The 46,019-nt window shown below is 59.6% G+C and carries 31 protein-coding genes, 1 tRNA gene, 1 pseudogene and 2 riboswitches; of the genes and pseudogenes, 12 read left to right on the forward strand and 21 right to left on the reverse strand.

What is annotated here, in order from left to right; all coding sequences use genetic code 11:
* Positions 1 to 373 (forward strand): hypothetical protein (locus WD767_04905; protein MEX2615414.1); only part of this gene is annotated, 373 nt, incomplete at its 5' end.
* A gap of 109 nt (positions 374 to 482) precedes the next feature.
* On the opposite strand, the gene WD767_04910 is transcribed toward WD767_04905, so the two are convergent.
* Positions 483 to 1,916: a mannose-1-phosphate guanylyltransferase/mannose-6-phosphate isomerase gene (locus tag WD767_04910; GenBank protein MEX2615415.1), complete on the reverse strand. Its 1,434-nt coding sequence runs from the start codon at positions 1,914 to 1,916 to the stop codon at positions 483 to 485.
* Between the two features lie 301 nt (positions 1,917 to 2,217).
* Here WD767_04910 and WD767_04915 point away from each other — a divergent pair, with 301 nt between their 5' ends.
* The 5 genes from WD767_04915 to galE all read left to right on the forward strand — a co-directional run bounded on the left by WD767_04915 (position 2,218) and on the right by galE (position 11,126).
* The gene (locus WD767_04915) at positions 2,218 to 3,474 is read left to right on the forward strand and encodes a hypothetical protein (GenBank protein MEX2615416.1); all 1,257 of its coding nucleotides are present in this window, start codon (positions 2,218 to 2,220) and stop codon (positions 3,472 to 3,474) included.
* Between the two features lie 238 nt (positions 3,475 to 3,712).
* Positions 3,713 to 5,785, forward strand: coding sequence for an XrtA/PEP-CTERM system histidine kinase PrsK (prsK, locus tag WD767_04920; GenBank protein MEX2615417.1), 2,073 nt, complete (start codon positions 3,713 to 3,715; stop codon positions 5,783 to 5,785).
* Positions 5,782 to 7,161: a PEP-CTERM-box response regulator transcription factor gene (gene prsR / locus WD767_04925; GenBank protein ID MEX2615418.1), complete on the forward strand. Its 1,380-nt coding sequence runs from the start codon at positions 5,782 to 5,784 to the stop codon at positions 7,159 to 7,161. The genes prsK and prsR overlap by 4 nt, the downstream gene beginning before the upstream one ends.
* 49 nt (positions 7,162 to 7,210) lie before the next feature.
* Positions 7,211 to 10,069: an XrtA/PEP-CTERM system TPR-repeat protein PrsT gene (prsT, locus tag WD767_04930; protein ID MEX2615419.1), complete on the forward strand. Its 2,859-nt coding sequence runs from the start codon at positions 7,211 to 7,213 to the stop codon at positions 10,067 to 10,069.
* A gap of 61 nt (positions 10,070 to 10,130) precedes the next feature.
* A complete protein-coding gene (galE, locus tag WD767_04935; protein ID MEX2615420.1) occupies positions 10,131 to 11,126 on the forward strand; it encodes a UDP-glucose 4-epimerase GalE in 996 nt (331 codons plus the stop codon).
* Here galE and WD767_04940 read toward each other — a convergent pair.
* The 9 genes from WD767_04940 to WD767_04980 form a co-directional block, all read right to left on the reverse strand.
* Positions 11,123 to 12,355: a TIGR03087 family PEP-CTERM/XrtA system glycosyltransferase gene (locus tag WD767_04940; GenBank protein MEX2615421.1), complete on the reverse strand. Its 1,233-nt coding sequence runs from the start codon at positions 12,353 to 12,355 to the stop codon at positions 11,123 to 11,125. The genes galE and WD767_04940 overlap by 4 nt on opposite strands.
* Before the next feature lie 8 nt (positions 12,356 to 12,363).
* Complete coding sequence (locus tag WD767_04945) at positions 12,364 to 13,416, reverse strand: FemAB family XrtA/PEP-CTERM system-associated protein (GenBank protein MEX2615422.1); 1,053 nt, start codon at positions 13,414 to 13,416, stop codon at positions 12,364 to 12,366.
* The gene (locus WD767_04950) at positions 13,413 to 14,246 is read right to left on the reverse strand and encodes an XrtA system polysaccharide deacetylase (GenBank protein ID MEX2615423.1); all 834 of its coding nucleotides are present in this window, start codon (positions 14,244 to 14,246) and stop codon (positions 13,413 to 13,415) included. Before WD767_04950 ends, WD767_04945 begins: the two co-directional genes overlap by 4 nt.
* A gap of 135 nt (positions 14,247 to 14,381) precedes the next feature.
* Positions 14,382 to 15,698: an XrtA/PEP-CTERM system-associated ATPase gene (locus tag WD767_04955; protein MEX2615424.1), complete on the reverse strand. Its 1,317-nt coding sequence runs from the start codon at positions 15,696 to 15,698 to the stop codon at positions 14,382 to 14,384.
* A gap of 9 nt (positions 15,699 to 15,707) precedes the next feature.
* Positions 15,708 to 17,186 (reverse strand): TIGR03016 family PEP-CTERM system-associated outer membrane protein, encoded by a 1,479-nt coding sequence (locus WD767_04960; GenBank protein ID MEX2615425.1) that lies wholly within the window; start codon positions 17,184 to 17,186, stop codon positions 15,708 to 15,710.
* A gap of 34 nt (positions 17,187 to 17,220) precedes the next feature.
* The gene (locus WD767_04965; protein MEX2615426.1) at positions 17,221 to 18,189 is read right to left on the reverse strand and encodes an XrtA-associated tyrosine autokinase; all 969 of its coding nucleotides are present in this window, start codon (positions 18,187 to 18,189) and stop codon (positions 17,221 to 17,223) included.
* A gap of 1 nt (position 18,190) precedes the next feature.
* Entirely contained in the window at positions 18,191 to 19,843 is a 1,653-nt protein-coding gene (locus WD767_04970; GenBank protein MEX2615427.1) for an XrtA system polysaccharide chain length determinant, read from the reverse strand.
* A 362-nt stretch (positions 19,844 to 20,205) separates the two neighbouring features.
* Positions 20,206 to 20,802 (reverse strand): XrtA/PEP-CTERM system exopolysaccharide export protein, encoded by a 597-nt coding sequence (locus tag WD767_04975; GenBank protein ID MEX2615428.1) that lies wholly within the window; start codon positions 20,800 to 20,802, stop codon positions 20,206 to 20,208.
* Positions 20,803 to 20,959: 157 nt separating this feature from the next.
* The gene (locus WD767_04980) at positions 20,960 to 21,268 is read right to left on the reverse strand and encodes a hypothetical protein (protein ID MEX2615429.1); all 309 of its coding nucleotides are present in this window, start codon (positions 21,266 to 21,268) and stop codon (positions 20,960 to 20,962) included.
* A 219-nt stretch (positions 21,269 to 21,487) separates the two neighbouring features.
* Here WD767_04980 and WD767_04985 point away from each other — a divergent pair, with 219 nt between their 5' ends.
* The 5 genes and pseudogenes from WD767_04985 (at position 21,488) to WD767_05005 (ending at position 28,058) form a co-directional block, all read left to right on the forward strand.
* Positions 21,488 to 22,870: a TIGR03013 family XrtA/PEP-CTERM system glycosyltransferase gene (locus tag WD767_04985; GenBank protein MEX2615430.1), complete on the forward strand. Its 1,383-nt coding sequence runs from the start codon at positions 21,488 to 21,490 to the stop codon at positions 22,868 to 22,870.
* A 72-nt stretch (positions 22,871 to 22,942) separates the two neighbouring features.
* Positions 22,943 to 24,460, forward strand: coding sequence for an exosortase A (gene xrtA, locus WD767_04990; GenBank protein MEX2615431.1), 1,518 nt, complete (start codon positions 22,943 to 22,945; stop codon positions 24,458 to 24,460).
* Positions 24,461 to 24,487: 27 nt separating this feature from the next.
* Positions 24,488 to 26,374, forward strand: coding sequence for an XrtA/PEP-CTERM system amidotransferase (locus tag WD767_04995; protein MEX2615432.1), 1,887 nt, complete (start codon positions 24,488 to 24,490; stop codon positions 26,372 to 26,374).
* A 385-nt stretch (positions 26,375 to 26,759) separates the two neighbouring features.
* A complete protein-coding gene (locus WD767_05000; GenBank protein MEX2615433.1) occupies positions 26,760 to 27,707 on the forward strand; it encodes a PEP-CTERM sorting domain-containing protein in 948 nt (315 codons plus the stop codon).
* A gap of 215 nt (positions 27,708 to 27,922) precedes the next feature.
* A pseudogene (locus WD767_05005) lies at positions 27,923 to 28,058 on the forward strand (transposase).
* 363 nt (positions 28,059 to 28,421) lie between these two features.
* Here the strand turns inward: WD767_05005 and prsT (WD767_05010) are convergent.
* From prsT (WD767_05010) to typA, 11 genes are all read right to left on the reverse strand, one after another.
* Positions 28,422 to 31,283, reverse strand: a complete 2,862-nt coding sequence (gene prsT / locus WD767_05010; GenBank protein MEX2615434.1) for an XrtA/PEP-CTERM system TPR-repeat protein PrsT — start codon at positions 31,281 to 31,283, stop codon at positions 28,422 to 28,424.
* Between the two features lie 184 nt (positions 31,284 to 31,467).
* Positions 31,468 to 32,319: an ABC transporter permease gene (locus WD767_05015; protein ID MEX2615435.1), complete on the reverse strand. Its 852-nt coding sequence runs from the start codon at positions 32,317 to 32,319 to the stop codon at positions 31,468 to 31,470.
* Between the two features lie 5 nt (positions 32,320 to 32,324).
* Positions 32,325 to 33,590: an ABC transporter permease gene (locus tag WD767_05020; protein MEX2615436.1), complete on the reverse strand. Its 1,266-nt coding sequence runs from the start codon at positions 33,588 to 33,590 to the stop codon at positions 32,325 to 32,327.
* Positions 33,591 to 33,642: 52 nt separating this feature from the next.
* Positions 33,643 to 34,725 carry an extracellular solute-binding protein gene (locus tag WD767_05025; protein ID MEX2615437.1) on the reverse strand — a complete coding sequence of 361 codons (1,083 nt, stop codon included), beginning with the start codon at positions 34,723 to 34,725 and terminating at the stop codon, positions 33,643 to 33,645.
* 45 nt (positions 34,726 to 34,770) lie between these two features.
* Positions 34,771 to 35,883, reverse strand: a complete 1,113-nt coding sequence (locus WD767_05030) for an ABC transporter ATP-binding protein (protein ID MEX2615438.1) — start codon at positions 35,881 to 35,883, stop codon at positions 34,771 to 34,773.
* Positions 35,884 to 36,357: 474 nt separating this feature from the next.
* Positions 36,358 to 37,146 carry an SDR family oxidoreductase gene (locus WD767_05035; protein ID MEX2615439.1) on the reverse strand — a complete coding sequence of 263 codons (789 nt, stop codon included), beginning with the start codon at positions 37,144 to 37,146 and terminating at the stop codon, positions 36,358 to 36,360.
* A 66-nt stretch (positions 37,147 to 37,212) separates the two neighbouring features.
* Positions 37,213 to 38,739: an altronate dehydratase family protein gene (locus WD767_05040; GenBank protein MEX2615440.1), complete on the reverse strand. Its 1,527-nt coding sequence runs from the start codon at positions 38,737 to 38,739 to the stop codon at positions 37,213 to 37,215.
* Positions 38,740 to 38,779: 40 nt separating this feature from the next.
* The gene (gene gcvP, locus WD767_05045) at positions 38,780 to 41,656 is read right to left on the reverse strand and encodes an aminomethyl-transferring glycine dehydrogenase (protein MEX2615441.1); all 2,877 of its coding nucleotides are present in this window, start codon (positions 41,654 to 41,656) and stop codon (positions 38,780 to 38,782) included.
* Between the two features lie 25 nt (positions 41,657 to 41,681).
* Complete coding sequence (gcvH, locus tag WD767_05050) at positions 41,682 to 42,056, reverse strand: glycine cleavage system protein GcvH (GenBank protein MEX2615442.1); 375 nt, start codon at positions 42,054 to 42,056, stop codon at positions 41,682 to 41,684.
* Positions 42,057 to 42,072: 16 nt separating this feature from the next.
* Positions 42,073 to 43,188 (reverse strand): glycine cleavage system aminomethyltransferase GcvT, encoded by a 1,116-nt coding sequence (gene gcvT / locus WD767_05055; protein MEX2615443.1) that lies wholly within the window; start codon positions 43,186 to 43,188, stop codon positions 42,073 to 42,075.
* A gap of 59 nt (positions 43,189 to 43,247) precedes the next feature.
* Positions 43,248 to 43,341, reverse strand: a riboswitch (glycine riboswitch).
* A gap of 1 nt (position 43,342) precedes the next feature.
* A riboswitch (glycine riboswitch) is annotated at positions 43,343 to 43,436 on the reverse strand.
* Positions 43,437 to 43,505: 69 nt separating this feature from the next.
* On the reverse strand, positions 43,506 to 45,329 hold the full coding sequence (typA, locus tag WD767_05060; protein ID MEX2615444.1) for a translational GTPase TypA: 1,824 nt from the start codon (positions 45,327 to 45,329) through the stop codon (positions 43,506 to 43,508).
* Positions 45,330 to 45,472: 143 nt separating this feature from the next.
* Here typA and WD767_05065 point away from each other — a divergent pair.
* Positions 45,473 to 45,549, forward strand: a tRNA-Arg gene (locus WD767_05065).
* Positions 45,550 to 46,019: the final 470 nt, after the last annotated feature.

Consider the following 46,019-nt stretch of genomic DNA (forward strand, 5'->3'; position numbering starts at 1 on the left):
GGAGCTTGAATCACAATTTCTCCCGCAGGGGAATCCTGAATCTCAACAGGCCCTAAAGCTGATCTGCTATAAATCCATGATATTCATGATTTTTCAGCATGGCTGCCCTGTGTATTCTTCGGTGGTCCCCGGGCGAAATCAGGTCCATGTATATTGCAACGCAGCAATACACGATGAGGACCAGAAAATGACACATCACAGACTCAATCATATACCTGTACCGTCAGAGGCCCAGATCAACGCCGCGCTAAGAAATGCGCGCGAGGAACGCGCCAACGCCGTCGGCCACGTCTTCACCTGGCTGGGACGGGCCGTCCGCCGCCTTTTCACGACGAAGATCTCCCCCCTGGAAACCGGCGCCCTGACACGCTGACGGGCGACGAATGCGCCGGTCTGCCCATGGCAGACCGATGACGCAGAGCCCTGCCTTCATCCTCCCCCCTGAAGGCAGGGCTCTCTCTTTTCGGGTAACAGGCCCGCAACTAGTTGCGTCCGTAAGTGTCCTCCAGCCGGACGATATCGTCCTCGCCGACATAATCCCCGACCTGGACCTCGATCAGATGCAGCGGTTCGGCGCCCTTGTTCTCCAGCCGGTGGACGACCCCCTTGGGGATATAGGTCGACTGGTTTTCATGCAGGTCGCTGACCTCCTCGCCCCGCGTCACCGTTCCTGTTCCCCGGACCACGACCCAGTGTTCCGAACGATGCTGGTGCTTCTGCAGGGACAGGATGCCGCCGGGTTTCACGATGATGCGCTTGACCCGGAAGCGTGTATCCTCGTCGATATCGTTGTAATCGCCCCAGGGCCGGAAGACCCTTCTATGGTGCTGCGCCTCGCTGCGGCCGGCGGCGTTCAGCCGCTCGACGAAGGTCCTGGCTTCGCCGGCGCGGCCGCGCGGCGCGATCATCACGGCGTCGGCCGTGGACACGACAATCATGTCGTCCAGTCCGATGGCCGCGATCAGACGTCCGTCATCGCCCCGGAAATAGCAGTTGCGGGTATCTTCCAGCATGGTATCCGCCAGCAGCGCATTGCCGTCCGCGTCCTTTTCGGCAAGGTCCCAGAGCGCCGGCCAGCCACCGACGTCATTCCAGCCGATATTCACCGGGATGACCGCCGCCCGGTCGGTTTTTTCCATGACCGCGTAGTCGATGGAATCGGCGGGGCAGGCAGAGAAGGTTTCCTGATCCAGCCGCAGGAAATCCAGATCGGCGAAGCTGGCCGCATAGGCCTTGCGGCAGGCATCCGTCATGGCGGGGTTCAGCCGTTCCAGTTCGTCAATATAAGCTCTTGCGGAAAACACGAACATGCCGCTGTTCCACAAGTATTCGCCCGAATCCAGATAGGACTGCGCCGTCACCGCATTCGGCTTCTCGACAAAGGCCGCGACCCTGGCAAGGCCGCTTGCGGCATCCATGGAGGCGCCGCGCCGGATATAGCCATAGCCTGTTTCCGGATGATCCGGCGTTATCCCGAAGGTGACGAAATCGCCGTCCGCCGCCGCTTCGGCCGCGCTGACCAGCGCCGCCCGGAAACCGCCGATATCGTCAACAACGTGGTCCGATGGCAGTAACGCCATAATGGCGTCAGGCGACCGGTCAAGCAGCGCCAGGGCGGCGATTGCCGCGGCGGGGCCGGTACTGCGGCCGACCGGTTCCAGGATGATGGCGAGCGGATCGATTCCCGCCAATTGCAATTGCTCAGCCACAATGAACCGATGGTCGTTATTGGCGATGACCAGCGGCGGGTCGAAATATGTCGGGTCGGAAACCCGCAACGCGGTTTCCTGCAGCATCGTGCGATCGCCGGTCAGGGCCAGAAGCTGTTTGGGATAATGGGCGCGCGACATGGGCCACAAACGGGATCCCGAACCGCCTGACAGGATGACAGGTTGAATACGCGTTGCTGCTGGCATGTCTGCTGGTTTCCTCGTTTAATGAAATTGCCTTCCGGCAACCTTAATTCAGGCCTTCCCCATAATATCACCGCGAAATTGCGTGTCACGAATTCCGCCGGTCGGTCGGCTTCCATACAGGTGACGAGCACCGCAGCTTCTAACCCGCCGATAAAGACCTTTCAGCAACGATTATGATACAGATAATAGCATCAACTGAAGATGCCACTTCAGGGATAATGGTAACCAGTTCCACGGGGCCAGTATGAAATCAGTATTGCGTTTGTTGTTTATTTATATCCCGATTATTTTTGTTATTTTATTGAGCGCCGCCGGGCTTCTTGTCACGGAAAATACGCCGGATGTCGTATCCGCCCGGGCCGCAACGCCGGAAGATGCGTCGCGCGCCAGGGTGTTTTCCAAACGGGCGATTGACCAGGTGCTGAATGCAACGGCGGAAACGGACCTCGTCATTGGCGAAAAGGAAATCGATGGGCTGTTCGCCCTCATGAATCGGGGCGCGCCATGGCTGGCGGGCGACGCCACCGTATCGCCCGGCGGTCTCGATATTGCGATGACATTGCGGCTGCCGCGCAATGCTTTCAGAAATTTTATCAATCTGCGATTCGGATTGAACCCGTCCGCGTCCGGCGTCAGCCTCTCTGAAGCGTCGCTGGGAAATATCCGGGTGCCTGGCCCGGCGGTCCTGACGGGTCTGCAATACGGCGCCAATCTGGCATTCGGCGACGATACGGGAACGCGCCTCCTGGAATCCGTCAAGACCGTCCGGTTCCGGAGCGATTCCGTAAATCTGGCGATACTGCCGCTCCCGGACCTTAAGGAAAGGCTTATCGCGCTCTCCGGTCGCCTCGAAACCGTCCGGAACGATGTGGCGCTGCTCGGAGACCGGGAAACCATTGGCCTGTATTACACCAAGCTGGTGGAATTGGAGCCGGTATTTGGCGGGAGTCGCCGGACGTCGCTGGCTGTTCTTATGTCTTCGTATTTCACCCATGTCCGCGACCGGTCAGGATTCGGCGACCCTGTTGCGGAAAATCAGGCGGCATTGCTGGCACTGGCGATCTATCTTGGCGATTTGCGATTCGAAAGGCTGACCGGCCCCGTCCGGACCGGAAACCTGATAAACCATCGGCCGAAGTCCAATACCCTCACATTGAACAACCGCCACGACCTGCTGCTGCATTTCATCGTTTCGATGGGATTGAAAGTTGTTTCGGACCAAGGCGTCGCCATGGCGATCGGGGAGTTCAAGGAACTTCTCGATTCGAACAAGGGCGGCAGCGGATTCAGTTTCGTCGACCTTGGCGCCGACCGGACCGGACTGATGTTTGCCGAAATGGCAACGGGCTCCGAAGCGTCGGCACGGCATCTTCAGAATATACTCGCGGCGAATCCAGCCGAAGATCTGTTTTTCCCGAAATTTACGGATCTGCCGGAAAACATGTCCTCAGCGGAATTCGCGCGAAGGTACGGCAATGTCACCGATCCGCGTTATATTGACGTTGTCGCCGAAATCGATCGTCGGATCGCCGCCACGAAAGCCTATGTATTGAATTGATCTGAATAAATAAGACTGTTTTACCCCGTTTCCGGGGGGATCATTTCCGGACGCCACCCAATCGGGTGATGTGTTAATGTCCTGTTTACCGCTTTTTCCGGGTCATGCTGATTTACACAACTCAGGCGGGCGATTGTCCAGATGAGATACCTGTTTCCCCGGGGCCGGAATTGCATCGGTCGTCAGTTGCTGGTCAGATAGTATTGTGGTTTATAGTCTCTTCATAAACATACAGCTATTGAGCTACCTTTCCTGTTTCGGCGCGTTTTTGTTTCTCGCCGTGCTGGTTGGACTCAGCCGCACCGGAGGCGCGCACAAATATCTGTTGCTGGCCTGCTGCGTCGCTACCGTCATCTGGTCCGGTGTCGTAGTGGCTGTTCCCTGGATCGGCCCCTTTCCCAAAATACTCGCAGCGGCGGAAATTCTCCGCAACCTGCTATGGCTGACGATGCTCGGCACGCTCCTCGGCATTCGACGGTTTGAGAAAAGCGGTCTCACTGCGCGGCTGGCGGTGATGACGGTGGTCGGCGTTTCCCTGATCCTGCTCTACGCGGAATCGTTTGCTGAAAAATTCCCCCCGCCACCGTCGATTTTGGCCAACCTGCAGACTATCGTGGGCGGCGGCCATGTTTTCCTCGCGGCTATCGGCCTCCTGGCGATTGAAAACCTGTATCGGAACAGCAGCGTGAAGTTGCGCTGGGCGATCAAGTATTTCTGCTTCGGGCTGGGCACCATCCTGGTTTACGACTTTGTCCTGTATGCGGACGGGGTCCTTTTTGGCCAGCTGGATCAGGAATTCTTCAATGTCCGGGGGTTTGCGAATGCCATTATCGTTCCCCTGCTCGCCATTTCGGTATCCCGCGCGGCACTGTGGGATATCGATATCCATATTTCCCGCACCGCCGTTTTCCATACAACGGCGCTGATCGGCAGCGGCGTCTATCTGATCGGGATGGCGGGGATCGGGTTCTATGTCCGTGAAATAGGCGGAGAATGGGGACGGGTTGTCCAGAACTTGTTGCTGGCGACCACGGTTCTGATCCTGATCATCATCTTTTCGTCTGCGGCCATGCGCGCGAAGTTCAAGGTTTGGATCAGCAAGCATTTCTTCAGCTACAAGTATGATTACCGCGAAGAATGGCTGCGCTTCATCCGCACCATTACATCGACGGAAGGGCCGGCGGGGCTGCATGAGCGGATCGTCAGGTCGGTCGGCGACATCGTCGATTGCAGTTCCGGCGGGCTTTGGGTGTTGCGGGACGGCGATAATGCCTTTCTGCCGACGGTCACAATGCAACTGGGCGATCGTCCGCCCGCGCAATCGCTCGACAGTCCACTTGTCCGATTTCTCTCGGATACGCACTGGATCGTCGACCTGGAAGAATACCGGCGCAATCCGGCACGGTACGGGGACGTTGAAATACCTGCCTGGCTGCTGGAAACCCGATCCGTCTGGCTGATCGTTCCCCTGATCTACCGCGATTCGATGCAGGCCTTTCTTGTCCTGGGCCGGCCTCGGGCCAGCCGCGAGCTGGGTTGGGAAGATTATGACCTGCTGCGAACGGTCGGAAACCAGGCAGCAAGTTATCTCGCGGAAGAACAGGCGATGAATGAATTATCCGATGCGCGCCGGCTTGACGATTTCAACCGACGCTCGGCTTTTATCATCCATGACATCAAGAACGTTGTCAGCCAGATGTCGCTTTTGGTTCAGAATGCTGAAAAATTCGGGGACAATCCGGAATTCCAGAAGGACATGATTGCGACGGTCGGTAATTCCGTTACCCGGATGAAGGATCTGCTTGAACGGTTCAAGACTGTTCAACAGCCAATATCCAAAACCATGACGGAAGACGGCCCGGCATCCGATTTGGCCCCCCTGATGAAAATCGTCCACGATGTCGCGGCCAACTGGTGTAAACAGAAACCGGATCTGCTCGTCGACTTGCCGGATACAATCGGGCTTCTGGTGGATCATTCGCGGCTGACCTCCGTGCTGGATCATCTGCTCCAAAATGCTATCGAGGCCGCCGGAGTGAGCGGCTCTGTCGCCCTCCGCCAGCGGGTACATGGCAGGGAAGTATTCATCGAGGTTGAAGACGACGGGCCAGGCATGGATTCTGGCTATATCGAGAACAGACTATTCCGGCCGCTCGATAGCCAGAAGTCCTCGGGTTTTGGTTTAGGGGCCTATCAGACCCGACAACTCGTTCGGGAAATGGGCGGCCGACTGGAAGTAATCAGCGAGGTGGGCCACGGTACCGTTATGCGCGTGGTGTTGCCCCTAAAGGAAGGGTTGGGTGTGGCGTGACGAAGAATCAGGAAAACGGCGTCAAGGCGCCGAGCCTTCTGCTGGTCGAGGACGATCCCGGCCTGCGCAGCCAGCTGCGCTGGGCGCTGGATGACTTTGACGTGCATGTTGCTGAAGACCGGGTTACGGCGCTGGAACAGCTGCAGGCCGTAAAGCCGAATGTTGTCGTGCTGGATCTTGGACTCCCGCCCGATCCAAACGGGGCGACGGAAGGTCTGGCGATCCTCGAATCCATATTGTCGGACCGGCCGGAGACAAAGGTGATTGTATCGTCGGGGAACGAGGCGCGGCAAAATGCCGTCGAGGCGGTGCGTCTTGGCGCGTATGATTTTTACCCGAAACCGGTGGATATGGATATCCTGAAACTGATTATCGACCGGGCGCTGCGCCTGCAGGAGCTTGAACAGGAAAACCGCCGCCTGAGCACGCAATCAACGGAGTCGCCGTTCGATGAGTTGATTACGTCGAGCCCGAAAATGCTGAAAGTATGCGAAACAATCCGCCGGGTCGCCACGGCGGATGTACGGGTCATGCTGACGGGGGAAAGCGGCACGGGCAAGGAAGTTCTGGCCCGCGCCCTGCACGCCGCCAGCGAACGGGCGGGCAAGCCCTTTATCGCCATAAATTGTGCGGCAATCCCCGAGAACCTTCTGGAAAGTGAACTCTTCGGACACGAAAAAGGGTCGTTCACCGGCGCGGTCAAACAGACCATCGGAAAAATCGAACAGGCGAATGGCGGAACGCTGCTGCTTGACGAGATCGGCGACATGCCATTGCCATTGCAGGCGAAACTGTTGCGCTTCCTGCAGGAACGGGTCATTGAACGGATCGGCGGCAGGTCCCAGATTGAACTGGATGTCCGCGTCGTCTCGGCCACGAATCAGGATCTGGAGAGCATGATCAAGACAGGCGAATTCCGGGAGGATCTTTATTACCGCCTGGAGGAAGTGGGTGTCCACATTCCTGCCTTGCGGGAACGTGATGGCGATGCTGTGTTGCTTGCGAACTATTTTCTGCAACAGTTTGGCGGCAATCGGAAAAAATCGTTCCGCGGTTTTACCAAGGATGCGATCGCGGCGATAAGCGCCTATCACTGGCCGGGCAATGTGCGGGAACTGGAGAACCGTATAAAGCGGGCCTCGGTTCTTGCGGATGGCAAATATATCGGTTTGGAAGATATCGATATCGACGTGCGCGATTCAGCAAAGGCGGTACCGACGCTGCGCGAGGCGCGCGATGCCGCGGAGCATGAGGCTGTCAAGCTGGCGCTTTCACTGGCGCAGGGCAATCTGACGACCGCGGCGAAAGTCCTCAATGTGAGCCGTCCGACACTTTATGACCTGATGAAAAACCATGACCTGAAAGTGGAAAACTGAATCGGTGCGTGTCGCGAAATGATCGGTGTTGCAACAAACGGAAATGATTATGACTGATAGATTTGAGCGCCATCGCCTGTATTCGTCCGGTTCCGGGCCTTCCGGCGCTGTTGCGAAGCGCGGTATTCGGCAGTGGTTATCCGTTTTGGCGCTATCCGTCGGACTGTTCCCAATGCCGCATTCCGCGTTATGGGCCGCGGTCAGCGAGGAGTCATCGGAGTATTTCGAGGAAGCCCGCGGCTATATGGAAAAGGGGGACGTAAAGTCCGCCGTAATTCAGTTGAAGAATGCCATCCTGGCAGACCCCGACAATGTGCGGGCGCGGTACGAACTGGCCATCATCTATATCCGTGGCCGCGAAGGACCGTCGGCGGAAAAGGAATTGAAGGCGGCTCTCGATCGCGGCCTGGAAGAAGACAAGATATGGATTGCGCTGGCGCAGGCCTATAGCCTGCAGGGGAAAAACCGGGAAATCATCGCCGAAATCCTGCCGGACGGCAAAACAGGTGAATTAAAGGCCAACATTCTGGCGGTCCGGGGCAGCGCCTATGCGGCCCTGAAACAGCTGGATAAAGCGGAAGAGTCTCTGAACCTAGCGGTCAAGGAAGCGCCTGAAGCGGTGCTTGTGCGCATTTCCCTCGGTCAGGTGCTGCAGGCGCGCGGAAAACTTGACGAAGCGGAAGAGCAGATCGATCGCGCCCTGGCGTTGAATCCGGACAGTTCGATGGCGCTGATCCGCAAGGGCGGATTGCTGCAGGCCCGGCAGGAATATGACGCCGCGATTGAAGTTTTCAGCAAGGCCGTTGCCCTGAATGAAAACAATATTCCGGCGCACTTGGCGCGTGCCGGCGCCTATATTGCCAGCAAGGACCTCGCCCGCGCCCGCGAGGATGTCAATCTGGTCCTCGACAAGGCGCCGAACAATCCCATCGGCCAGTATCTCGACGCTACACTTCTGGCAGGCGAGAAAAAATACCAGGCGGCGACGGATGCGCTTCAGCCGGTGATGGCGGCGCTGGCCGAGTATCCGCCGGCATTGTATCTCCAGGCATCGCTTGATCTAGCCCAGGGTCGTATCGAGCAGGCGCAAACGGCTGTCCAGGGGTATCTGGCCAGGGTGCCGGGAAGCTCGCGGGGCCAGCGCCTTCTCGCGGCCATCTTCCTGCGGAAACAGGATCCGGCCCGTGCAATCGAGATTCTGGAACCGATGAGCCGGGCCAACCCGGATGATGCCCGCCTGTTGGCGCTGCTGGGTTCGGCCTATGCCGCGGCACGCCGGAACGCCGAGGCCACGACAGTCTTCGAAAGAATCGTCGAACTTCAGCCGGATGATTCCACGACCCGGGCGCGGCTGGCGCTGAGCCGCCTGAACAGCGGCGACAGCGATGCGGCGGTCAGGGATTTCGAATCAATCGTGGAAGGCGATCCGGACGAAACACGGGCCAGTCTGTTGCTGGTGCTGACTCATCTGCGGCAGAGAGAATTCGACAAGGCGCTGTCGGCCGCGACTGTATTGAAGGAGCGCATGCCTGACAGTCCGATTCCGGAGAATTTTCTGGGCACGATCTACATCTATAAAAAGGATGTGCCAAACGCACGCCGGCATTTCGAGCAGGCGCTGGCAATCCAGCCGGAGTTTTCGCCGGCGGCTATGAACCTGGCGGCGCTGGAACGCAGCAATGGCGATATCGAATCGGCTAAAGCGCGTTACGAGAAAATCCTGACCACCGACACGAAAAACATCCAGGCGATGATGCGTCTGTCGCAAATCGCCTTTTCCGAAAACGACAACGCAAAGGGAATCGATTGGCTGGAAAAAGCCATTGAGGCGAATCCGAATGCCGCGCAACCAAGAGTGGCGTTGGTCAATGCCTATCTGCGTCAGAAGGAAGGGCAGCGTGCGTTGAGCGCGGCCCGGGAACTGGTCCAGATTGACGGCAAGAACGTCGATGCGCTCGATGCGCTGGCGCAGGCGCAATTCGATGCCGGCCAGATCCCGAATGCGGTCGCGACCTACCGGCAACTGGTCAGCCTTGCGCCGAATTCTCCGCTCGCCCAATTCCGGTTTGGCAGGTTGCTCGCCGCGTCGGAGGAGCTTGGCGATGCCATATCCGCATTTGAGAAAGCAATAGCGCTAAATCCGGCTTACCACGAGGCGCGCCAGGAGCTTATTGGCGTCATTCTGCGGAAAAATGGGCCGGATGCGGCGCTGGGCCGCACGCGGGAAATGATCCGGGAAAATCCGGATGCCGGCTTTGGCCATGCCCTGGAGGGAAGTGTCCTGGCCCGGAAAGGCGATTTCGCTGCGGCGAGTGAAGCCTACAAGAAGGCGCAGGTGCGGGAACCCTCCGGCCAGATATTGTCTCGGCTGTATCAAAACCTGTCCCGTGCCGGGAAGGGCGCCGAAGGGCGCCAGCTCCTGCAGGAATGGCTTGCCAGGAATCCGGATGATTCGACCATTCGCTTTGTCTATGCGAGCGCGTTGATTCAGAACAATGATTATCCGGGCGCTATCCGGGAAAATGAAACGCTGCTGAAAGCGTTTCCGGAAAACGCCGTACTCCTGAATGACCTGGCATGGCTTTATGGCGAAACGTCGGATCCTCGCGCATTGGAATATGCCAGAAGGGCGCAAAAGCTCGCGCCCAAGTCGCCGGCAGTTGCCGATACGCTGGGCTGGCTTCTCGTCGGCAAGGGCGATGTGGAAGAGGGACTCAGATACCTCAAGGAAGCGAATGAAATGGCGCCGAACCAGCTGGAAATCGGGTATCACTATGCGGCGGCACTGGCGCAATCGAGCAAGAATACGGATGCGTTGAAACTGCTCAAGGATATCCTCGATACCGGAAAACAGTTCGCCAGCATCGAAGACGCACGTGCCCTTTATGTAAAACTGGTCGGAAAATAAGCATGCCGCCAATCGAAGGCAGTGCGGGACATCGAAAACAGATCTTCAGTTTGGAAACAGTATGACGGATGAATGCGTGTTGGTTACGGGCGGGGCAGGCTATATCGGCAGCCATGTCGGCCTCGCGCTGCTGGAGACAAGCCGGCGGATTGTCGTCGTCGACAACCTAGTAACCGGGCGGCGGGAACTGGTGCCGGATGCGGCGACATTCATCGAGGCCGATGTCAGCGATATGGCGACGATGGGGCGTGTTTTGCGCGACCATGAATGTTCGGCGGTAATGCATTTTGCCGGATCGACGGTCGTACCGGAATCCGTGGCGGATCCCCTGAAATATTATCGGAACAATACCAGCGCCAGCCGCGGCCTTCTGGAAGCGGTGGTCGATGCCGGGGTAAACCGGTTCATTTTTTCGTCGACGGCGGCCGTTTACGGCAACCCGGATCGATTGCCGATCGATGAAACGGCGCCGCTCGATCCCGTATCGCCGTATGGCAAATCCAAGCTCATGACCGAAACCATGCTGCACGATGTCTCCACGGCCACGGATCTTCGATATATTGCTCTACGTTACTTTAACGTAGCAGGCGCCGATCCCGATGGGCGCAGCGGGCAAAGCACACCGAATGCGACTCATCTGATCAAGGCCGCCTGCGAGGCGGCATGCGGGACACGGGACCGGATTACCGTGTTCGGGAACGATTATGACACGCCGGACGGGACGGGCGTGCGGGATTTTATTCATGTGACCGATCTGGCGCGGGCGCATGTTGCGGCGCTCGACCATCTCGCCGCGGGCGGTGACAGCAACATCATGAATTGCGGTTATGGCAGCGGCTATTCGGTGAAGCAGGTGCTGGACGTACTGCGCAAGGTCAGCGGCAGGGACTTTCCGGTCGAGATGGGGCCTCGCCGTCCCGGCGATATCGGTGAAATCTATGCCGAATCGAAGCGGATCCGGGAAACACTGAACTGGACGCCGCAACATGACGACCTGGAGGAGATCATTTCATCCGCTTATGCCTGGGAACGTCGGACGACGGACGCCGCGGCTTAACCGGCAGCCAAATCCTTTCCGCACTGCCGGAACAGGGAATCGTATCCGGCCAGCCGCGTCTCCCAGCTGCACTCCCGAAGGACGAATGCGCGCCCGTTGTTGCCAACGGTTGCGGATGCCGTATCCTGCAAAGCGAAGATCGTTTTTAGTATGAAATCCTCTGCACCTTCGGCGACAATGATCTCGCGATCCGGTATGGCGTCAATGCCCGCCAATGCGCTTGGCGTCGTGACGGTCGGTTTGGCCATGGCCATTGCCTCCAGCACCTTGTTCTGGACGCCGCGGGCGATGCGCATCGGCGTCACTGCGGCGTGCGCATGCCGCAAATAGGGCCGCATGTCGGGAACGCGGCCGGTGACGAAAACACCTTCCCGCTGCGTCAGTTTTTCGACATCGCCGGATGGATTGGACCCGACAATATAGAACCGCGCCCCGTCGATGGCCGCACGAACAGCCGGGAATATGTCTGACGCAAACCAGGTGACGGCGTCGATATTGGGCCAATAGTCCATGGCGCCGGTGAAGATCAGTACGGGGCCGCCGGCGCCGTACGGGTCCGGGTAGTCGTCGTCGGGTGCGAAATATTGCGTGTCGATTCCATTGCCCACGGCGTGGATTTTCGCGGCGGTATCCGGGGAAAGACTGTTAAACAGCGACACTTCCTGATCCGCGACAAAGGTCCCCGCGTCAATGGCGCGGGCGACCATCCGGTCGTATTCCAGCAGCGTCCGCCCCTCACGGTTATAGACCCAGTTCATCGGCCAGTTGCAGGAGGCCGCGTATTGCCGCCATTTGTCCGAATCGACGTCGCAATAGTCGATGACGATCCGTTCCGGCCGGGGCCGCGCGTTGAGGAGGAATTGCGCCATCTGGGACGAAAACGCGAATGCGGCTCTCGGCTTGACGTCCGCAAGCACTTTATCCGTCCACCGTCCCAGCGCCGCGCTATGAAAATAAGGCAGATTCAGGGGGTCGCCGGTCAGAAAGGCCTGTAATGAACGCACCTTCGCCATGGTCTTGTTTAACGGCAGAATACAGGTATCGACGCAATATTGCTGCAAGGCCGGGACGTGCTCCCAATCGGCCGGATCGTCGATGAAGCAACCCAGATGAATGCGATAGGACCTGGCGAAATGCTTCAAAATGTTGAAGGAACGGATCTTGTCGCCCTTGTTCGGCGGGTAGGGCAGCCGCTGGCTGAGAAAAAGCATATCCTGCACGATGGGCACGCTGATGCTTATCCCAGACTTCCGAAGAGCCGGGGGCCGATCAGATTGGCGACGGGCAGCGGAAGGCGCTTCCACGTTTCGATCATCAGCCGGTATTTCGGATTCAGCGGATTGACGTCGGGCATTTCCGTACCCGGCTTCATGCGATACTCGTAATACAGTGGCGTCGGCTCGAAGCCCCAGTTCTTCTTGAAGGCAAAGGCGCCGGTATCCTTCTTGCTGCGGCCGAAGTCAAAAATCCGGATACCTCTTTCCGCCGCGCGGCAGGCGGAGCGCCAGTACATGTAGCCGTAGGCGCCCGTGCTTCGCGCATCGGCCGTTCCGCCGCCGTAATAGGGCAGGACCTCGTCGCGGAAATAGAACTGCAATACGCCGCTGACGGGCTTTCCGTCCGGCGACGCGACGACCAGGTATTCGCAGTCGTCGCCGAAGGCTTCCTTCAGGTTGCGGCAGTAATTTTTGGAAAACACGGGCGTTCCCAGGTCTCGTACGCTAGTAGCGTACGCGCGGAAGAACCGGTCGGGGTCCTCATCGATTTCGTCGCGCAGGTACGCGGAATCGATTGCCTTGCGTACAACCGCGCGCTGCTTCCTCGGGATTGCTTTCAGATTACCTTCCGGCGTCGGATCGATTTCGCGCCGGAAGGTGAAATACAGGTCGTCCTTGCAGGCCCAGCCGGGGCGGGTCACGGCCTTGCTGCGGAATTCCAGATAATCGACCGCCAGTTCGTCCGCCAGGCCGATGGCGTAATCGTCCAGCGCCTGGCGCGCCGCGTCGTCGGATGCCAGCGGCCCGCCCTGGACGCAAAAGGGCGTCGATACCAGCCGATTGCCGAACAGCGCGCTCTTGACATGCACCAGCGGCAGGATGCCGCATATTTCGCCGCCCCGCGCGGCATACGCGTAAAGGGGGCGATGTTTGAAGCTTTTCTCTATGACCGTCCGCCAACCGGCGCGATGGAAAAATGTCGCGTCAGGATGCGCCAGTACATAGGCGTCCCACCGGGCGGAGTCGGCATCTGAGAAGGACCGGATCGTCAGATTGCCGGATATCGAGTTCATTGCTGTCCCGTACCACCCAGACCGAAGACGCGATCCATCCGGTCCCAGGCGAAGTCTTTGGTCAGCGCCCGGAGGCGCGCCTCCATCCGTTCGAGATTCAGATAGTGGCGAAACCGCGTTTTTGCCGAAATACCCGGTATGCGGGGCTGGCCAGGGTCGACCTCCCAGGGATGAAAATAGAAAATGCAGGGCTGTCCATCCTGCCGGTTTACACGGCGCATCGCCCAGCGCGACACCGCGTAGGGCAGCAAGCGAAAAAACCCGCCGCCGCCGCAGGGCAGGTTTTTATTGCCGACCCGCAACGTCGTAATGGGGAATTCCTCGATACCGGATTCGCCGTCCGGAAGGAAGGCAAAACGCGGCGCGTCCGGCATACCGTACAAATCGTGATGGATCGGGTTAACGCTCGAACTGTACGCGTACCCTGCTTCGCGCAGCACGTCGAAGCTCCACAGGTTCTTTGCGCCGATGGAAAAGGTCGCCGCCCGATAACCGCAAACGGCGGTGCCGCCGGTGTCTTCCAGGGTCTTCTTCGTCCGCGATATGTCTTCCAGGAAAGCTTGCGGGGATTGCTCGTCCGCGCGGAAATGGGCGTGGCCGTGGCTGGCCAGTTCGTGCCCCTGTTCGACGATGCGGTGGACGACCTGGGGATAGCGCTCCGCCACCCAGCCCAGGGTAAAGAACGTTGCCTTGACCCCGGCGTCGCCGAACAGTCCCAGAATCCGGTCGGTATTGGCTTCCACCCGGCACTCCCGGGAATCCCATGAATCCCGGGAAATCCTGTCGGCGAAGGCCTGGACCTGGAAATAGTCCTCCACATCCACGGACATGGCATTGACGATTTTGCCATCGCGCCTAAGAACGCGCTTGTTCTGCGGGACGAAGCGCGTCGCGGGCGGCGTATCCTGTGCGGTTTCCGACAAAAGTGTCGTCATCGTTTCCTCCGAAACCGGCAGATATCAGGGTCAGGCATTCGACATTGCCTTTTGCAGCCGGCGCCGGAGCATGCGTTCATGATGTTTCAGCATCAGCTGCGTCCACCGCAGCATGCGTTCGTGCCGTTGCATGAGCGCTTCCGCGTTCTCCAGCCGGGTTCTAAGCGCCGCCAGTTCCGATTCGGCGTTCGCGTTGACCGGATCGCTTTCCGGATCGCGGAGCGGCGCCGTCTCAACCGGATCCGGCGCAGGATCATCTTCATGGATCAGCGCCGGACGTGTCCCGCGTGGCGGCGGCGCTTCGTCGTGAGCCGCCAAGTCAGCATTGTCAGCGTCGTCAGTATCGTCATTCACCTCAAAATCGTCTGTCGCGACGGATTCGACGTCCGCAGGAGGTTCCGGCGTTGCCGCAACAGGTGTGGCGACTGGCTGTTGTGGCGCAGGCGGCTCCTCGCGGCGCGGCGGCGCGGGGACGGGCGCTGCCGTAGGGGCAAGGCCCTGTACCGGCTCCGCTTCGCCGGTTTCGAGAACCTGCTCGGTTTCCCGTTGCAGATCCGTGGCGACCTGGCTCACCGCAACGCCGTCCAGCTCGTGCTTTTCGTCCAGAAACCCATAAAGCAGGACACGCGAGCACAGGACATTTATCCGGCGGGGAACGCCGCCGGTCTCGCGGTATATCTCCGAAAAAGCGTCTTCGGTGATGACAGGATCGTTTTTCCAGCCAACGGCGTTCAGGCGGTGCCGGATATAATCGCGGGTTTCCTGGGCGCTGATCGGACCCAGATGATAGGATGCGATGACGCGCTGGCGAAGCTGATCCAGGTTGTTGCTGGCGAGCGTCCGACGGAACTGCGGCTGTCCCAGAAGGATACTCTGCAACAGGGCCACCCCATTGTGCTGAAAATTCGACAGCATGCGAAGTTCTTCCAGCGCCTGAAACGTCAGGTTCTGCACTTCATCGACCAGCAGGAGGCAGTTCCTGCCGTCGTCGTGCTGGCTGCGGCAGAACGATTCAATCCGTCGCAACAGTGTCGCCTTGTCGGCATTTTCCTGTTCCAGGTCGAAGGCCGACGCGACCATGCGCAGCATGTCGTCGGCCGCGAGCTGCGTCGTCACGACGGTGGCCGAAATATATTTTTCGCGGTCCAGCGTGGACATCAGGTATCCCATCAGGGTTGTCTTCCCTGCGCCGACATCGCCTGTGATTACGATAAAGCCTTCACCCTGACTCATGCCGAAGGTGAGATGCGCCAGCGCGCGCTTATGGACGCTGCTGTTGAAAAAGAAGCGGTGGTCCGGCGTTAGCTGAAAGGGCTGGCCGGTCAGGTTGTAGAATTCGGTATACATGGATCGGCTCTAGAACGTCTTGCTCAGGCCCACCGAGATCACGTTTTCCCGAAGGTCGTTGGTATCGACGTCGCTGTCACGATACAGGAAATTGTATTGAAGGGTTCCGGTTACGTCTTCGAATATCGAATATCGTAAGAACATGCCGCCATTCACTGTCATATCCTCGACGCCGATGTCGCTTTCGGTCGTCGCGGAGTAGCTGGTGACGATACCGCCCGTCAGGTCCGGCCATATCCGGCGGTTGATATTGCCGCCGAATGTCACAATCGTCTCTTCCGTATCCGCCGCCAATTCGGTTCGTGTCGCGACGGATGAATTGAGGCCGAACGTGTTGCGGCCGCGTGCGCCATTCAGCGCAATGGTAAATCTCTCCTCTTTGGTCGCCTGTTCTTCAAAATCGAATTCGGAACTGTTCGGCGATCCGGGCAGTCCCGTAATGGGATCGACCAGCACATTTTCGTTATTGAGGACCAGATTGTTCAGGTTTTGCGTCAGGCGCTCCCGGTCGGTCTGCACGGTGACCTCATAGGTCGCGAGAACAGTGGTCCGGGAACTGAACCGGTAAATGGCATCGCCGGAAAACACGGGTTCGTCGAAGCGTCTGCCGTACTCCACACGAATCGAGGAGCGGGGCCCCGGGGTCAGCCTTGCGCCGCCGCGCCAGAAAATTGTTGCACTGTCATCCGCGTTTATTCCGGCGTTTTCGATAACTTCGCGCCCGACACGGCCAAGCAATGAAAAGTGGCGCGTCCAGGCGTACTCATTGGAAAACTCCAGCAGGTCGCGGTCGCTGTTATCGTCGGTAAAATTGGTGTTGCCAATCAGCTGCCACGCATTCCTGCTGAAGTTGGGGCCGCTGCGCACAAGGGTCTCGAAGGAAATAGTACGTGAATCCTCCGGTTGCACCGCGGCGCTGCCGACGTCTGATTCCAGAAACTGGATCTGGTTGTAGGAAATACGAACATCCGATTCGGCCCAGTTGCCGTAACGGTATGCGTAATTCGGCGTAATCGAATAGTTCAATATTGTCGTCTGATCGTTGGTCCCGATCGTGCGGTCTGTCGCCGCCTCGCCGCCATTGCGTTGCAACGACTGCTGGCTGAGGGATGCCCTGGTGTCCAGAAAAACATAGTCCTCGTACACGGACATTCTGCCGGCTCCCAGCATGGATTGCCGAAATCCATCCAGGTCGCTGTTATCCCAGAACTTGTCCTGGGAAATCGAATAATCGAAACTAAGCTGAAGGTGGCGGCCGATACCGTCAACGCTGATGCCTGCACTTGCCGTGGAGATCAAGTCGGCTTTCTCGTCGGTGCTGGTGGACCGGGCATTGTCGGTAACGCTTTGCTCCACGGCGACCTGCGGCGTGATCGTCCACTCGGCGCCGGCGGCCGGCATATTCACCGCGCCGACGAACAGGGCGGAAACGCAGACAGCGCGCGGGATTTTCCACGCTGCGGGATGGCTATGTCGCAATACAATCATCCGTATTTCTTCGTTCCCGAAAGTAAAACTACATCTATGTTCGGTATTCGTCGTAGTAAGAATATGTGCGATAGGCCGAGATCGTAGAGTCGGCGCCTGTCTTGTTTATCACAAAATAGATGTTTTCACAGTTACTAATAAGCTTCAACGAACGCTCCACGTTGGCCTTTTTTGTTCTGTTGGCTTCGACGACGAGCACAATCTGGCCGACGAGCAGCGCCAGAACGCTGGCTTCGCTGCTGGCCAGAACGGGCGGCGAGTCGATGATAATGACCCGGTCGGGGTATCGCGCGGCGATATCGTCCATGAGCGACGCCATTTTCTGGCTGGCCATGAGTTCCGGAGCCTGCGGATGCTTCGTGCCGACCGGTAATATTGTCAGGTTGGGAATATTGGTGCGGACGAAAAGGTCCGTCAATTCAAGCTTGTCATCGATCAGCAGGTCGACCAGGCCCTTGCGGTCCCCGATACCCAATTCCTCTTCCAGCCTGTGGCGATACACATCGGTATCGATTAGCAGAACGTGCAGATCCCGTTCCGAAGCGATACTCATGGCAAGATTGATCGACGAAAAGGTTTTGCCTTCGCCGGGTTGCGCGCTGGTGATCATGACAACATTGCCGCGCTCGACCTTGCGCTTGTCGTTACCGAACGCTTTGAGCAGCAGGGGACGCTTGATGGCCCGAAACTCCTCCGCCAGATGACTTTGCTGCTGGTCAGGGGTGATGTAACCCGAACGCCTCAGCTGGTCGTAATCCAGATTGAATCGGAAGGTTTCCCGGTCGGCATTGTCCGGAACCTTATTCTTCGGTTGGGAATCGCCGGACGGCTGCGGTCGGCTACGGCTATCGGAAGCAGCGTCGGCAACGGTCATGGCCGCTGGCTTGACGCGCGTTGCCGCCAGCTTTTCAGCAGCCCGCTCCGCCAGGGATTTCTTGTCGCCGGCGTTCTGTTTATCTGCCAACCGCTGGATCAGGTCCAGCCTGTCGCTATCATCCGCCATCTCAAAGCTCTTTCAGAAATGGCATGTTTGCGAAGGAAATAACAATGTCCCTGATCCAGGCCAATTGTGAGGGCAATTGCTGCTGTTGCAGCAACTGTGGCAATTTTGTCAATTCAGGCGCAAAAATCACCATGGCGATGCACAACGCCACCAGTGATCCCAGCGCGATGCCGAATCCCACATTGCTGAGGGCATGGCGGAATTTATCCTTCGTACTGACGATCAGCGACACCGTGCCGATGACAGCAATACCGAATGTTTCAGAAAGACTGCGTCCGGCGCCGATCGTGCCGTCAATTTGCCCCAGCAGAAACGCAAATCCGGCGCCGCCGCCCAGTGCGACAAGCATCACGGCGGCAATAAGCAGTTCCCGTTTCGGCGCAGAAGGACGTATCGGGACCTGTGGCGGTGAAATGATGCGGAACTGGATCGCATCCGTTGTCGCTTCCGCGGCCTGGGAAATCTTTGCGGCTTCGCGGCGCGACAGGAACTCGTCGTATTTCCCCTTTATGATCGCATAGTCGCGTTCCAGGTCCTTCAATTGCGTTTCAATTTCCGGCGCGGTCAGGCGTAATTCGTCCAGTCGGCGCACTTCTGCTTCCGCGCTAGCCAAGTTGCGGCGGAGGACCACAAATTTGGGCTCGATTTCGCTCAGCTTCATCTCCAGCTGCTGATAGAGAGCATTGGGAATTTCAGATTTTGCGACCGTTGCGCTCGCTTTTTCGGCTTCCGGCGCGTCGTCAGCCTCCTTTTCCATCGACTTGCGCAGGTTTTCGATGCTGCGGACCAGCGAGATTACATCTGGATGGTTCTCGGTGTATTGCAGTCGCAACTGGTCGAGGTTCTCCTGCAGTTTTTCAAGCCGGACCTGGCTGGGCGAAGATTGCTGGCCCGTCATCACGACCTGAGGCGCCGTTTCCAGTTTGAGAAACTGCGGCGTGCGCTCCAGTTGCGCCTTCAACTGGTCCCGCGCCAGGACCGCATCTTCATATTCCAGCTTCGCGGCTTGTGCCTTGTCGCGCGCCGCATTCAGTTGCGCGACGAAACTGCCCGCCTGGATGACGTTCGCATGCTTGGATCTGAAATCGGCAATCCGCCGCTCTGCATCCCTTATCTGCTGCTGGTAGGTCTCGAGTTGTGCTTCGATGAACGAACGGGCGTTTTCCATATCCTGCCTGTTCCGTCCCAGATTCGTTTCGACGAAAATGGTCAGCAGGGCCTGCACCACGGATTTCGCCAGGACGGGGTCCTTGTCCGTGTAACTGACAGTGAACAGGTTTCGGCCCTGCGCCGTAATGCTGGCGTTGTCTTTCAGTCGCCCCAGCATGTTTTCGATTTCAATCGGTGTTGTGGCTTCGAGATCGAGGTCGGTGGCGCGCGCCACTTCGGCCAAATTGGGCCGGCTCAGTAGCGTGCGCTGCATAATGGCAACTTCCTTGTCGACATCGCTCTCTACCGTAATCCCCTTTAGCAGCGGGCCGAGAAGGGATGAGGTGTCGATATAGACGCGCGCCTCGGACTCGTACTTGTCAGGCAATACCGCAACGACGCCCCAGCCGACAAAGCAGATGAGCCATGCCAGCGCAAGCGCATACCAGCGCCGCCGCCAAACGGCGACCAGGTGGGCCAGGAATTCATTGAATACGTCATGCATGGCCGATCAACCGAAATTTCTCCACTGGCACGAATGCGCCCTGTTCCGTTCAAGATGATCCGGTTGGCTATATGGGGAATAAAACCAGCGCACTGCATCGTCCATATGGGTGATTGGCATGGTCAAGTATAACATACCGCCAGCGTTTCAAGTGGTTTCGGCCCAGGTTCTCTCTTCAGAAGAATTAATACATTAAAACCAAGTGATCCAACTGGCCTTCCCGGCGACGATCGATACTCTATTCCAGTGCGCCCCGCCAATTCGTCGTACGCCGGGCATACGCTATTCGTCAGGCAATAGCCTCCGAGGCGGGCTCCTCGCGAAGCCTGCCCTGTGCGCGGTTTAACCGGCGCGCCGCATGACTAGAACCAGCTTTGCGGGATGATGAGGACATCCCCCGGAAGAACGTCCACATTTGCCGTTACATCGCCGTCTTTCAGCAAGTCGTCCAGCCGGACGCGATAGGAATTCTTCTTGTCGCCGGCGGCGCGAATGATAACAGCGCGGTTTCCGGCCGCGAACTCGGTCAACCCGCCGACAGCAATCATGACGTCGAGGACAGTCATTTTCTCGCTATAGGGGATCGCCCGCGGCGCGGATGCTTCGCCGACAACACGAACCTGCTGGTCGAACGGCCCGATGAACCCGGTCACGATGACGGTCACGACAGGGTTCTGGACAAATTCCGACAGCACCTTCTCGACATCGCGGGCGAGTTCCGTCGGGGTTTTATTGGCCGCCTGCAGATCTTCGATCAGGGGCATGGAGATTCTGCCGTCGGGGCGGACCGGGATCGTCGTCGACAGTTCCGGATTTCGCCAGACGAAAATCTGAAGTTGATCGCCGGGCCCGACAAGATAGCCTGGAGATGTCCCGATGGACTGGGGGGCCGCGACCGGCGCGTCATCAAAATCCGCACAGGCGCCAAGACCGGTCAGGATCAGGCCTGTCACCAGCATCCGAACCAAAAATCGACCAGATAACAAGTTTTTCACCGAACCATCTCCATATTGCGGAATTCCAATAGTATTCGTGCTTCTATCATATAAAAAGCATTGTTGCGCGTCAAAAAACCCAAGACCAATGAAAGTACCACATTCTATATTAACAACTTCCTTACGATGACTTGTCCGGCGCGACCATCAGCCGCGGTTCATGTCCCGCCTGCCGGCCCGGTCCAAAAGGTTGACCCGATATTTTTTTGACCGCGACAGGCACGTCACCCAATTGGATGATGATAAGATCGGTGAAACTCCGGATAAACAGGAACATTGCTTCGTACGCGCCGCGACGGCGGGATAAAGGGATGGAAAATTGACTATCGATGGCAAATTGCACGAGGGCTGCATTGTCGGTTGCGACTGCGGCACCTTTTTCCTGGCGGCGCGTCTGGGCGTTTCCATTGAATGTCCCGACTGTGGCCATACGGAACTTCCGGCGCCGATGCTGACAGCATGGATGCTGGAGAGCGGCAGGAAACCGCTGGTGGCGGTGGATTGATCCTTCAATGTCTCGTTACTGGCTTCGAATGCCGCATATTGCTGCTATGCCGGGGTTCATGGCGGCTGATATAATCATCTGATAACGGGGCGAAACATTGTATTACCTGTATAACTTTTCACTAAATGATGCGTTAGCCAGTTCATGATCAGTATATTTCGGCTACACATAGCGACACCCGTTCTGGTGTTGGGGATATTCGATATCCTGATCTTGTATTTGTCCATTGCCGCTGGATATTCGATCAGTTATCTCGATATCGAAATCGGCATCAATACTTTTCTGGCCAATTTCGGCAACAGCACGATTTACGTCAGTGCGATTGTCCTAACGCTGATCATGATGGGATTGTACCAGCGTCAGTTCATCGCCGATACGAAGATCACTTTTCTGCGGTTATTCGCGAGTTTTGCGTCCGCGGTTTTTCTGATGTCGATCATCTTTTACATTTTCCCACAAACGCGCATCTGGATGAGCGCCCTGCTGCCGGCGATTGCGATCAGTCTGATCGGCGTTCTGTGCGCCCGGGTCATCTTTCTGCGGGTTACGGGCATCAATGTCTTCCGGCATCGGGTGCTCGTTTTCGGAGCCGGCAAACAGGCCCGCGAGGTCGAGGCGCTGGAAGCCGGTGGAGCCTTCCATTGTGTCGGGTTCCTCCCGGTTGATGGAAGCGACATTTGCGTGGACCGGACCCGTGTCCTGAAATACGACACGGCGCTTACCCATATCGTCAGTGCGCAGGATGCCGATGAAGTGGTCGTCGCGCTGCAGGAACGCAGAGGGCGGATTCCGTCCGAAGACCTGCTGGCATGCCGCATGGAGGGCGTCCGGATCAGCGATTTCTGGACCTTCATGGAGCGCCAGAAAGGGGAGGTCGAACTCGACGCGCTGAATCCGAGCTGGATGATTTTTGCCGACGGGTTTTCGTCGCGTCTGGGTACGCAACGAATCGTAAAGCGTATATTCGATATCGTCGTCAGCATACTCCTGCTGCTGTTTTCGCTGCCGGTTACACTCGTCGCCGCGGCGGCGGTGTACCTGCAGGATCGCGGGCCGGTATTCTACCGTCAGGAGCGTGTCGGACTATATGGAGAGTCGTTCTTTCTGTTTAAGTTCCGAAGCATGCGGGTTGATGCGGAAAACGACGGCGTCGCCCGCTGGGCGTCGGCCAATGACAGCCGCGTCACGCCGGTTGGCGCGTTTATCCGCATGGCGCGGATAGATGAAATTCCCCAGATCATCAACGTGTTGCGCGGTGAGATGAGTTTTATCGGTCCGCGCCCGGAACGGCCGGTTATCGTAGCCGAACTGCTAGAGGCGATCCCCTATTACGGCTATCGGGACACGGTGAAGCCAGGCATTACGGGATGGGCGCAGGTAAACTATCCGTATGGCGCCTCGGTAGAGGATGCCCGGCGGAAACTCAAATTCGATCTTTATTATATCAAGAATTACAGCCTTATGCTTGATTGTCTCATCCTGTTGCAGACCGTGAGGGTTGTCCTCTGGCCACAGGGTGTACGGTGATTGTCGGATGCGGGCGATGTTCCCGGGCGTGGGACATGGCGCCGGTCAGGACGCAGCAAGGATGAACGCGACGTGCCAAGGAACGGATTAGCGGCGGCTTTGCCGTCCGGGCCGCTGACCGCGGGCCGGGTGTCTGCCGCTGCGGCAATACTGGGCGTGATGGCGTTGATCGCCATCTATTCCGAAACCGCAGCATCGATGCTGGATCTGTGGTCCCGGATGCATGCCTTCGACCATGCCTTCCTGATACTTCCGGTCTGCGGTTACCTGATCTGGGAGCGACGCCGCGTTCTGGCGGGAATCGGCCCATCGCCCAGCATCGTCGGGGCGATACTGCTGGCGGGATTCGGCATCATGTGGATCGCGGCTGACGCAGTTGATGTCGCCGTCGGGCGGCAGGCGGCGTTGATCGGCATGGTTGAAAGCCTCGTTCTGACCGTCGTGGGCTGGCGGATGTTCCGGGCAATGCTGTTCCCGATGCTGTTTTTGTGGCTGGTTCTTCCGACTGACCTGAACCTGTTGCCGCCGTTGCAGCGTTTGGCGACCATCGTGTCATCGCAGACCATCGCCATGATGGGGATCCCGGTCTTTGTCGAGGACGTGTTTATCGAATTGCCCGCGGCGCGGTTCTGGGTCGCGCCGGGCTGCGCCGGCCTGAATTTCCTGCTGTCCGGTCTGGCCCTGTCCATTCTCTATGCGGAACAGATGTACACCAGCTGGACCAAGCGCATTCTCTGCGTGGCGGTCGCCATTATCGTCGCGCTGATCGCCAACTGGCTCCGGATTATCGCCATTATCCTGGCGTCATTCTATCTGGACGGGGTTTACGACATTAACGACCATTACATGGAAGGATGGCTGTTCTTCGCGGCAATCATGTTCCTGTTGATGTGGCTGGGCTGGCGCTTTCGGGACCCCGCGCCTGTCGCTGTCCGGCAGACCGGCGCATCCGGGCCGCGCGGCGGTCGCGCCGGAATTGTCGTGGCGGTGGCCGGCGCGGTTGCCATCGCAGGATTGTTCCCGGCTTATTCGGCCTATCGTCAGAGCGATCTTCCGCCGGTGCCGCCGACGCGAATCGCCATTCCTGAAACCGTCGGCGCGTGGCGGCTTGTACCGGACGATCCGTCCTGGCGGCCGAACTTCGCGGACGCCGATGCGCAGGCGACCGCCCAATACAGCAACGGGACCGAACAGGTGTCGCTGTTCGTGGCCTATTACGCCTATCAGGGAGAAGGACGGGAGGTCGCCAGCTATGCCAACAAGGTGCATGACGACAACACGTGGTTCTGGCTGCGCACCGGCAAAACGGAGGCAGTCATCGGCGATACCCGGACCACCATGACGACGACTGCCCTGAAATCAGGCGATCTTCGCCGCAATGTCTGGCATACGTACTGGCTCGACGGGCGCTACATGAACAGCCCGGTCATGGCAAAACTGGCGCAGGCAAAGACGGACCTGCTGTTCGGCGACCGCCGCGCCGGCTTCCTGGCCGTGTCGGCGGATGAAGATACGGACCCGGAAAACCTGCGCGCCTTCCTGGCCGCCCTGCCGCCGTTTCCGACGCTTTCGGCGCCGGTTGCCCGATGAACCCGTGACTTAGGAACGACGCAACGCATGTGCGGCCTGTCAGGTTATTTCGATCCGCGCGGCCAGCGCCCCGTGGACCGGGCGCTGCTGCTGCGCATGAACGATGCAATCCGTCATCGCGGACCGGATGGCGACGGAGTCCATCTGGCGCCGGGGATCGGTCTGGCGCATCGCCGCCTGGCGATTATCGACGTCGCCCATGGCGCGCAGCCGCTCTATAACGAGGACAATACCGTCGCGATCGTCTTCAACGGCGAAATCTATAATTTCCAACCGCTGATGGCGGAGCTGGAATCCCTCGGCCACAGGTTCCGGACCCGCTGCGATACCGAAGTGATCGTGCACGGCTGGGAGGAATGGGGACCGGACTGCGTGAAACGCTTTCGGGGCATGTTTGCCTTCGCCCTGTGGGATTCCAACACCGAAACGCTGTTCATGGCGCGCGACCGGCTTGGCAAGAAGCCGCTCTATTACGCCGTCCTGCCCGATGAAACGCTGATTTTCGCGTCGGAACTGAAGGCGCTGATGCGCCACCCGGGTTTCCGGCGCGATATCGACCCGCGCGCGGTGGAGGATTATTTCGCGCTGGGCTATGTGCCGGAACCGCGCACGATCTACCAGGGCGCGGCCAAGCTGGAGCCGGCGGAGCGCATGGTCTGGCGGCGCGGCGCGGCGATGAAGCGCGATATCTACTGGCATCTGAAAATGTCGGAATCGGGCCCGGCGGATCTCGATGACGCCGAGACGGAGCTGCGCGAACGGCTGGACGAGGCCGTGCGGCTGCGGATGATTTCCGACGTGCCGCTGGGCGCGTTCCTGTCGGGCGGCGTGGATTCCAGCGGCATTGTGGCGCTGATGGCGGGGCAGTCGGACCGCCCGGTCAATACCTTCAGCATCGGTTTCGGCGACAGGGCCTTCGACGAATCCGCCTATGCGCTGCAGATTGCGCAACGCTATGAAACCAACCATGAAATGCGCGTCGTCGATCCGGATTCCTTCGATCTCGTCGACCGCCTGGCGGGCATTTACGACGAACCCTTCGCCGACTCCTCGGCCATGCCGACCTTCCGGGTCTGCGCCCTGGCGCGCGAGCATGTGACGGTCGCCCTGTCCGGCGATGGCGGCGACGAGGCCTTCGCCGGCTACCGCCGCTACCTGTGGCACCACCGCGAGGGGCGGTTGCGCTCGATCCTGCCCGCCGCGATCGGCCGCCCGGTCTTCGGCGCGCTGGCGAGGATATACCCGAAGATGGACTGGGCGCCGCGCATGTTCCGCGCCAGGAATACCTTCGAGGAACTGGCGATGACCCCGGAGGCGGCGTTCTTTCACAGCGTTTCCGTCTCCAGCGATGCGATGCGCAACCGGATATTCAGCCCGGAATTCAGGCGCGCCCTGCAGGGCCACCACGCCATCGAGACCCTGTCGCGCCACATGGCGGCGGCGGATACCGATGTGCCGCTGCTGCAGGCGCAGTATGCCGATATCAAGACCTGGCTGCCAGGCGACATCCTGGTCAAGACCGACCGCGCCAGCATGGCCAATTCGCTGGAGGTCCGCGCCCCGCTGCTCGACCATGAAATCGTCGAATGGGCCAGCACCCTGCCGGTTGCGCTGAAGCTCGACGGCGCCAACGGCAAGCGCATCCTGAAGCGCGCCTTCGAGCCGCTGGTGCCGGACGACCTGCTGTACCGGCCCAAACAGGGCTTCTCCATCCCGCTCGCCAGCTGGTTCCGGGGGCCGCTGGCGGCGAAGGTGCGCCAGACGGTGACCGGCCCGGCGATGGCGGAGTGCGGCTGGTTCGACATGGCGGTCCTGAAAACGCTGGTCGACCGCCACCAGTCCGGCCTGCACGACCACAGCCCGGTGCTGTGGAGCCTGCTGATGTTCGACGGCTTCCTGCGCCAGGCCGGATAGGCGGGGTGGCCGGCCCGGCGGGCGGTGTCCGTCGCGGCACATATCTCCGCCATGCGCTGTAAAGCAGGGCCATTTCCAACCCATTGGAAACAATAAATAATAATAAAAGCTTAATGAGTGTCGGAATTCTTTACAAAATCCGCGAATCAGGAAAATTCTTTCATAATATACTGTTATTGTTGAAAAAAATCTAACCACAGGATTGCGGCAGCGGATTTGGGCCAAAATACTGTCGGAATTTTTTACAATGCCCTGTATTTCGGATTCATGGAAAATTCTAACACATTGAAACATAACCAAAAATATTAGTTGGCACGGTTCATGCTTATAATGGCTGCAAGGGACCAACGGATTCAGTTGAACAGTTACTCAAGGAGACGACAATATGAAACACTTCAAGACAGGAAAGCTCCTCGCGGCGGCCACGGTCGGCGCGATGATGCTGACAGGGGTTGCCGCGCAGGCCCAGGGCGTTATTACCTGGGACCCGGGCAACCCAGCCAGCGGTAATCCAGATGGCGCAGGTACGGACTTTGATGGCACTGCCGTCAAAACAGACCGTATCGATATGGTTGCCGTCAATGACAACCTATCTACGCAAGGAACATGTATATCCGGTAACTTCAGCTGCTGGAATCTGAACTTCGTCGATGGCAACGGCAATTTTACGGAATCGTTCACTTTCCTGGCCCTTACCTCAACGTTGAACGGCGATCCATTAGCGGCCCGTCGATTCGGTAGCGCCAGTATGAATGACAATTTGGCAATCGGCCCGTATACGGAGTCCTACGTATCGGTACAGGTCTCCCTGACCGGCTCCCTGGTCGGTGGCGCAGCGACCATGACGGCGCTGGCGGCTGCCACTACCCCCACGCAGATCGCTGACCTGCTCGACCTTACGTACAACACGGGCACGTTTGCGTATTCGTTCCATGAAGACCTTGACGTGACGGGCACCACCGTTGCGATCGGTACGTTCGATCTTATATCCGGTGAATCTGACGTCGGTAATTCCGATGCGCGCATTGAGCTGGGTTGGGATACGGCCGCCGCCTTCGATCTGTCGCCGGAATGGACCGATGCCAACGGCAATCCGTTCAATCCGTTTGACACACTTCTGAACGACATCACCCAGGGTGTCGAGATTATGGAGAAGGTGGGCTTCACGGCTGCCGGTGGCGGGATTGCAATCCGGAGCCGCGGCGCGGAAGTCGGCTTCAGCCAGTTTCCGGCTGTTCCGGAACCGGGCGCCTTGGCCCTGTTCGGTGTCGGTCTGATCGGTCTGGGCGCCCTCGCCCGCCGTCGGGCGCTCAAGGGAGCGGCTCAGGCGTAAGCAATATCGCCTGATCCGGAAAAATCCGGGCGAACTGCCGAACTGAATGGACCCGCCAGAGAAATCTGGCGGGTCTTTTCGTGTGAATGACGAAAATTTCCTGTATCGCGCAATCGGGAAACAAGGACGTTTCTCGGGCCCCCGATTGAAGTAATTCGGGGGTTTTTTCCTCTGTGAGCCTGGCAAATATCGTGCGCCCGCAACAGGGGGCCGGATATCCGCTACGAGGCCAGAGCAGGCGGCGCGTGTGGCGCGAGGCCGCGCCCTTCTTCGCGTTCCCCCGACGCCGTGCGCCGGATCATTGACATGACCAATGCCATTGAAGCACTTGGAGAAAGAGTGAAAGCTGCCGCATTCTGGGTTCTCCATGGCCAAGTCACGTGACCTTCGGCAAACATTTTATCGGGCCCGTGGCGGCGTAATTTTAAACAGCCTGCTCGCACACGGAAGTTCTGTCACCCGTTTTTTCCCATATCGCGTCGATCAGAAGGAACCTGTCGCGGACCCATTTGGATCTGATGCATTTTCTTCCGGCAGCCGACAAGATTACGAAGACAATATGCGCTGAGACGGTCATCATCTGGCAAGCGGGTTACGGGCGGGGTGCCCAATGGCAAGAGCAGGGCGCGCCAGTGGCGGCCCTGTGCCGTTCCGCAACGGGTTAGGGCTTATATGCCATACGATTCGTCGTCACGATCGGAAACCAACACATTGCTATAGTTTAAGCTCCCGCAGCACACTCTTTGCTTCCACCAATTCTTCATCGTTGCTGTTCTCGCCAATGAATTTCGTCAGCAATTCGACGGCTTTCCCCGTGTCGCCGCTCTTTGCATAAGCCCTGGAAAGAAGGACATGGACTTCCTCGTTATCCGGGAGCCGTTTCGCCAGAGAGCGCATGATCAATACAACGCGGTCGTTATCGCGCCCTTCTGAAAACAGGATGTTGGCAAGTGTGAGAAGCACCGGGGGCGTTGACGGCGCCAGTTCAACAGCGCGCTCCGCGTATACAAGCGCCCTTTCCGGATTATCTGCCACCAGCAGGGAAGCCAGATTGTTCAGCATGATCCAATTATTCGGAAAACGGTCTACCAGCGACTCGTAATGTTCTCTCGCTTTGGCCCTTTCACCCTGAATCGTAAAATAGTTTGCAAGTTCCAGTCTTGCCCGGTCATCCATTGGGTGCCCTTCAACCCACGCCTCCAGTTCCCTGACCGCGAGGTCTTGCTCCCCCGACTCCCAGCGGGCCGATGCGAGCTGTATCGCTGCCGACTCATCCATCGCCCGGGAATCGATGCCGGCGAGAATCGTGCTCGCCCGTTTCGGATCCTCTTCCCGCCGGGCCATCCAGGCTTCCAGCTTCGCTAGCGCTATGTTATCCGGATCTCGTTCCTTCAGCGTCAGGAGTTGCTGTTTCGCTTCTTCGGTCCGGTTAGAAATTGTGAGGGCGTGAATCCGGGCAGTGGCCGCCAGCCCGAACTGAGGGTCAAGTTCAAGGGCCCGGTCCAGTGCCGCCAACATTCTCGGGCCATTGTTTAGCTGTCCATAGGCCTGCGCCAGAAAATAATGGGCTCTCGGATTGGCCGGTTGGATCTGCGTCAGGCGCTCTAATGTCCTAACTGCTTCGCCCGGCTTTTGCGCATCGATAGCGGCCCGGCCCAGTATGAGCAGCATTTCCGGATGATCCGGGTTCTCGCGTGAGACATCGTTCAATAGGGCAATTGCCCGTATCGGTTCGCCGCGCTCGACCAGCGATTGTGCGGCCAGTACCCTTGGCTCCACAGCTCGGGGGTTGGCATCCATCGCAGTTCTGAGCAAGGACTCGGCTTCTTCAGGCTTTCCCTGGTATTGCGCCAGCGCAATGTAGCGCATCAACGTCAGCAAGTGACCGGGCCGCTGTTCGAGAATCCGGTCGTAAACGGCCCTTGTTGCTGTGAAATCCTGCGTGATCAAATGGATATCCGCGATCGTGTATGCGGCTCCGATATGCGTCGGTGCGATCTTCAACGCTTCCTCCAACGCACCGATGGCTTCAGTCCATTCCTGCTTGCCTTTATGCGCAAGCCCGATGCCAATCCACGGGTTAGGGCTGTCCGGGTCGGCCGTCCGGAGTTCGTTGGCGACTTTCAGCGCTTTGTCAAATTCACTCCTCCGCAGATGAAGCTGCATCAGTGTGTATTTTCCCTTGAGAAAGCCGGGCGATTCTTTCGTCGCTTTTTCGAGTTCCTCGAGTGCCTCATCGCTCCGTCCTGTCGCAAATTTCACCCGTGCGAGGCGAAGGCGCGTTTCCGGATCATCGGGATTAATATCAACCGCCTTCTGGAAATAATTATCGGCAAGAAACAGATCCCCACTGGCCGTTGCAGCTGAGGCAACCATCGTCAAAAGCTGAATATCGTCGGGCGACTGCTCGGAGAGCGCCTTGAACGTTGAAAGTGCTTCATCCGGTTTTAACAAACGCATCTGCGCTATACCGAGCAACCGCCGGACATTCCTGCTTTCCGGCGCCTCCGTTAAATAGCGTTGCAGGCTGTAATTGGCTTGCTCGTAGTTTCCGAGACCGAAATTCGCCATGCCAACGATCATATGGGCCTGAATACTGTTCGGTTGGTTCTTGAATATCCGTTCACCCGCTTCCTTCGCTGCCGCAAAATTTTCTTTCTGCAGTTCAGCCAGACCCAGGTAATAGTTCGCGGGGATATAGTCCGGGTAGTGCTCCCTGACTGCATTCAGATTGGCAATTGCCTTGTCGTAGTCGTTCAGTGCTATTTGGGCTCTGGCAATACCAAGTTGCAGTTCCAGGTCGGATTTTCGGTTCGCAAACGCGGCTTGAAATGCTTCCTCTGATTCTTTGAAGTTCTTTTGCCGGAATGCGAGTTCTCCCTTCGCCGCCTGTACGGAATAGTGGTCCGGAGAGAGCGAAGCGGCGCGATCCATCCTTGCTTTTGCTTCCTCCCAATCCCCTCTAAATATCGATACGTTTGCCAGGCCAACGATTGCCTCCAGGAATTCCGGCGCATTTGTGTGTTTCAAATGCGGGCGTTCCTTGTCGATATCCGTTTTGTATGCCGATGCGGCTTTCTGATATGCCGCTTCGGCTTCGTCGAGGTTTCGTTGTTCCAGAAATGCGTGGCCTCGTAGAACTGCCGTGTTACTGACTTCGCTTGCGGACATGCCATCAGATATCTGATGGTTTTGCAGAAGTGTCGAATAGTCTCCACGCAAAAGAAGGCTTCGCCCAATCAGGAACTTCGTCTCAACCTTATTCGCGCCCAGGCTCTGTGCGGTCTTGAGTTCTTTTTCGGCGGATTCCGCATCGCCGATGTCGAGGTAGATTCTGCCGAGCATCAACCGCGCTTCGACATTGTCCGGGTCCTTCTGCAGGATCGTTTTCAGGTCGATGCTACCAGCTCGCAGGTCGCCGGATTCGATGGATTGTTCGACGCGCGCCAACAGGTCGTCCACGTTCTCCACGGAGGATTCATCGCAGCCGAACAGGATCAGGGCCGAAAGGAGCACCGCGCCAGACCGGAATAGTGCGGGGCGGGCCCTGGATGCGTGACGGCGGATATCGTTCATGTCGGTAACTTCCACATTCTGAATTTGGGACAATTTCATAAATTAACGCGACCGGATAAAATTCGTTCGGTCGGGATTCGGTAAAACACTATTGCGGCCGGGAGTTTACCATATCCTGGTTCCGGGTGCGACGGTAACAAGCATTCGGCGCGAAAATCGTGCCGTTCCGGTTAATATTACTGTCTCAGCCCGGCGTCAGCCCGCGCAACCGTTCGGAACGCCGGCGCAACAGTTCCATGACGGTCAGCAGGCCGATGGACAACATGACCAGCAGGGTTGCGACGGCCAGGATCGTCGGGCTGATCTCCTCACGGATGCCCGACCACATCTGGATGGGTATGGTCCGCTGTTCCGGGCCGGCGATGAACAGCACCACCACGACCTCGTCGAACGAGGTGATGAAGGCGAACAGCGCCCCCGAGACGACGCCCGGCGTCACCAGCGGCAGCACGACCCTGAAAAAGGTCCGCATCGGCGACGCCCCCAGGCTGGCCGCGGCGCGGGTGAAGGTATGGTCGAATCCCGTCAGGGTCGCCGTTACCGTGATAACCACAAACGGGATTCCCAATGCCGTATGCGCCAGGATAACGCCGGTATAGGTCTGCGTCAGCTGATACTTGGAGAAGAAAAAGAACATCCCGGCGGCCGAAATGATCAGCGGCACGATCATGGGGGAAATCAGGACAGCCATGACCGTTGCACGATACGGCATGTACCGGCTGGACATGCCCAGCGCCGCCAGCGTCCCCAGCGCCGTCGCCAGGATCGTCGAAAAGAACGCCACGATGAAGCTGTTCCGGATCGCGCCCAGCCAGGAATCGGACGTAAAGAAGTCCCGATACCAGCGCAGCGACCAGGCATCCGGGTCCAGCGCGATCATGCCCTCGGAAAACGTGAAATAGGGCTCGGCGTTAAAGCTGAGCGGGATAATCACCAGAATGGGGCCGATCAGAAACAGGAAGACCAGCCCGCAGAGCAGGCGGAAGACGTAGTGCCAGCTCCGTTCCGCGAATGTGGCGTATGGTGGCGGCGCCATGACCCTCAGCCCAGTTTCATCTTGTCGACGCCGATAAGGCGGTTGTACAGCAGATACAGCGCGATGACGGCCCCCAGCAGCAGCGAGCCGATCGCGGCGGCAAGGCCCCAGTTCAGCGACTGCTGCATATGATAGGCGACGAAATTGGTGATGAAGCGGCCGGACTGTCCCCCGACCAGCGCGGGCGTGATGTAGTAGCCGATCGCCAGGATGAACACCAGGATCGAGCCGGCGCCGATACCGGCCAGCGTCTGCGGGAAGTAAACCCTTCGGAATGCGGTGAAACCGGTCGCGCCCAGCGACCGCGCCGCCCGCATATAGGCCGGCGAAATTGTCTTCATCACCGAATACAGCGGCAGGATCATGAACGGCAGCAGGATATGGGTCATGGCGATGATCGTGCCGGTCTTGTTGTAGATCAGCTGCAGGCGGTTCTCGTTCGTGATCAGGCCGGCCCAGACCGCCAGATCGTTCAGGACGCCCTGGCTCTGCAAAATCGCGATCCAGGTCGTCGTCCGCACCAGCAGCGATGTCCAGAACGGCAGCAGCACCAGGATCATCAGCAGGTTCGACTGCCGCATGGGCAGGGTCGCCAGCAGAAAGGCAACCGGATAACCCAGCAGCAGCGCCAGCACCGTAATCAGCGCGCTCATCCATATCGTGCGCACGAACAGGTTGACGTAAATCTGCATGTGTTCCGGCTTTGCCTCGATCGCGCCGTCGGCGCCATATCTGAGATCGAGCGCCGCCAGGTAATACGACAGCGTATAGTTGCCGGATTCCCGCTTCAGCAGCCGCCAGACATCCGGTTGCGCCCATCGCTCGTCCAAGGCGATGAGCGCTTCCTTGTACGGCCCCCTTTCGAGAGCCTTGGACCTGCGTGCGGATTTCATGATCAGCGAGCGCATGCCGCCGCTTTCGTAGTTCAGCCGGCTGGCGACCCTGCCGATGGTTCGCGCGCGACTGCCCGCGGCAAGGTCCCGGACGGCGGCGGCGAACACCGCCTCCCCGGGCAGCCCTTCCCCGTCCCAGCCGGAAAGGGCGCGCACCGTCTCGGGCATATGCGTGGTTACTTCGGTGCTCTCGACGCTGCGCAACAGCATATCGAATATCGGCAGGATGAACGCAACGAGCAGAAACAGGAAAAGCGGCGCGACCAGGAGCACCGCCCTGATCCTGTTGCGGCGCTGGGCACGGCTGAGGCTGACCTTCAGCGGAACGCCGTCGGCCGTCGTCAGATCGTCCGGCGATGTCGCCGCGAGCCCGGTCACGATAAATTCTCCATGGGCGAAAGAGACGGGGGCAAAGGCCCCCGTGTTCCGGCTATCTGGCCAGCCAAGCGTTGAAACGCTCGGTCAGCTCGTCCAGGTGATCGGCCCAGAATTCGTCATCCTTGTGCAGGGCGGTTTTAAAGTTCGGGCCATAGGTCGGCATATGCGGTTTCATGTCGACACCCGTCTTCGCATGCGTGGAGACCAGGGCCGCGGAGGAAATGCGCGCCGGACCATAGGAAATATACTTGGCCTGATCGGCGAGGCGCTGCGTATCGGTCGCGAATTTGAGATAGTCCGCCACCTTGTCCAGCTTGCCCCTCGGCACGACCCAGCCATCCAGTTCGAAGACCTGCGCGTCCCAGATGATCTTGAAGGGCTGGTCTTCGTTGACCTGGGCGTTGAAGATACGACCGTTATAGCCGGACGCGAACGCCACCTCCTTGTCGGCCAGGAGCTGCGGCGGCTGCGCGCCTTCCTCCCACCAGATCACGTTGTCCTTGATGGTGTCGAGCTTGGCGAAGGCCCGGCTGATGCCTTCTTCGGTGCGAAGCGCTTCATAGACCTTGTCGGCGGGAACGCCGTCCGCCATCAGGGCCCATTCCAGGTTATTGACGGGCTTCTTCTGCAGCGACCGCTTGCCCGGGAAGCTTTCCAGGTCGAACACGTCCTTCATGGTCGACGGCTGCCTGCCGGAATATATCGTCGTGTTATAGGCGACGATGTTGGAATAGACGATCTGCGGCACGAAGCATTCGCTCAGCGAACCGGCGATGAAATCATCGCTCGGCGGGACGCCGTCCGGCGACGGGGCAAGCACCTTGTCATGATCGATGATATCGACCAGCCCCTCGTCGCAGGCTATCTGCGCCTCGGATGGCAGCATGTCCACCAGATCCCAGGTCACATTGCCGGCCTCGACCTGTGCGCGCAGTCCTGCCAGCGCCGTCTGGGCCTTGTCGACATTGACGATCGTGTCATCTGTCTTCTCCGTCCACGGGTCATGATAGGCGCTCTTCTGGCTTTCCGTATAAGCCCCGCCCCAGGACACGATGGTCAGGCTTTCGGCAATAGCGGCGGAGGAAAACGCCCCTGCAAAGGCCGCCAGGCCAAGCGTTGCGATATGCTTGTTCATTTCTGCTTACTCCCTTGTCGTTTCGGTCAGTTTTTTTGGATGCCGTCAGGCGTCCAGTGCGCGGCAATCCTCGCGCGCCCAGCCCACCATGATCGTCTGGCCGCGCTTCAGGGCCGGGTGCGTCTGCGCATTGGGAATCTTGACGATAAAATCGCTGTTGCCGCAGACCGAGACACGCGTGCGCAGGTGATCGCCGAGATAGATCACTTCGCGCACCTCGGCCTCGAAGATGTTGGGACATGTGCCCGTCTCCGGATCGATCGTGACGCGTTCCGGACGCAGCGACAGGGTCGATTTCGCCCCCGCGCCCGCAACGTTGACCGGCAACGCCTCGATCACGACGCCCGATTCCGTGCGCACGCTGCAGGCATCACCGGACAGTTCGACCACGTCGCCGATCAGCCGGTTGTTTTCACCGATGAACGAGGCCACGAAGGCATTTTCGGGCTGTTCATACAGGACGTCCGGGCTCGCCAGCTGTTGCACCACGCCGTCATTGAAGACCGCGATGCGGTCCGACATCGTCAGCGCTTCCGACTGGTCGTGGGTCACGTAAAGCATCGTGACTCCCAGGTCTTCATGAATGCGCTTGATCTCGTATTGCATTTCCTCGCGCAGATTCTTGTCCAGCGCGCCCAGCGGTTCGTCCATGAGGACGATTTCGGGCTCGAAGACCAGCGCGCGCGCCAGCGCCACGCGTTGCTGCTGGCCGCCGGACAGTTGCGCCGGCCGGCGGTCGCCAAACTCCTCCAGCCGCACCATTTCCAGGGCGCGGGCGACCTTTTCCCCGGTTTCCGCCGGGCCGAGCTTGCGGACCTCCAGCGGAAAGGCGAGGTTCTCCGCCACGCTCATATGCGGGAACAGGGCATAATTCTGAAAGACAATGCCGATCCCGCGTTTGTGCGGCGGCACGGTGTTGATAGGTTCGCCGTCGAGAAGAATATCGCCGTGGGTCGGGGCTTCGAATCCCGCCATCATCATCAGGCAGGTGGTCTTGCCGGAGCCGGACGGCCCCAGAAGGGTGATGAATTCGCCGCTGGCGATATCGAGGTTAAAGCCTTTTACGACAAGCGTTTCGCCGTCATAGCTTTTTTGCACATTGTGGAACCGCACAAACGGCTGTTTGCGCGGCCCCTCACTGGAAAGAGGTTCACGCAAATGTATGTCTCCGGCTGTGTGCTAGGCACACATGATAACAATATTGAATTAACATAAGATTCACTAATAATACAATTTTTTTCAGTATATTGAAGTATTATTTTTATTAATATCGCGAATCTGTAAATAAGAAATCAATAAATAAAACCGTAAATAATATCAATACTATTATTGATCATAACTATATTAATAAAGTATACAGAACATGAACTCTTTAAATGCAAGTAGTTCGTTTATTTTACCTGTTTTTGTAGTGTTTGGAGTTCCCTGTCAGGGACATCCGCTCAGGAACAGTCGAACCAATCCGGGCAGGTTTCCGTCATTTACGCCGTGCCGCTATAGCACATCAGGTTTGAACGGAACCGGTTGCGATTCCAGTCGAACACGATCTGATCTATCCGGCCCGACCGGGAGGAAGGGCGGTGGCGATTATCCTGGCGCCGGCGTACTCCGTATAAGGCCGGTCATGATTTATCAGAACGTTCCCGGCGTGATGCCCGTCCGGCCGCCATCCAGGGTAATGACGCTGCCGTTTACATAGGACGATTCGTCGCTGGCGAGGTAGAGCGCCACGTCGGCGGCTTCCTCGACGAAGCCGGGCCGGCCCATCGGCGTCGCCTTGCGCTGGGCTTCGCTCATCGGCTGGCCGGCGCGGTTGTCGCGGTTGAGGCGCACGGGGATGCCCTGTTTGCTTTCGCGGAGCGCGCCCGAATTGATGCAGTTCACCCGGATGCCGTGGCGCGCCAGCCAGAAACTCATCACATGGGTCAGCGGCTGCAACCCGCCCTTTGCCGCGGAATAGGCAACCAGTGTCGGGTTACCCAGCACGCCGTCGATGGAACCGTGATGGATGATCGCGGCATTGCCCGCCGCCTTCAGCGCCGGCAGGAGTTTCTGGCTGCACAGGAAAGGCGCGGTGAGATTGACCGCGACCTGCCGATTCCATTCGTCCAGCGGCACGTCCTCGAATTCGCGCCGCTCGGCGATGGCCGCATTGTTGAACAGCACATGGATGGTGTCGCGCCAGTCCATGCAGGCTTTCGCCATGCGGTCGATGGCGGCCGGATCCGCGAGGTCGGTTTCGATGAACGTCGCATCGCCGCCTTCGGCGCGGACCATGGCCGCGGTCTCCGCGCCCATATCCGCGTCGATATCGACGCAGGCGACCGCGGCGCCCTCGCGGGCGAACAGCAGGCTCGCCGCCCGGCCGACGCCGGAGGCCGCCCCGGTGATAACCGCGTTTCTACCATCGAGCCGTTTCATTCGTTCCTCCCCGCCGCGTGATGCCAGCCGCAATCATCGGCGGGGCGGTCCGAGTTGGCAAGAGGGCTACATCTGGGCTCCGATCTGCCAGGGCACGAATTCGGCGTCGCCGAAGCCAAGCTGTTCGGAAAGCGTCCGTTCGCCGCTGGCGATGGCCAGCAGCTTGCGGAAGATACGCTCGCCGACTTCCTCCAGCGAATCGGTGCCGTCGATGCAGGTGCCGCAATTGATGTCCATGTCTTCGGACATGTGTTCATACATGGGCGTATTGGTGGCCAGCTTCACGCTGGGCACCGGCTTGTTGCCGTAACAGGAACCGCGCCCGGTGGTGAAGGCGACCAGGTTGCAGCCCGACGCCACCTCGCCCGTGATCGAGCACGGGTCGTAGCCGGGGCTGTCCATGAAGGCGAAGCCCTTGGTCGTGATCGGTTCGCCGTATTTATAGACGCCGACGAGATTGGTCGTCCCGCCCTTGGCGACCGCCCCCAGTGATTTTTCGAGGATCGTGGTGAGCCCGCCCGCCTTGTTGCCGGGTGTGGGGTTGTTGTTCATGCTGCCGTTGTTCTTGGCCGCATATTCCTCCCACCAGCGGATGCGCTCGATCAGCTTCTCGCCGACTTCGCGGCTGACCGCGCGGCGGGTCAGCAGGTGCTCCGCGCCGTAAACCTCCGGCGTTTCGGCCAGCACGCCGGAGCCGCCGTGCCGCACCAGCTTATCGACGGCAATGCCCAGCGCCGGGTTGGCCGTCAGCCCGGAGTAACCGTCCGAGCCGCCGCATTGCAGCGCCACCGTCAGTTCCGAGGCCGGGCAGGTCACCCGCTGCATCGCGTTGGCGCGCGGCAGCACGGACCGTATCCAGTTCAGGCAGTATTCCACGGTTTTCCGCGTCCCGCCCTCCTGCTGGATGGTGGTGTAATGGAAGGTTTCGTCCGAGGGCTTGCCCATGGTTTCCAGCATGAAGGGAATCTGGTTCGCCTCGCAGCCCAGCCCCAGCATCAGCACGGAGGCGAAATTCGGATGCCGCGCGTGACCCCAGATGGTCCGCTGCAGCATGCGGAAGCCTTCATCGTCGGTGCCGATGCAGCACCCCGCGCCGTGCACGATGGGCACGATACCATCGACATTCGGGTAATCGTCCAGCAGCCCTTCCTTCTCCACCGCCTTGGCGACATGCAGCGCCACCGTCGCGGCGCAGTTTACCGAGGTGACGATGCCGATATAGTTACGCGTGCCGACCTTGCCGTCCTCGCGCCGGTACCCCTGATAGGTCTCACGTTCGGCTTCCGGCACCATGACGGTTTCAACCGCCCCTTCGCCATAGGCGTAATCCCGTTCGAAATCGCCCATCGACACGTTGTGGACATGGACATGCGCGCCGGGCGCGATATGTTCCGACGTGAAGCCGATGATCTGGCCGTATTTGACGACGGCGGCGCCGGCTTCGATGGGGACGATTGCGATCTTGTGACTGCGCGGAACCGGTTCGCGCGCGGTGATCGATGCCGGCGATACCATGTCGCCCCTCGCGACGTCGCCCAGCATGATGGCGACATTGTCCTGCGGGTTGAGCCGCAACGATTCAATACTGGCCATGTCGTGTCCCCCACTTTCTACAGATGACCCCTATGCCGGTTCAGTCCGCCGCGTCCCGGTAGGCGTCGAGCGGCGGGCAGGCGCAGACGATGTGCCGGTCGCCATAAACCTGATCGATCCGGCCGACCGGCGGCCAGTATTTATTGTCCCGCACCGCCGGTAACGGGAAGGCGGCATCCTCGCGCGAATAGGGCCGGGTCCATTCGCCGGACATCAGTTCGTCCAGCGTATGCGGCGCATGGTGCAGCGGGCTGTCTTCGATCGCTATAATGCCGGACTCGACTTCGTCGACCTCTGTCGCGATAGCGATCATGGCGTCGCAGAAACGGTCCAGTTCCACCTTTGATTCGCTTTCCGTCGGTTCGATCATCAGGGTGCCGGAAACCGGGAAGGACATTGTCGGGGCATGGATGCCGAAATCGACCAGCCGCTTGGCGACATCGTCTATGGTCGCTTTCTGCATGGCGCGCAGGTCGATGATGCATTCATGGGCAACCAGCCCGCCCGGCCCGGTATAGAGAACCGGGAAATAGGGATCGAGCCGCCTGGCGATGTAATTCGCGTTCAGGATGGCGACCTGCGTCGCCCGCAACAGCCCGGCGCCGCCCATCATGGCGATATAGGCCCATGAAATCGGCAGGATGCTGGGGCTGCCCCAGGGCGCCGCCGATACGGCGCCAACGCCGCCTTCTGTTCCGCCGCGCTGTGCGCAATGCCCCGGCAGGAAGGGCGCCAGATGCGCCTTCACGCCGATCGGCCCCATGCCCGGCCCGCCGCCGCCATGCGGAATGCAGAAGGTCTTGTGCAGGTTCATATGCGATACATCCGCGCCGATTTCCGCCGGCTTGGCGACCCCCAGCATCGCGTTCAGATTCGCGCCATCCAGATAGACCTGCCCGCCATGGTCGTGAACGATGCGGCAGATATCGCGGATTGCTTCCTCGAACACGCCATGTGTGGAGGGATAGGTCACCATCAGCGCGCCCAGCCGACCGGCATGCGCCGCGGCCTTCGCCCGCAGGTCGTCGATGTCGATATTCCCCCGGCTGTCGCATGCGACCACGACAACCCGGAAGCCCGCCATCACGGCGCTGGCGGGATTGGTGCCATGGGCCGAACTGGGAATCAGGCATATATCCCGTTCCCGGTCGCCCCGGTCGTGGTGGTAGGCCCGGATAACCAGCAGGCCTGCGAATTCGCCCTGCGATCCCGCGTTCGGCTGAAACGACACCGCGTCGAACCCGGTCGCCGCGCAGAGCATTTTTTCCAGCCCGTCGATCAGTTCCCGGTAACCGGCAAGCTGATCCGCCGGCGCGAAGGGGTGGATACCGCCGAATTCACGCCAGGTGACGGGGATCATTTCCGTCGTCGCGTTCAGTTTCATGGTGCAGGAACCGAGCGGGATCATGGAGCGGTCCAGGGCGATATCCTTGTCCTGCAGCCGTTTCATATAGCGCAGCATTTCCGTTTCGGAATGATGGCTGTTGAACACCGGATGGGTCAGGAAAGCCGAGCTTCGGCGCAGTGCCGCCGGGATGGCGTCTTCCGTTTCCGAATCCAGCGCGTCCACCGACAGCGAGCCCTCATCGCCGAAGATTCGCCACACGGCTTCTATATCCGCGCGGGTCGTGGTCTCGTCGAAGGACAGGCCGAGCGTATGTTCATCGGTCCGCCGGAAATTGTAACCCTCCGCGATCGCCGCGTGATGGACTTCCGCGGCATTGCCGTCCGGCAGGTGGACGCACAGCGTATCGAACCAGGCGGCGGCGCCGATTTCGGCGTCCAGCCGTTTCAGGCCGGCGGCGACAATGCAGGTCATCCGATGGACCCGTTCCGCGATGGTCCGCAACCGGTCCGGGCCATGATAGACCGCATACATGCCCGCCATCACCGCCAGCAGGACCTGTGCGGTGCAGATATTGCTGGTCGCCTTTTCACGGCGGATATGCTGTTCGCGGGTCTGCAGCGCCAGCCGCAGCGCCGAGCGGCCGGCGGAATCGATCGAAACGCCGACAAGCCGGCCCGGAATGGAACGGCGGTATTCGTCCTTTGTCGCCATGAAGGCGGCATGCGGTCCCCCGGCGCCCATCGGCACGCCGAACCGCTGTGCGCTGCCGATGACGATATCCGCGCCCCATTCGCCCGGCGGCTTCAGCAAGGTAAGCGCCAGCAGGTCGGTGGCCACCGCAACCAGCGCGCCGGCGGCATGCGCCGTCTCGACAACATCCGCGCAGTCGTCCACCCGCCCGCAACCGGCCGGATATTGCAGCAGCACGCCGAACGGCGCCGCACCGGCAATGTCCTTGTGCGGATCGCCGATCACGAGATCGATCCCGAGCGGTTCGGCGCGGGTCCGCAGCACGTCGATGGTCTGCGGATAACAGTCCGCGGAAACGAAAAAGACGCTGCTTTTCGACTTGCCGACCCGCCGGCACAGGGTCATCGCCTCCGCCGCCGCCGTGCCTTCGTCGAGCAGCGAGGCGTTCGCCAGGTCCATGCCCGTCAGGTCCATGATCATGGTCTGGAAATTCAGCAGCGCTTCGAGCCGCCCCTGCGAGATTTCCGGCTGATAGGGTGTATAGGCCGTATACCAGCCGGGGTTTTCCAGCACGTTGCGCAGGATCACGCCGGGCGTGTGACAGTCATGATAGCCCATGCCGATGAGCGACCGCATCACGCGGTTGTTCGACGCCATCCGCCGCAGTTCGGCGAGCACATCGTATTCCGTCCGGGACGGCGGCAGGGCGAGCGGCTCCCGGCAGCGGATCGATTCCGGCACCGCAAGGTCGATCATCGCATCTAGCGAGTTCGCGCCCACGATCGCCAGCATCGCATCGACTTCATCGGGTGAAGGGCCGATATGCCGGCTGACAAAATCGTCACGCTGTTCCAGTTCCTTCAGGCGTTTGGCGGTCATGGCGCGCTCCCGGATCCGTTGCGGCTCAGAGTTTCTTGAGGAAGGCCCGATAGGCCTTTTCGTCCATCAGGTCGTCCAGTTCGGCCGGTTCGCTGATGGTCATGGTGTAGAACCAGCCCTCGCCCTCGGCATCCTCATTGACCCGCCCCGGTTCGCCTTCCAGCGTCTCGTTGACGTCCTCCACCTCGCCCGTGATCGGCGCATAGACGTCGCTCGCCGCCTTTACGGATTCGACGACCGCGGCCTCGTCGCCCTGCGCCAGGGCCGCCCCGGTTTCGGGCAGGTCGACGAAAACGATGTCGCCAAGCTGCTCCTGCGCATAGTCGGTGATGCCGATCGTTGCGATATCGCCTTCAATTCGGACCCACTCATGATCTTCCGTAAACCTGATGTCGCTCATGATTCCCTCTCGCGGATTATCCCCGGTAATAACGTTGCGGCGTGAAGGGCAGGTCCACGACCTGCGCCGGCAGCGCCTTCCCCCTGACCATCAATTCCACCGATGTCCCGGAAATCGCACTTTCACTGGCCATGTAACCCATGGAAACCGGTCCGCCGACGGTCGGTCCGAAACCGCCGCTGGTCACCGTTCCGATTTTGCCGCCGGTCCCATCGATGATGTCCGTTCCCTCGCGCGCGGGGGCCCGGCCCTCCGGCCGTAATCCGACCCGTCTGCGGGGGGCGCCTTCCGCGATCTGGCGCCGGATGACCGCATCGCCGGGAAAGCCGCCTTCCACGCGCCGCCGCTTGCCGATGGACCACAGCAGGTCCGCTTCAACCGGCGTCGTTGTTTCATCGATATCGTGCCCATAAAGGCAGAGCCCGGCCTCCAGGCGCAGCGAATCCCGGGCGCCGAGCCCGACCGGCATCACCTCCGCCTCAGCCAGCAGGGCCGTCGCCAGGGCGGGCGCGTCAGTAGCCTCCACGGATATTTCAAAGCCGTCCTCGCCCGTATAGCCGCAGCGGCTGACAAGACAGTTTGCGTCCTTTACGCGCATTGCGGCCGCGGACATGAACTTCATCGTCGCCACGCCGGGTGCGAAACGTTCCAGCACCGCCGCGGCCAGGGGCCCCTGCAGGGCGATCAGCGCCGCATCATCGAGGACTTCCATGCCGATATGCGATGGCAGATTGTCCTGCATATGCGCGATATCGGCTTCCTTGCAGGCGGCGTTGATGACGAGGAACAGGTGGTCCCCCGCATTGGTCACCATAAGGTCGTCGAGAATGCCGCCGTCGGCGTTGGTGAACTGGGTGTAGCGCATGCGCCCGGGCGCCAGCGCACGGATATCGCCCGGCACCAGCGCCTCCAGCGCATCGACGACGCCATCGCCGCGCAGCCGCAACTGGCCCATGTGGGAGACGTCGAACAGGCCGGCTTCGGCCCGTGTGTGAATGTGCTCCCGCAGAACGCCGGCGGCGAACTGGACCGGCATGGCGTAACCGGCGAAGGGCACCATTCTGGCGCCGCATGCGTCATGGACGGCAAACAGCGGCGTGCGCTTCAACGGCGCTATGTTCCGGTCATCCACGCTCGGCCTCCGACAGAATTGAAAGGACAACGGTTCCCGAAACCGGATCCCGCTGCCCCCGCTCTGTCTGTGGACCTGAGAGTATCACCGGGGCCTTGCCCGGCTTTCACCTTCGGTGAGACGCCGGATTCCCGGCGTCTGCTTTCCAGAGTGCTCTCCCCCTGCGGTCCTTTTGCCTGAGAGATTCCGGGGCGGTTGCTCCTTCGGCGCGGATGCCTTCCGGTATCCGCCTCTCCCACAGGGTTCATCGATGCGTAACGCCAACCACCGTAGCGTGCTTCCGGTGATTGTCAACTGAATGCTGCGGCGCGGTAACCCTAAGCCGTGGCCGCCATGCGCGACGCCTTCTTGCGCTCATGCGGATCGAGATAGCGCTTGCGCAGACGGATCGTATCCGGCGTCACCTCGACCAGTTCGTCGCCCTCGATATAGGCGATGGCCTGTTCCAGCGACATGCGCCGCGGCGGCGTCAGCCGCACCGCCTCGTCGGTGCCCGACGCGCGGATATTCGTCAGCTGCTTCGATTTCAGCGGGTTGACCTCAAGGTCGTTGCCGCGGCTGTTCTCGCCGATGATCATCCCCTCATATACCGGGACGCCGGAGCCGATGAACAGGGTCGCCCGCGCTTCCAGACCCATCAGCCCGTAGGCGACGCTGTTGCCGGACGCGATGGAGATCAGTACGCCATTGCGCCGACCGTCGATGGGGCCCGCATGGGGTCCGTATTCGCGGAACACGCGGTTCATGATCCCGGTGCCGCGGGTTTCGGTCATGAAGTCGCCGTGATAACCGATCAGCCCGCGCGAGGGTGCGACAATATGCAGCCGCTGCTTGGCGCCGCCGGACGGGCGCATGTCGACGACCTTGCCGCGCCGCTTGGCGATCGATTCCACCACGGTCCCGGCGAAATCCTCATCGACGTCAATAACGACGTCCTCATAGGGTTCCAGCAGGGCGCCCGTATCCGGGTCCTTGCGGGTGATGACCTGGGGCCGGCTGATGGTCAGTTCGAACCCTTCCCGGCGCATCGATTCGATCAGCACGCCAAGCTGCAGTTCGCCGCGGCCGGCGACTTCGAAGGCGTCGCCGTTTTCGGTTTCGGTCACGCGGATCGCGACATTGCCTTCCGCTTCGGCCATCAGCCGCGCGCGGATCAGGCGCGAGGTGACCTTCTTGCCCGAACGACCGGCAAGCGGCGCGTCATTGACCGAAAACACCATGGACAGGGTCGGCGGATCGACCGGTTCGGAGGCAATCGGTTCGGTGACCTCCACATCGCAGATCGTATCGGCCACCGTCGCGACGCCGAATCCGGACAGGGCGACGATATCGCCGGCATGGGCTTCGGCGACGCCCTCGCGGCCGGTGCCCCGAAACGCCAGCACCTTGGTAATCCGCGTCCGCTCCGCCAGGGAGCCGTCGCGATGCAGCGCCTTCACCGTCATGTTTTCCCGCACCGTGCCGGATTCGATGCGCCCGGTGAGGATTCGGCCGAGGAACGGATCGCTTTCCAAAGTTGTCGCCAGCATGCGGAACGCGCCGGATTCGCTCACCTTCGGGGGGTTTACATGCTTCACCACCATATCGAACAGCGCCGACATATCGCCGCCGCGCGCGCCGGAATCCGCGGATGCCCAGCCGCCTTTTGCCGAGGCGAACAGGACCTGAAAGTCCAGCTGCTCGTCGCTGGCGTCCAGCGCCACGAACAGGTCGAACACCTCGTCATGGACTTCGTCGGGGCGGGCGTCGGGCTTGTCGACCTTGTTGACGACGACGATGGGCCGCAGCCCCAGTTTCAGCGCCTTGGCGGTGACGAACTTGGTCTGCGGCATCGGCCCTTCCGACGCATCGACCAGCAGCAGCACGCCGTCGACCATGCTGAGGATCCGCTCCACCTCGCCGCCGAAATCCGCGTGGCCGGGCGTATCGACGATGTTGATCCGGGTATTTTTCCAGACGACCGACCCGCATTTTGACAGGATGGTGATCCCGCGCTCGCGCTCCTGATCGTTGGAATCCATGGCCCGTTCGGCAACCTGCTGGTTGTCGCGGTATTGCCCGCTCTGGCGCAGCAATGCGTCCACGAGCGTGGTCTTGCCATGATCGACATGGGCGATGATCGCGATATTGCGAATATCCACGGGGGTATCCTTATAAAAACGGTTCTGAAAGCAAAAAACGGGGGCCAGTCCCCCGTTACGGCCTCATGTAATGTATCTGTGGTTGGATATCCAGCATTTATAGGGGTATATCGGAAAGCTCCGTGCTATAACCCCACCACGCCGCGCCCGTAGCTCAGCAGGATAGAGCACCAGATTCCTAATCTGGGGGTCGTGGGTTCGAATCCCGCCGGGCGCGCCATCTGCATTTCTGGCCCTTGAATCGCCGCTAACACCTTGAAAGGTAAGGTGGTTTCCGGGGTTCGAAACCCCTCTTTCTGGCTATAGGCCAGACGGTCGGCAAAGACCAGTTTTAGCACCGTTCTTTGCGCTTCCAATACGCCGGATTCCCATATTTTCCAAAGACTTGCGAGGAATGTCATGGCGGGTTCGAACATTTCCTTGAAGGCCCGTTTCGGTTGCCCGCCGTTCCTGAGCTTTTCCTCGAAGGCGATCTTCTCCCGTTCCAGCGTTTCGATACGCTTCTCATAGTTGCCAATGACGCTCGGACTTGTAGCCGTAAGCGTGCGGTCAACAACCTAAAAACAGACGTCCGCCGCCGGTTCTCGATCCTGTCGAGGTCGCTAGACTGAGGGAGAATGAACTCCGGACGAGGCTTAACAGGCTGCGGAAAAACGCAATGTTACGGCCCCTATCCGCTTGAGAGCAGGC

It is taken from the genome of Alphaproteobacteria bacterium (assembly GCA_040905865.1).
Lineage (GTDB): Bacteria > Pseudomonadota > Alphaproteobacteria > UBA8366.

What these genes read in the sequence shown, in the direction of transcription:
- WD767_05000 (MEX2615433.1), top strand. Translation starts at nt 26,760, where the DNA reads ATGAAACACTTCAAGACAGGAAAGCTCCTCGCGGCGGCCACGGTCGGC.
- WD767_05035 (MEX2615439.1), bottom strand. Translation starts at nt 37,146, where the DNA reads ATGAAACGGCTCGATGGTAGAAACGCGGTTATCACCGGGGCGGCCTCC.
- WD767_04985 (MEX2615430.1), top strand. Translation starts at nt 21,488, where the DNA reads ATGATCAGTATATTTCGGCTACACATAGCGACACCCGTTCTGGTGTTG.
- galE (MEX2615420.1), top strand. Translation starts at nt 10,131, where the DNA reads ATGACGGATGAATGCGTGTTGGTTACGGGCGGGGCAGGCTATATCGGC.
- WD767_04980 (MEX2615429.1), bottom strand. Translation starts at nt 21,268, where the DNA reads ATGGCCACAGTCGGGACATTCAATGGAAACGCCCAGACGCGCCGCCAG.
- WD767_04960 (MEX2615425.1), bottom strand. Translation starts at nt 17,186, where the DNA reads ATGATTGTATTGCGACATAGCCATCCCGCAGCGTGGAAAATCCCGCGC.
- gcvH (MEX2615442.1), bottom strand. Translation starts at nt 42,056, where the DNA reads ATGAGCGACATCAGGTTTACGGAAGATCATGAGTGGGTCCGAATTGAA.
- WD767_04945 (MEX2615422.1), bottom strand. Translation starts at nt 13,416, where the DNA reads ATGAACTCGATATCCGGCAATCTGACGATCCGGTCCTTCTCAGATGCC.
- prsT (MEX2615434.1), bottom strand. Translation starts at nt 31,283, where the DNA reads ATGAACGATATCCGCCGTCACGCATCCAGGGCCCGCCCCGCACTATTC.
- WD767_04970 (MEX2615427.1), bottom strand. Translation starts at nt 19,843, where the DNA reads ATGCATGACGTATTCAATGAATTCCTGGCCCACCTGGTCGCCGTTTGG.
- WD767_05015 (MEX2615435.1), bottom strand. Translation starts at nt 32,319, where the DNA reads ATGGCGCCGCCACCATACGCCACATTCGCGGAACGGAGCTGGCACTAC.
- WD767_04965 (MEX2615426.1), bottom strand. Translation starts at nt 18,189, where the DNA reads ATGGCGGATGATAGCGACAGGCTGGACCTGATCCAGCGGTTGGCAGAT.
- WD767_04995 (MEX2615432.1), top strand. Translation starts at nt 24,488, where the DNA reads ATGTGCGGCCTGTCAGGTTATTTCGATCCGCGCGGCCAGCGCCCCGTG.
- WD767_04950 (MEX2615423.1), bottom strand. Translation starts at nt 14,246, where the DNA reads ATGTCCGTGGATGTGGAGGACTATTTCCAGGTCCAGGCCTTCGCCGAC.
- prsT (MEX2615419.1), top strand. Translation starts at nt 7,211, where the DNA reads ATGACTGATAGATTTGAGCGCCATCGCCTGTATTCGTCCGGTTCCGGG.
- gcvP (MEX2615441.1), bottom strand. Translation starts at nt 41,656, where the DNA reads ATGACCGCCAAACGCCTGAAGGAACTGGAACAGCGTGACGATTTTGTC.
- WD767_05040 (MEX2615440.1), bottom strand. Translation starts at nt 38,739, where the DNA reads ATGGCCAGTATTGAATCGTTGCGGCTCAACCCGCAGGACAATGTCGCC.
- WD767_05025 (MEX2615437.1), bottom strand. Translation starts at nt 34,725, where the DNA reads ATGAACAAGCATATCGCAACGCTTGGCCTGGCGGCCTTTGCAGGGGCG.
- WD767_04975 (MEX2615428.1), bottom strand. Translation starts at nt 20,802, where the DNA reads ATGCTGGTGACAGGCCTGATCCTGACCGGTCTTGGCGCCTGTGCGGAT.
- WD767_04955 (MEX2615424.1), bottom strand. Translation starts at nt 15,698, where the DNA reads ATGTATACCGAATTCTACAACCTGACCGGCCAGCCCTTTCAGCTAACG.
- WD767_04910 (MEX2615415.1), bottom strand. Translation starts at nt 1,916, where the DNA reads ATGCCAGCAGCAACGCGTATTCAACCTGTCATCCTGTCAGGCGGTTCG.